Genomic DNA, 54718 nt, shown 5'->3' on the forward strand with positions numbered 1-54718 from the left:
AGCGGCGTGAACTCCGGCCGCTACCAGTTCGCCATGGGCCCGGTGGGCGACTATCCCGACCGCCAGAAGGCCAACGACTTCGTCGACTGGGCCCGCGAATACGTCGTCTTCGCCGTGGAGAAGGGCAATCCCAAGAAGATCGCCTCGCTGGAGACGACCTGCGGCACCAAGGTCTCCGTGATGGCCGGCGGCTCCGCCGAGAAGGTCATCAAGGAGTTCTCCGGCAAGTGCTCCGGTCTCGGCAAGGAGCCGGTGGAGGTGCAGTCCTACACCGACCAGCCGGCCTCGATCCTGGCCGTGCGCTCCAAGCGCGCCGACGCGTTCTTCTCCTCGCAGGCGCCGCTGACCTATTTCGTGCAGCAGGCCAACGGCCAGCTCGAGCTGACCGGCGTGGGGCTCTCCAACGGCTTCAACGACATCTACCAGGGCGCGGTCACAGCCAAGGGCTCGCCGCTCGCGGGCGTCCTGAAGGACGCCTTCGACGTCCTCATCGCCAACGGCACCTATGCCGCGGTGATGAAGAAGTGGGGCCTGGGGAACAACATGGTCAAGAAGGCCGGCCTGAACCAGGGCCAGTGAGTCCGTAGCCCTGCGCACTCGAGAAGCCGTCCGTCAGTCCAGCGTGCTCACCCTCTCCACGTCTTGCCCCGGGCCAAGTCCGGGCAGGACGGCGGAGAGGGTTCGCGAACGCGGACGCTGACCCGATACGCCGGCTGCTCGAGAGATTGACCCAAAAGCCCCGAGGAGCATCGCGATGACTGCCGTGCCGATCGCCGCCCCTGCCAGCCTCCCGGCCGATGCGCTGCGCGACGTGCGCAAGGCCCATGCCCCTTTCCCCATGGGCCGCGTCGTCGCATGGATCGTCGCCGGTCTGATCCTCGGCGGGTTCGTCTATATCTGCGCCGTCAATCCGAACTTCGGCTGGCCGGTCGTGGGCCAGTACTTCTTCGACCCGACGGTCCTCAAGGGACTGTCGGTGTCGCTGGGACTGACGGCGGTGGCGATGGTGCTCGGCATCGTGCTCGGCCTCCTGGTGGCCGTCGCACGCATGTCGAAGGATCGGCTGTCGTCGTCGCTGGCCGGCCTGTTCATCTGGTTCTTCCGTGGCGCTCCGCTGCTGGTGCAGCTGATCTTCTGGTACAACCTCTCGGTCCTGTTCCCGAAGATTTCGATCGTGATCCCCTTCGGTCCGACGCTCGCGTCGTGGGACACGAACCACCTCATTACGCCGCTCACCGCCGCCATCATCGGACTGTCGCTCAACGAGGCCGCCCTCATGGCCGAGATCATCCGGGGCGGGCTCATCTCGGTCGACCGCGGCCAGACCGAGACGGCGCAGGCCTTCGGCATGACCCGGGGACGGATCCTGCGCCGCATCGTGCTGCCCCAGGCGATGAAGGCGATCGTGCCGCCCACCGGCAACCAGCTCATCAGCATGATCAAGGCGACGTCGCTGGTCAGCGTCATCGCCATGGCCGACCTCCTCTACTCGGTGCAGTCGATCTACAACCGCACCTTCGAGGTCATTCCCATGCTGCTGGTGGCGGTGTTCTGGTACCTGCTGATCACCTCGGTGCTCAACGTCGTGCAGGGCGCCATCGAGCGGCACTACGGCCGCAGCGAGCGGGCGACGGCGACGATCCGGAAGGACAACCCATGAGCGCGAGCCCCATCGTGCGGGCGCGCGGCGTCTGCAAGGCCTTCGGTGCCAACGAGGTGCTCAAGGGCATCGACCTCGACGTGGCCCCCGGCGAGGTCGTGGTGATCCTCGGGCCCTCGGGCTCGGGCAAGTCCACGTTCCTGCGCTGCATCAACCACCTGGAGGCCATCGACCGCGGCTTCATCGAGGTCGCCGGCGAGCAGATGGGCTACCGGCTCGACGGGGAGCGGCTGACGCGGCTCTCCGAGCGCCAGATCGCCGTTCAGCGGCGCAAGATCGGCATGGTCTTCCAGCAGTTCAATCTCTACGGCCACATGACCGTGCTGCAGAACGTGGTGGAGGCCCCCATCGGCGTGCATCACCAGCCCCGCGAGGAGGCGCTGCGCTACGGCCGCGAGCTTCTGGCCCGCGTCGGCCTGTCCGACAAGGAGAACGCCTATCCGCGCCAGCTCTCCGGCGGCCAGCAGCAGCGCGTCGCCATCGCCCGCGCGCTCGCCATCCGGCCGACGCTGATGCTGTTCGACGAGCCGACCTCCGCGCTCGATCCCGAGCTCGTCGGCGAGGTCCTCGCCACGATGCGCGACCTCGCCAGCCAGGGGCTGACCATGATCGTGGTGACCCACGAGATCGGCTTCGCCCGGGAGGCGGCCGACAGGGTCGTCTTCATGGATGGCGGTGTTATTGTGGAGCAGGGCAAGCCGGAGGACGTCCTCGGCAATCCGAGCCAGCCCCGCACCCGCAGCTTCCTCAGCCGCTTCGTCTGAACCATCCGGTCCTTCGCCCTGCCATGACCCACCCTTCGAACCAGTACACCACCGTCGCCGACCTCGCCCCGCAGGAGGCCGCGCTCACGGCCATCCGCCGGCACCTGCACCAGCATCCGGAGCTGTCCTTCGAGGAAGAGAAGACGGCGGCCTTCATTGCCGACAAGTTGGAGGCCTGGGGCTACGAGGTGACGCGCAACGTCGGCGGCCACGGGGTGGTGGGCGTGCTGCGCCAGGGCGAAGGCGGCCGGGCGGTCGCGATCCGGGCCGACATCGACGCCCTGCCGATTCCCGAGTCGACCGGCCTGCCCCATGCCAGCACCGTGCCCGGCGTCATGCACGCCTGCGGCCATGACGGGCACACCACCGTGCTGCTGGGGGCGGCCGAGCACCTCGCGCGCACGCGACGGTTCAACGGCACCGTCACGCTGGTCTTCCAGCCGGCCGAGGAGGCCGGGCTCGTCTCCGGCGCGCAGCGCATGATCGCCGACGGCCTGTTCGAGCGCTTTCCCTGCGACGCGATCTTCGGCCTCCACAATCACCCGGGCGTCCCGGTGGGCACCATCCTGACCCGGCCCGGCCCGATGATGGCGGCCGGCGACACGGTCCACATCCGCGTGAAGGGCAAGGGCGGCCACGCGGCCCGACCGCACCAGTCCGTCGACCCCATCGTCACGGCGGCGGCCATCGTGATGGCGCTGCAGACCGTGGTGGCGCGCAGCATCGATCCGCTCGAGCCGGCCGTCGTCACCGTCGGCACCATCCACGGCGGCACCGCCACCAACGTCATCCCCGACACAGCGGAACTCGGCCTCAGCGTCCGCTCCTTCACGCCGCAGACGCGCCAGCGGCTGGAGGAGCGCGTCCGCGCCATCGCCACCAACGTCGCCGCCGCGCAGGGAGCCAGCGTCGAGATCAGCTGGGAGCACGGCTACCCGGTGGTGATGAACAGCGACGCCGAGACCGCCTTCGCGGAAGAGGTGGCGCGCGAGCTCGTGGGCGCCGACCATGTCGGCACCTGCCCGATGCTCACCGGCAGCGAAGACTTCGCGTACTACCTCCAGCACAAGCCCGGCAGCTTCCTGCGGCTCGGCAACGGCGACAGCGCCATGCTGCACAATCCCGGCTACGACTTCGCGGACGCGAGCCTCACCACGGGTGCGGCGCTGTGGGCGCGGCTCGCCGAGCGGTTCCTGGCCCGCGTGTGATCGCGCGGCGGCGCCCCTCAGGGCGTCCGGCAGACGCGGCATAAAGTCTTATACTGGTCGGCCCTCGCCAGGACCTTGGCGAGCGCCCGCCTGAAACCGGGATCGTTCATCCGGTCAGCGAAGTGGCGACGGGCCACGGTCAGTTCACACTCTCCCTGCGACTCCGGCTCGCACGCATAGCCCACGTCCCGCAGATAGCGGTCCACGCGGGCCTGATCGACGTCCATGAGGGCACGATCGATGTCGCCGCAATCCCGGCGCCGAGACTGCACGCACTCACGCAATTGCGCGTCGAGGACAAGCACAGGATGTGGAGGCAGCGTCGTTTGGCAGGCAGACAAAAGGAATATCATCCCGCCACACAAGAAAAGGCGCATCATCTTCTCTCTCGATGACGAGCGCGTTGGGGCCACGCCTCTCGATAATGATGTGTATTGTATTTACTTGCAGGACGCCGAAGCCGTCGTATCGAATTTGAGCATTCAAATCCTTCGCACCTCTACGCCTCGGCGGTTGCAAGTACCCATTGGTTTCAGGTGCAACTACTGGCGCTGCACGTCTTCACCCCGGGTCCAGGGTCGCGGCGCCCATCGGGCCTGCGGCCGCCATCCTTCAAGGCGCCAAGCGATTGGCCCTCGTGACCCAGCCGAGCGCGCACCGAAGTTGCGCCTTCTGGAGCGCGCGGATGCGTTCCAGGGCCGGCGATGGCGCCGGCAGGCCGGCGCGGGCGGCGAAGTAACCGCTCACGACGACGGCGACGTCCGCCGCGTCGGGCATGACGCTCTCGGGTGAAGGACCGCCCTCCATCTCGAGGCTCGGAAGCCAGAAGCCCGCATCGAGCCGCGGATTGCCGAGGCATGCGAAGTTCCAGTCGACGAGCTTCGCGGTCCCGTCCCGGAAGCAGAGATTGTCGCTACGCACGTCCAGGTGAAGGGGCACCGAGCCTGCCGGATCGAAGGCGTCCTCCACCCGTCGCAGCAGGGGAAGGTTCGCCGCGAGCCACTCGGGCGACACGAGGCCGAGCGACAGGAGCGGCGCGGGATCGGCCGCGACATCCTTCCAGCCGGACAGGCCCTCGGGGAAGACCGTTGCGAATGGCGGCAGCGCCGCACGGCTGGCGTGCAAGGCCTCCAGAGCGTCGAGCACGCGCGCGACCCGCTCCTGTGACCAGGCCGGCGGCCAGGTCGCGCCGCTCAAGTCCTCCAGGACGAGGAACGGGTGAGCCCCCTCGCCGCTGGCCACCACCAGCCGCGGCATGAAACCACCCGACAGCGCGCCGTACGCCGCGATCTCGCTCTTCATCCAGGTCCGCGTCATCGGGCTTGTCGCGATCTTGACGAAGACGCGCCGGCCCGACGCAGGCGTGACGAGCCAGCGCTCAGCCTGGGTGTAGCCGCCGCGCACGGGCGCGGCCGTGACGATCTCCGATCCGAGGCACCGGGCCAGGGACGTCGAGATCGCTTCGAGGGCGGTGCGTGCGGCGTCCATGCGGGGCATTTCCGATGACGGAGACAAGGACCACGCAAAGTGATCCGGCAGCCGCGATCATGACGGGCGGGCCGGCAGAAGTCTCGCACGGTGAGGTCGCGCGTCCTTCGACACGCCGCCTCCGGCGGCTGCTCAGGATGAGGACTGTTGCGGAGTTATGACGCTTTACAACAGTCCTCATCCTGAGCAGCCCGCGCAGCGGGCGTGTCGAAGGACGCAGGATGTTCGAGCGCCCGCGTCAGAGCCCGTTCAGCAGCGGCTCGCCCCGTGCGAGCCTGTTGACGTTGTCGGCGATCGTCTGGCGGCGGCGGCGGACGGTGCCTTCGGTCCAGCCGGACATGTGCGGGGTCATCACCACCGTGTCGAGCGTCTCGAACGGCAGCGTGCCGGGCAGCGGGTTCGGATCGGCGGCGCTGGGATAGCGGTACCAGGTGTCGATGACGGCGCCGCCGATGCGCCGCTCCTGCAGGGCCGCGAAGAGAGCCTGCTGGTCGATCACGGGCCCTCGTCCGACGTTGACGACCACGCCGTCCGGCCGCATGGCGGCCAGGGCGGCCGTCCCGACGAAGCCGGTGGTCTCGGGCAGGTGCGGCAGGGAGACCACGATGGCGTCGGCGGAGGCCATGAAGGCCGGCAGGCGGTCGAGGCCGAAGCTTTCGTCGACGAGCGGGCCGGTCGGGACCGGGGTTCGGTTGGCCACGCTCACGCGCATGCCGAAGGCCTTGGCCCGCACCGCGATGGCCTTGCCGATGTGGCCGTAGCCGAGAAGCCCCACCGAGGACCCGCCGAGCTCGGTGCGCAGGTTGCCGGGATGGCCGGCCCAGTAGGTCCAGTCGCCGCGGCGAAGCCGCCGGTCGGCATCGGCGAGCGGCACGTGGCGGGCCAGCAGGGCCGTCATCACGTATTCGGCGATGGCGTCCTCGTGGCCGAAGGCGTTGCACAGCCGCGCCCCGGTCGGCAGGCAGTTGCGATCGATCTGGTCCGTTCCCGCCGCCGGCGCCTGGTAGAGGCGGAGCCTTTCCGGCTTCGGCATGGCCGGCGTGAGGCGCACGCCCACGATCACGTCGGCCGTGGCGAAGTGAGCCTTGTCCGCATCGTCGGCCAACGCGTCGCCCACCAGCACGATCTCGTGCCCGCCCTCGAGCAGGTCTTCGAGGCCGGGGCGGAAGGTTCGGGCGTTGTCGCCGTGGAAAACGATCTTCATGGTGCCACCGTTCACGGGGGGAAGTCTCGGCTCACAGGACGGCGAGCATGCCGCCGTCGACGTAGATGATTTGGCCATTGACGTAGTCCGACGCCGCCGAGGCGAGGAACACCGCCGTGCCGACGAGTTCGTCCGGCTTGCCCCAGCGCTTCGCCGGCGTCCGGCCCTTCACCCAGGCGTCGAACTCGGGATTGTCGATGAGGGCCTGGTTCATGTCGGTCACCATGTAGCCCGGGCCGATGGCATTGGCCTGGATGCCGTGGATGGCCCATTCGGCGGCCATGGAGCGGGTGAGCAACTTGATGCCGCCCTTCGCTGCCGTGTAGGGCGCCACGGTGGCGCGGGCGACCTCGCTCGTCAGCGAGCCGATGTTGATGACCTTGCCGCCTGCCCCGCGCGCGATCATGCGCCGCGCGGCCTCGCGCCCTACCAGGAAGGCGCTGGTGAGGTTGGTCTCGATGACGCGCCGCCAATCGGCTGCCGCGAGGTCGACCATCGGCTTGCGGTACTGGATGCCGGCATTGTTGACGAGGATGTCGACGGCGACGCCCTCCGCATCCAGCGCCTCGAACGCCGCGACCACCGCGGCCTCGTCGGTCACGTCGAAGGGCATGGCCCGGGCCTCGTGCCCGGCCGCGACGAGGTCGGCGCAGGCTTGCTCCGTTCGGCCGCGGTCCGTGCCGTTGACGACCAGGGCCGCGCCGGCCTCCGCGAGCCCGCGGGCGATGGCCAGGCCGAGGCCGCGGGAGGAGCCCGTGACGAGGGCCGTCCGGCCGGTGAGATCGAAGAGTGCGTTGGCCATGGCGGGGTCCTCAGAGCGCGGAGCGGCGGACGGTCAGGTCGGAGCGCTTGAAGACCTCGGACCTCAGCTCCAGGCCGAGCCCGGGACCTTCCATCGGGTAGACGTAGCCGTCCTCGATCCGCGGCACCGTGGTGACGAGCTCGTTGTACCAGCCCCTGTAGAAGGCGCGCACCGATTCCTGGATCAGCGTGTTGGGCTGGCTGAAGGAGGCGTGCACCGCGGCGGCGAAGCCCACCGGGCCGATGCAGTCGTGCGGCGCGAAGGGCCGGTGGTACGTGTCGGCCATCGCCGCGATCTTGCGGCCCTCGGTGAGGCCGCCGGTCCAGCACAGGTCGACCATCACGACATGGGCCGCGTCGCGATCGAGATAGTCCTTGTAGGACCAGCGCGAGCCGAGCGTCTCCGAGGCGCAGACCCACACGTCGGTCGAGCGGGCGTACTCGGCCAGCGCCTGGGGCGAGTTCATGCGGATCGGGTCCTCGTACCAGGTGGGCTTGAAGGGCTCGAGCTCCCTGGCGATCTTCAGCGCGGTGGGCAGGTTCCACAGGGAGTGGAACTCCACCATGATCTCCATGCGGTCGCCGACCGCCTTGCGGATCTTCTCGAAGGGCGCGATGGCGGCCTTCATCTGCGCGGCGGAGATGTGCACGCCGCCCGTCTCCTGCGCCGCCGGGTCGAACGGCCAGATCTTCATGGCCGTGATGCCCTGCGACAGCAGGTCCTGCGCAAGCACGTCGGCGCGGTTCATGAAGGCGTCGAGGTCCTCGTAGGGGCCTTCGGCCTCCCCGAGAGACCAGTTCGACACCGGCTTGATGTTGTTGGTCCGGACATACTTGTAGCCGGCGCAGGTGTTGTAGATGCGCAGCTTGTCCCGGCACAGGCCGCCCAGCATCTGGTGGACCGGCTGGCCGCAGACCTTGCCGAACGCGTCCCACAGAGCGATGTCGATGGCCGAGGCCGCCCGATACTCGACGCCGGTCGACGACTGCGCCATCGGCAGGTTGACCAGGTCCCGGTTCAGCGCCTCGACATGCAGCGGATTGCGGCCCAGCAGGCGCTGCGCCAGCGTGTCGTGGATGTGCGCCTCCACGGCTCCGGCGCCGTAGAAGGTCTCCCCGAGCCCCACCACTCCGGCATCGGTGTGGACGCGGACCCACAGGACGTTGGCGAACTCCTCGGCGCGGAGGGTCTCGATGGCGGTGATCTTCATCGGGTCAGCCTTTCACGCCGCCGGCGGTCATGCCGCTCACGACGTATTTCTGGACGAACATGTAGAAGACGATGGCGGGCACCGCGTAGATGACCGCGATCGACATGACGGTGTGAATGGGGGTCGACAGTTCGCCGACGAAGCCGGCAAGGCCCACCGAGGCGGTGCGCAGGCTCTCGCTTGAGACCAGCGTCTGGGCGAAGACGTACTCGTTCCAGCCGTGGAAGAAGGCGATGACGGAGGCGGCGGCCAGCGTCGGGGCGATGAGGGGCAGGACGATGCGCCAGACGATGCCCACCTGGCTGCAGCCGTCGATGTGGGCCGCCTCTTCGATCTCCTCCGGCACGCCGTCGATGGCGCCTTTCAGGATCCACACGACGACCGGCACCGTGAACGCCGTGTTGGCGAGGATGAGCGCCGTCAGCGTGTTCAGCATGTTGAACTGGCCGAACAGGGCGTAGAGCGGCACCACCAGCATCGCTTCGGGCAGCATCTGCGTTGCGAACAGCGACAGCCCCATGATGCCCTTCCCCTTGAAGCGGAAGCGCGAGAGTGAATAGGCCGGGAACAGGGAGATGGCGATCGACAGCACCGTCGTGCCGGCGGCCACGATCAGCGAATTGAGGAGCCAGGTCGCGACCGGGATCTTGCGGAAGGCGTCCGCATAGACGCCCGTCTCGCTCCATGTCGGCCAGAACCGCGGCGTCGAGGCGAAGAGCTCGGACGACGGCGTCAGCGAGGTCACGAACATCCAGTAGAACGGGAAGACCGCGACGGCGAGCAGCAGCAGCACCGCGCTCAGGCGAATGGGAAGCGGAAGACCGGGCATGGCGTCACCGTCCCTTGAGTTCGTAGCGGCTGCTGAGCCGGTGATGGACGAGGGTGATGGCGAAGGCGATGCACAGTCCCACCATGCCGACGGAGGCGCCGGCGCCGAGGTCGCGATAGACGAAGGCGCGCCGGTAGAGGTCGATCACCAGCGTGTTGGTGGCGCCGATCGGGCCGCCCTGCGTCAGGAGCCAGATCAGGTCGAAGCGGCGCAGCGACCAGATGGTGATGAAGAGCGCGAGCAGCATGACCGTGGGGCGGATGGTCGGCCACACGACGGCACGGAAGATGTCGAAGGCCCCTGCCCCGTCGAGCGCGGCGGACTCCCGCAATTCCTTCGGCACGCCCTGGAGCGCGGCGAGGATGACCACCGACGAGAACGGAAAGATCTGCCAGATCGTGGCGATGAGGATGGCGGTCAGCGCGTGGTCGGGCGTGTCGAGCCAGTTCTCGAAGGTCTCGATGCCGAGCGAGCGCTGGACGTAATTGAAGACGCCGTACTGCGCGTTGTAGATCCAGGTGAAGATCAGCGCGACGGCGACGGGCGGCGCCGCCCAGGGCAGCGTCACGAGCGTGCGCGCCACCGCCCGGCCGAGGAACGGAGCGTCGAGCAGCAGGGCCGTGCCCAATCCCGCGCCGATCGCCAGCACGACGCAGGCGATGGTGTAGACCGCCGTGATCCAGAGCGAGTGCAGGAAGTCCCTGTTCGAGAACAGCTCGCGGTAGTTGTCGAGCCCGACCCACTTGTTGACGCTGGGCGTCAGAAGCGATGTCGACGTGAAGCTCAGGTAGAACTCCTTCACCAGCGGGATGAAGTCGAACAGCAGCAGATAGAGGAACACCGGCGCCATGAAGACGTAGGGCGTCCAGCGCGACGTGAGCAGGCTCTCGGTCGTCTTGCCGGCGGACATGGCGCACTCCGGTGGGAAAGAGGCGCCCGCCCATGGGCGGGCGCCGGTCTGACGGTGGATGCGAGGCCGCCTACTTGCTCATCTTGGCGACGGCGAGGTCCTGGGCCTCGTCCATGGCCTTCTTGGGATCCATGCCGCCCTGCAGTACCTTGAGCACCTGCTCGATGATGATCTGCTGCAGTTCCGGCGTGCGGACCTCGAAGCCGCCGACGAGCTGCGGCACGGCGTTGGGGGTCTGCTCGTCATAGACCTTGAGCCAGGGCTTCTTGGCGAGATCGTCGGCCGAGCGCGGCACGTCGGTGGCGACGCTCGACGCGCCGAGAATGTCCTGCAGGGCCTTCTGGTTGTCCGGCTGCAGCGCCCACTTCACGAAGGTGAAGGCGGCGTCCTTGTTCTTGGTGTTGGCGTTGACCGTCAGCGGCGCCAGGATCAGGCCCTGGGCGCGCGTCGGGAACGGCGACGGCGCCGCGTTCCAGGCGAGGTTCGGGGCTTGCTGGTTGAAGATGCCGGCGACGCCGCCATTGTCGATCTCGATGGCGACCTTGCTCTCCCAGAACATGCGGCGGTAGGTGGCGGCGTCGGCGCCCTTCGGGATCGCGCCGCTGTCGTACATGCGCTTGTAGGCCGTCACCCCCTCGATCACCTTCGGCGCGTTGAGCGTCAGGGTCTTGCCGTCGCTCCAGCGGCCACCGAAGCCGAAGACGTAGTTGCACAGGTCCTGCCAGAAGCCGTTCCGCTCGGCCATCGTGGCCCGGTAGGCGTAGCCGTAGTTGCCGTTGCCGGTGGCGGCCTTGGTCACCGCGAGAAGCTCGTCGAAGGTGGTGGGAACCTTGCCGTCCTTGAGAAGGGCCGGGTTGTACATCATCACGTAGTTCGAGATCTCGAAGGCGACGCCGTAGCGCTTGCCGTTGACCTTCAGGTAGTCGTTCGGCGCGCTGAACTTGAAGTCGCTGTCCTTGATATGGTCGTCGAAGGGCAGGATGCGGCCCGCCGGCACCGCGGCGTAGAAGTCGATGGTGTCGAAGCGGATGAGGTCCGGACCGCCTCCCCCGCCCATCTGCGTGAACATGGTGTTGGCGAAGGTGGCGAAGGGCAGGCCCAGCGTCGTCACCTCGATCTTGTCCTGGGACTTGTTGAACTTGTCGACCCACTCGCGCAGGCGGTCCCCGCGACCGGCCTCCGAGAACGTCACCCCGGCGAAGCTGATGGTGGTCTTGCCCTGGGCCAGGGCGCTGCCGGCGAAGCAAGGCAGGGCCGCGAGGGCCATGACACCAGCCAGGGCCATACGACGCGTCGTGTGGAGCATGCTCGTTCCTCCCGTTTTCCGGCACGCTCAGAGGCTCTGGCGTCCCTGCGTATATCGTGACATATTGTGAAATATCACTGCTGATCGTGGTATGCAAGCAGGCGAGAGATTCAGCGGAGGCCCTCGATGGCGGTTCACAACATCCCGGCTGGCGGCGAGGCCCTGCCCGCACCGTGGATGGACGACGCCGCGGCGTCGGGGCGCACGGGCGAAAGCCTGTCGAACCTCGCCTACGACCGCATCGAGGACATGATCGTCCACGGCCGCATGGCGCCGGGCGCAAGCATCACGATGAAGGATCTCCAGGACGCGGTGAGCCTCGGCCGGACCCCCGTCCACCAGGCCGTCCGGCGGCTCGCCGCCGAGACGCTGATCCAGATCCGCCCCCGTGACGGCCTGATGATCAGCCCCATTGACCTGGAGCGCGACCGCCGGCTCCTCGAACTGCGGCGTGACATGGACCGCTTCGTGATCCGACAGGCCTCACGGACCGCCACGGCCAACATCCGCAACCAGCTGCTGCGGGTGACCAGCCAGCTCCAGGCCGGCCGCGAGACGATGGCGCTGTCCGACTTCAACATCCTCGACCGCCTGCTCGACCGCGCCCTGATGGACGCCGCCGGCGAACCCTTCCTGGACCGGACGCTGCGCCCGCTGCACACGGTGTTCCGGCGCATCGGCGGCCTGTATCTCACCCATATCGGCGGTCAGGCCGGCCTCAAGGACACCATCGACCATCACCTCGAGCTCCTGGAGGCCTTCCTCCACAAGAGCATGGACGAAGCGCTAGCCGCCTCCGACCGGCTCATCGCCTATGCAGACGGGATGTTCGACGAGCTCGTGGTGAAGATCGACCCGATCCTGCTGGACGCCAGGCACGGGGATTTCGGGCACCGGTAGGCGGGGCCTGCTCAAAGCTTTGGAAGCCTTCGGCAGTCCAGCTTGCGCCTCCCTCTCCGCGTCATGGCCGGGCTTGGCCCGGCCACCCACGACTTGAGAATGGCCCCGGCAAAGGCGTGGGTCCCCGGGCCAAGCCCGGGGATGACGGCTGAGATGTGGGCCGGAACTGGACTGCCAATCCTCAGGCTAGAACTTGGCCCCGTCGCAGTCCCCTGCCGCCTCTCAGAACGCAAGCTGCACCTTCATCGACTTGCTGCGGTCGCTGGCGAGCTCGAAGGCTTCTACGGCCGAGGCGTAGGGGAGCGTGGCGGTGATCAGGGGCTTCACGTCGATGAGGCCCTTGCCCATCAGCTCGACGGCGAGCGCGAACTCGGGGTCGAAGCGGAAGGTGCCGCGGATCTGGAGTTCCTTGGCGACGATGGTGTTCATCGGCAGGGTCATCTCGCCGCCGAGGCCGAGCTGCACGAGGACGCCGCCGGGCTTCATCACGTCGAGCGCGGCAATGACGGCCGCCTGGTTTCCGGACGCCTCGAACAGGACGTCGACCAGGCCCTTGTCGGCCTTGAGGTCGGCGAGGCCTTCGGTGCCGCCCCGGACGTTGACGGTGCGGGTGGCGCCGAGCTTCGCGGCCATGGCCAGGGTGCCGTCGGCGATGTCGGTGACGACGATGTCGGAGGCACCGCCGAGCTTGGCGACGAGGATGCAGAGCGCGCCGATGGGGCCGGCGCCGGTGACCAGCACGCGCTTGCCCATCAGGGGGCCAGCGCGGTTGGCGGCGTGCAGGCACACGGCCAGCGGCTCGGCCATCGCGGCCTCGCCCATGCTCAGATGATCGGGGATCGGGATCGCCTGCTCCGCCTCCACCGTCAGGGACTGGCGGAAGCCGCCCTGGACGTGGGGCATGCGCATGGCGCTGCCGTAGAAGCGCATGTCGAGGCACTGGTTGCGCATGCCGGCGCGGCAATGCACGCAGGCGCGGCACGGCAGGCTCGGGCTCACCGCGATGCGGGCGCCGATGGCGAGGTGCGAGACGCCGGCCCCGATCGCGTCCACGGTGCCGGCGATCTCGTGGCCGAGCGCCATGGGCTCCTGGATTCGCACCACGCCGAAACCGCCGTGGTGGTAGTAGTGGAGGTCCGACCCGCAGATGCCGCCGGCCGCGATCTTCACCCTCACCTGCCCCGGTCCCGGCGCCGGAGCGTCCGGCAGGGTGTCGATGCGCAGGTCCTTGGGGGCGTGGATGACGACGGCGTGCATGGATCTGTCCTCGTGGGGCTGCGGCGGCCCGAACGGGGCCGCCGCAGCATGCTCTATCACGGAAGGGGCGTGAACTTCAGCTGGCTGAGCGGCACGACCTTGTCGGTGCGGGTCATCTTGAACTCGGTGTTCGGGCCGAGCCACTTGTCCCACAGCGCGTTGATCTCGCCCGCCTGGTCCATGGCGACGAGCGTCTCGTTCACCTTGGCGTGCAGGGCCGGCTCGTCCTTCTTCATGCCGATGCCGATCGGCTGGAAGGCCATCGGCTCCTCGATCATCTTCATCGGCTGGCCGGCGGTCTTCGACTCGTTGACGAGCTTGGTGATCGTCATCGTGTTGGCGACGATGCCGAGCGCCTTGTTCTGCTGCACGGCCATGTAGGCCGAGCCCGTGTCGACGAAGGTCAGCGGATCGCTGTCGTTCATCTTGATGGCGAGTTCGGAGGTCGAGCCCTTGGTCGAGGCCAGGCGCTTGCCCTTGAAGTCGGCCTTGGTCGTGCCGGTGTCGGACGCCTTCACCGCCAGCATTTCCTTGGCGAGGTAGTAGGGATCCGAGAACTGGATCTGCTCGGCGCGGCCCAGCGTGTAGGCGAGGTTGGCGATCGTCAGGTCGACGCGGCCGAGCTTCACCTCGGGCACGCGCGCCTCGACCGAGAGCGGGGTGACCTTGGCGGTCACGCCCCAGCGCTTGGCGATGGCGTTGCACATGTCGACGTCGAAGCCGACCATCTCGCGGGTCTTCGGATCCGGCGCGGCGAAGGGCGGCACGTCGGCGAAGGTGCCGCACTTCAGTTCCTTGGCCTTCATGATATCGGCCAGCTGGTCGGCGCGGGCGCCGGCGGTCAGTGCGGTGAGGCCCACGGCGGCGAGCGCCACGGTCATTACGGTCTTGATCGACATGTCCATCTCCCTTTCATGCTCGATCTGTTGCGATTGCGATGCGACTTGACGTCACCGCGCGTGCAGGTCCGTGAGGAAGCGCTGCGCGCGGGGGTGCGTGGGGGTCCGGAAGAAGTCTCCGGGTGCCGCGACCTCGAGGATGCGGCCGGCGTCCATGAACCAGACGCGGTCGGCCACCTCGCGGGCGAAGCTCATCTCGTGGGTGACGCACATCATCGTCATGCCGTCGCGGGCGAGCGCGCGCATGACGGCGAGCACCTCGCCCACCATCTCGGGGTCCAGCGCGCTGGTCGGCTCGTCGAAGAGCATCGCCGGCGGCTCCATGGCCAGCGCGCGGGCAATCGCCACGCGCTGCTGCTGGCCGCCGGAGAGCTGGGCCGGGAAGGACTGCGCCTTGTTGGCGAGGCCGACCCGCTCGAGGAGTTCCATGGCCCGCGTGCGGGCATCGGTCTTGCCGACGCCGCTCACCTTGATCGGCGAGAGCATGACGTTGTCGAGCACGCTCAGATGCGGGAAGAGGTTGAAGCTCTGAAACACGAAGCCGATGCGGCTGCGCAGCTTGTTGAGCGCGCTGCCGCCGAGCTTGGCGTGCACGTTCTGGCCGTCGAAGACGACCGCGCCGGAGTGGATCTCCTCCAGCCGGTTGACGGTGCGGATGAGGGTCGACTTGCCCGAGCCCGACGGGCCGCAGACCACCACGACCTCGCCCTTCTTCACCTCGGCATTGATGTCGAGGAGCGCGGCGAGATCGCCGTAGAACTTGTTGACGCCCTCGAAGCGGATCATGGGCGCGGCGGACGGGGCGGCTGCGTTCGACATGGTCAGGACTCCGCGGCGACGGCGTGGGTGGCGGCGAGCACGGCGGTGTTGCCCGCCCCGCTGCGCCGCCACGCGATCCAGCTCTCCAGGGCCGTGGCGAGACGCGTCAGCGTCCAGCAGACGACGAAGTAGATGATCGCCAGGATGAAGTAGACTTCGAAGGGCTGGGTCAGCAGCCGGTTGTTGATCTGCCCGGCGGCGAAGGTCAGCTCGGGCACGTTGATCACGTAGCCCAGCGTCGTTTCCTTGATGGTGGAGACGAACTGGCTGATGATGCTCGGGATCATGTTGAACAGCGCCTGCGGCAGGATGACGTAGCGCATCGCGCCGAGATGGCTGTGGCCCAGGGCCCGGGCCGCATCCATCTGCCCGCGCGGCAGCGCCTGGATGCCGGCGCGCACCACTTCGCTGAGGAAGGCTGCCTCGTAGATGACCAGCGCCACGACCATGGTCGAGAAGCCGGAGACGTTCGCCCCGATGAGGATCGGCAGCAGGAAGTAGACCCACAGGATGATCATGAGCAGCGGCACGCCGCGGGCCACGTAGACGAGGCCCATGACCGGCCAGCGCAGCACGCGCCAGGGCGACAGCGTCGCCAGCGCGAAGAGCACGCTCAGCGGGAAGGCGAGCGCGATGCCGAGCACCGACAGGATCAGCGTGGCGGCGATTCCGCCGAGCGGGCCGTTCGGATACTGGCCGACCAGCAGCAGCAGCCAGTTGTTCTCGACGATGGAGACGATGTTGGAGAGCATGGCCATCTCACACCGTCCCGGCCATGCGCGAGCGGCGCTCGAGGCGTTCGCCCAGCCACATCAGGAACAGCGAGAAGGCGAGGTAGAGCACGGTGGCGACGAGATAGCTCTCGAAGACCCGGAAGCTCTGGTTCTCGATCTCCTTCACCGCATGGGTGAGTTCGGCCACGCCGATGGCCATGGCGAGGCTCGAGTTCTTGAACAGCGACACCGTGTGGTTGATGAGCGCCGGCATGGCGTTGCGCACGGCCTGGGGCATCAGGATGTAGGCCATGGCGCCCATGTAGCTGTGGCCCAGCGCGCGCGCCGCCTCCCACTGCCCCTTCGGCACGGACCGCAGGCCCGAGCGCAGGTCCTCGCTGAAATAGGCGCCCTGGCACAGGCCCAGCGCCACGATCGCGAACACCGCCTCGCCGTTGTGGTCGGCCAGGAACTCCTGCAGCCCGTTGGGCAGCAGGCTCGAGATGCCGAAGTACCAGAGCATGATCTGCACCAGCGTCGGCACGTTGCGGTGATACGAGACATAGATCTCGACGAACCACTCGGCGGGCTTGGCGGGCAGCATGCGCAGCGCGAGCAGCAGCACGCCCAGCGTCATGGCCAGCAGCCAGGAGCCCGCGAAGATGATCAGCGTCATCTTGACCCCGTGGACGAGCATCTGGACGAACGAGGGGTTCGTCAGGATCGCCAGGAGGTCGAAGCCCTTCATCGCCCGGGCCTCAGCGTGGCTTACGAGGCGCGGGCACCGCCGGGCCTTCCGGTTTGCCGGTCTGCAGGCCGCCCATGACCTGGAGGGTCGGGGTGATCTCCATGTAGCCGATGTTGACCGCCACCGGCGCGGCGATGGCGAAGGCGATCGCGTCGGCGATGTCCTTGGCCTCCGGCAGCTCGAAGCCCTCGATGAACCGGGCCCGGACTTCCGGAGTGTCGCCGTGGACATGGGCGAAGATGTCGGTCGCCACGCGGCCGGGGCAGATCTCGGTGACCCGCACGCGCTTGCCGAAGGCGTCGACGCGCAGCTGGTTGCTCAGCATGCTCACGCCGGCCTTGGTGGCGTGATAGGTCGAGTTGCCCCCGAAATTATAAGCAGCCGCGATGGATGAGATGTTCACCACGTGACCGCGATCGCGCGCGACCATGCCAGGCACCGCAAGGCGGCACAGATGAAGCACAGCGCGCAGATTGACGTCGACCAGAAGATCGATGTCTTCCGGGTCCGCCTGCAGGAACTTCTTGGGCCGGTCGACACCTGCATTGTTGACGAGCACGTCGATCTCGAGGCCCTCGACCAGCTTCGTCATGGCCTTGATGTCGGAAACGTCGAGGACATGGGCGATGCAGCCGGTGCGGGCGGCGAGCTCGTTCAGCGGCCCGGCGCTGCGCGCCACGGCATGGACCTCCAGGCCCTCGCGGCACAGGCGCTCGACGACGGCGGCCCCGATCCCCGAGGAGGCGCCGGTCACGAGTGCTGTCCTGTAGTCGGAGAACGACATGGATATCCTCACATGTTGACGGTGACGCTAGCGATGGGCGGTTTCGGCCGCCAAGACGGTTTCGCTGTGGCGGGATAAGGGGCGCTTATGTTTGAGCCGTCCCCGCTCCTCCCAGCACCTGCGTGACGGGCGTGACCGCGCCGCCGGCCTCCTCGATCGCCGAACGGACGGTGCGCGCGAACTCCACCGCCTCGGCATTGTCGCCGTGCAGCAGGATCGAATGGGCCGGCATGGCGAGCGAAGCGCCGCTCGCCGTGATCACCCGCCCCTCGCGCAGCAGCAGGCGGACGCGTTCCAGCACCGTCGCGCGGTCGTGGATGACGGCGCCGGGCCGTCCGCGCGGCACCAGCAGGCCATCATCGCCATAGGCCCGGTCGGCCAGGAACGTCGTCGCGACCTTCAGGCCGCAACGCGCCGCGGCGCCTTCGATGGCGGCGCTGGTGGACGAGACGACCAGCAAGGTCGGGTCGAAGGAGGCCACGGCCTCGACCAGCGGGCCGGCGAGCGCCGCATCGGCGGCCGCCATGTTGCCCAGCGCGCCGTGGAAGCTCATGTGCCGCACGCGCGCCCCGACGCTGCGGGCCAGGCCGTCCAGCGCGCCGAGCTGGTAGACCACCATCGCGGCGAGTTCCTCGACGGGGATCTGCATGGGCCGGCGGCCGAAGCCCTGGCGGTCGGGAAAGCCGACATGGGCGCCGATGTCGACGCCGAGCTCCTTCGCCCGCAGGACCGTGCGCTTCATGATCAGCGGATCGCCGGCATGGAAGCCGCAGGCGACATTGGCCGAGGAGACGAGCTGCAGGAGCGCGTCGTCGTCGCCCATGGGCCAGGGGCCGAAGCCTTCGCCGAGGTCGGCGTTGAGGTCGATCTTCATGGCGTCTCCCCGGTGTCGATCGGGACGATGGCGACGAGCGGCGTGCCGAAGCCCACGGTCGCGCCATGGGCCGCGAGCACGCCCTCGACGATGCAGTCGCACGGTGCGGAGACGGCCTGAAGGATGGGGCCAGTACGGAGGAAGCCGAGAGGCTCGCCGGCCGCATGCTGCGAACCGGGCGCCGCGGCGGGCTCGAGGCGCAGCGGATGGCGGTCGAGGAAGACGCCGACGCCCGGGGCAGCGACGACCTCGGCCTCGGCAGCGGCGATGTCCTCGACCGGCGACACGGCTTCGGAACGGACCACGCTGCCGGCCTGCACCAGCCGCAGCGTGCCGTCGGGCCCGCGCAGTTCGAGCACCGCGATGTCGGTCGCGGCAAGCCAGGTCGAGAGTTGGGCCACGAAGGCAGGATCGACGCTCATCGCCCGCCCTCCCCGGCCCGGTGCTGCAGTCCCGCGATCCGGCGGGCCTTGTCCAGCCAGCGGCGGTTGCCGGCGGCTGCGTCGAGCGCCTCGTCCCAGGTGCACGGCGCGAAGCGGATGCGGCTGCCCGGAGGCGCCTGGCCGAGGCGCCAGAGGTCGGCTTCGATCACGACGCCGATCTTCGGGTAGCCGCCGGAGGGCTGGGCGTCGCGCATCTGGATGATGGGCTGGCCGCCATGCGGCACCTGGATGACGCCCGGCACGATGCCGTGCGAGCGCAGCTCCAGCGGCACGCGCGGCTTCAGCTCGTCGCCGGCGAGGCGGAAACCATAACGGTCGCTCTGGGGCGTGATCTTCCAGGCGCAGGACCAGAGCGAGGCCTGGGCCTGCGGCGTGAAGGCGTCGTACTCGGCCGCCGGCAGGACGCGCACGGCGGGCACGCCGTCCACGTCGAGCGGCAGGTCGAAGACCGGCGGCACGAGGCCCACGTCCGGGCCGGCGCGGTCGGCGGCGTGGGTCGGGACGAGGTCGCCCGTCTGTAGCGGCCGGCCCTCGTGGCCGCCGAAGGCGCCGCGCATCTGCGTGCTGCGCGAGCCGAGCACGACCGGCACGTCGATGCCGCCGGCCACGCAGAGATAGGCACGCGTGGCACGCCAGGCCGAGGGGCCTGGCACCGACAGCGTCAGGCTTTGACCCGCCTGCGCCCGGCAGGCGAACCAGGGCGGGACCGCCTTCCCGTCGAGCGCGGGCGCGCAGTCCGTGCCCGTCACCGCGAAGCGGGTGGGCTCGGTGAAGCGCACCGTGAAGGGGAACACGGGTATCTCGATCGCGGCCGCCCCTTCCTCGTTGCCGAGCAGGATGTTGCCGGCGGCGAGCGCCATCGGGTCCATGGCGCCGGCGACGCCGACGCCGAGGTTGAGCGCGCCGACCCGGCCGAGGTCCTGGACGGTCGCCAGCGCGGCGCCTGCGACGATCTCGATCATCGCAGCACCCTCATCGGCCGGAAGCGGATGCTGTCGCCCGGCTGCAGGAGCGCCGGCGGGGTGCGCGACACGTCGAAGAAGGTCATGTCGGTGGTGCCGATCGTGTTCCAGCCGCTGGGGCCGGCCGACGCCGAGACGCCCGTCTGGCTGCCGCCGATCGAGACCGCGCCGCCGGGGATCTTGAGCACCGGCACCTTGCGGCGCGGCGTGGCGATGCGCGCGTCCATGCCGCCGAGGTAGCAGTAGCCGGGGTGGCTGCCCAGCGCATAGACCGTGTAGGTCGGCTCGGCATGGAGCGCGACGATGTCGTCGATCGAGAGGCCGGTGTGGGCGACGACGTCGGCCATGTGCGGGCCGCCCTCCCCGCCATAGCTGACCGGCAGGTCGACGCAGCGCCCGCTGTAGGGCAGCGGCTCGACCGCGGTCCACGTCGCGAGCAGCCGGTCCTTGAAGGCCTGCAACTGCCGGGGCGGATCGGCGAAGACCAGCATGAGGTTGTTCATGCCGGGCACGGCCTCGCGCACGCTCGCCCAGCGCTCGGTCTCTCGCGCCAGGGCCCAGATGCGGCGCTGCGTCTCCAGCGTCGTGTCGCCGGGCGCCTCGAACAGGAGCCCGGTCGTGCCGAGCAGGCTCAGATGGGGCGCGCCGGTCATGCCGCGTCTCCCGCCATCATCCGCTCGAGATGATGGATGTCGACGCCGCCCGTCCCGAACGCGGCGTCGTCCACGAGCCGCCGGTGCAGCGGCAGGTTCGTGCGGATGCCCTCGACCACGGTCTCGCCGAGCGCGGCGCGCAGCCGCGCCAGCGCGTCCTCGCGGGTCGCGCCGTGGACGATGAGCTTGCCGATGAGGCTGTCGTAATAGGGTGGCACGCGGTAGCCCGCGCCGGCATGGCTGTCGACGCGCACGCCCGGGCCGCCGGCCATCTGCCAGGCGGTGATGAGGCCGGGCGACGGCGCGAAGGTCTCAGGGTCTTCGGCGTTCAGCCGGCACTCGAAGGCGTGGCCGCGGCAGGCGACGTCCGCCTGCGCGAGGGGCAGGGCCTCGCCGCGGGCGACGCGGATCTGGAGTTCGACGAGGTCGAGGCCCGCGGTCATCTCGGTGACCGGATGCTCGACCTGGAGGCGCGTGTTCATCTCGATGAAGTAGAAGCTGCCGTCCTCGTAGAGGAACTCGAACGTGCCGACGCCCCGGTAGCCGATGCTCCGGCAAGCCTGCGCGCAGCGCTCGCCGACCTCGGCGATCTTGGCCGCGTCGATCCCCGGCGCGGGGGCTTCCTCGATGACCTTCTGGTGGCGGCGCTGCAGCGAGCAGTCGCGGCTGCCGAGCCACAGCGCGTTGCCATGGGTGTCGGCGATGACCTGGATCTCGACGTGGCGCGGGTGGGTCAGGAAGCGCTCGGCATAGATCTCGCCGTTGCCGAAGGCGCTGCGGCCCTCCTCGCGGGTCACGGCGAGCGCGTCGAGAAGGTCGGCCTCGCGGTCGACCCGGCGCATGCCTCGCCCACCGCCGCCGCCCGCGGCCTTGAGGATCAGCGGATAGCCGATGTCGCGGGCGATGGCCACGACGCGGGCCGGATCGTCCGGCAGGCCCTCGTCGAGGCCCGGCACGCAGGGCACGCCGGCGGCGCGCATGGCGCGCTTGGCGGAGATCTTGTCGCCCATGATGCGCATCGTGGCGCCGGTCGGCCCGATGAAGGTAAGGCCTGCCGCCTCGACCCGGTCGGCGAAGTCGGCATTTTCGGAGAGGAAGCCGTAGCCGGGATGGATGGCGTCCGCCCCCGTGACCTCGGCGACGGCGAGGATCGCCGCCTGGTCGAGGTAGCTCTTGCGCACCGGCGCCGGGCCAATGCAGAGCGCCTGGTCGGCCATGAGGACATGGGCGCTGTCAGCGTCGGCCTGCGAATGAACCGCCACGGTGCCGATGCCCAGCAGCCGGCAGGCCCGGATGACCCGCACGGCGATCTCGCCGCGATTCGCGATGAGGACGCGCGTCACCATGGTCAGGCGAACCTCGCCAGCACCTGACCCGCCTCGACCTCCTCGCCGGAGGTCACGGCCACGGCCTCGATCACGCCGTCGCGGCCCGCCTTGATCTCCTGGAACACCTTCATCGCCTCGACCATGCACACGGTGGTGCCGGCCGTGACCGCCTGCCCGGGCGTCACGAAGGGCGCCGCGCCGGGCGACGGGGCGAGGTAAACCACGCCGAACATGGGCGAGCGCAGGTCGTTGGCGGTCGGCGGGGCCGCCTTCTGGCGCGGGGCGGCGGCGGGCGCCGGGGCGCGCGGCCGGGGCGCGGCCTGCATCGTGGCTGCGGCGGCCTCGGGCCCCTTGTGCCGGACCAGGCGCAGCGACCAGCCATCCTCGCTGAACTCCATCTCGGCGAGATCGGAGGCCGCCATCGCGTCGATGAGAGACTTGATTGTCTCGGGAGTCATGGGCCCGCGCCACTTCGGTGAGAGTGCACCGAAACGCTAGCCCCGCCCCTCGCGCGGGACCAAGACGGTTTGGCTGTGCCGCTATAAGGCGGTCTTATGATGTACGTTTGCGGGGCGCAGGCTGGCCCAAAAGGTTGCCCGGCAGCTCCGCCACGAGGTCGAGGATGATGTCCTTCACCGCCTGCGCCGGCTCGGAGAGCGGCAGGTGGTCGGACTGGCAGAGCGCCAGCGGCGCCTCGATGACCGGGTCGACGATGCAGGACTGCCAGGCGGCGCAGGAGGCGACGACCTCGCGGGCCATGGACTCCGGCAGTACGGTCGCGCCGAGCCCCTCCGAGATGACGGCCGTCAGGGTGCTCGCCGACTCGATCTCGGCCACGACGCGCGGCGTCAGCCCGATGCCGGCGAAGGCCTCGTTGACCATCTTGCGGACCACGTTGTAGGGGCGCGCCAGGAAGAACTCGATGTCGGCGAGGTCGCGCAGCGGCACCTCCGGCGGCGGCGCGGGCATGCTGGCAGGGCCGACCACGAAGAGCCGCTCGCGCAGCAACGGGATGAAGTCGAGACCGTGGACCGTCGACTTGCCGCCGTAGAGGACGGCACAGTCCATGCGCCCGTTCATGACGAGTTCGGACAGCGTCGTGCCGTAGGTCTCGTTGAGATAGAGCAGGATGCCCGGGTGGCGGGCCCGCACCGTGCGCAGCAGCGGCAGTGCGAGTCCTGCGGCGGCGGTGCCGGGCGCCAGCCCCACTGACACGGCCCCGGAGAGGCCCTTGGCCGCGGCCGTCATGTCGGCCTGCGCCTGGTCGCACTGGCGCAGGATCAGCTGGGCGTGGCGGTAGAGCACCTTGCCGGCCTCGGTCGGCACGACGCCGCGCTTGGTGCGCGTGAGAAGCTGCTGGCGCACCTCGCCTTCCAGGGTGGCGAGCTGCTGGCTCAGCGCGGGCTGGGCGACGTGAAGGATGTCGGCGGCCTGGGTGAGGCTGCCGATGTCGACGATCTTCACGAAATACTGCAGGCGCCTCAGGTTCACGGGGGCGAGCCTCGATCCATAAGAGAAGCCTATAAGGCCAGATCGAACCCGTCTTGGAAAGCGGCGCCGTGGGCTTCTAGCGTCGCGCGGGACATCACCCGAGGTGAAAGCCCACCATGACAGTCTCGCGCATCGCCGAACGCGTCCGGCGCATCAAGCCCTCCCCGAGCTCCGCCGCGGCCGACCGGGCCAGCGCGCTGCGCCGCGAGGGCCGCAGCATCGTGAGCCTCGTCGTGGGCGAGCCCGACTTCGACACGCCGCGCAACATCCGCGAGGCCGCCGTCCGCGCCATGGACAAGGGCGCGACCCGCTACACGATGCTCGCCGGCACGCCGGAGCTGCGCGAGGCGATCGTGCGCAAGATGGCGCGCGAGAACGGCCTCACCTACGCCGCCAAGGACGTGGTCGTCGCCAACGGCGCCAAGAGCGCCATCTACAGTGCCTTCGAGGCGACGCTCGAAGAGGGCGACGAGGTCATCATCCCGGCGCCCTACTGGGTGTCCTATCCCGACATGGTGATCGCCTGCGGCGGCGTGCCGGTGACGGTGCCCTGCCCCGAGAGCCAGGGCTTCAAGATCTCGGCGGCGCAGCTCGAGGCCGCCATCACGCCGCGCACCCGCTGGCTGCTCGTCAACTCGCCGAGCAACCCCACCGGCGCCACCTATTCGCTCGCGGAGTACGCGGCGCTCGCCAAGGTGCTCGCCCGGCACCCGCACGTCATGGTGATGACGGACGACATCTACGAGCACATCCGCTTCGAGGGCGGCACGGCCCCGCACATCCTCAACGCGGCGCCGGAGCTGCGCGACCGGGTGCTGATCGTCAACGGCGTCTCCAAGACCTACGCCATGACCGGCTGGCGCATCGGCTGGCTGGTGGGCCCGCCCGACATCATCGGCGCGCTGAACACGCTGCTGTCGCAGGCCTCCGGCAATGCCTGCTCGATCAGCCAGGCGGCCACGGTCGAGGCGCTCGACGGCGACCAGGGCTTCGTGGCCGAGAGCGTCGCGACCTATCGCAAGCGCCGCGACCACATGGCGGCCCGCATCAACGCCATCCCCGGCCTCTCCTGCCTCGTGCCCGAGGGCGCATTCTACCTCTACGTCAACTGCGCCGGGCTCATCGGCCGGACGACGCCGGAGGGCAAGCGCCTGGAGACGGACGGCGACGTGGTGATGTACTTCCTGGAGAGCGTCGGCGTGGCGACGGTCCAGGGCAGCGCCTATGGCCTCGCGCCCTTCTTCCGCATCTCCATCGCCACCTCGATCGAGACCCTCGACGAGGGCGCGGACCGCATCGCCCGCGCCGTCGAAGCCCTTCGCTGAAACCCGAAACGGAACTCGCCCATGCCCGGCATCGAGAAGAACCCGTCCGCCCCGCAGGTCGACGCGGCCATCATCGCGCAGTTGCGCGACATCGCGGTCGCGCTGCTGAGCGACCAGCTGCACCGCAACTGTGGCAGCGTGGGGCTGATCCCCTATCACCGCCCGGCGCCCATGGCAGGCACCGCCGTGACGGTGAAGACGCGCGGCGGCGACAACCTCGCCATCCTGCGCGCCTTCGACTTCTGCCGCCCCGGCGACGTGATGGTGGTGGATGCGGGGGGTGACATCAGCAACGCGCTGGTCGGCGGCATCATCACGCTCGGCGCCGCCAAGGCCGGCCATGCCGGCATGGTGCTCGACGGCGCCATCCGCGACGTGGCCGAGATCCGCGAGCGCGAGTTCCCCGTCTACGCCCGCGGCATCAACCACCGCGGCCCCTACAAGGACGGCCCCGGCGAAATCAACGTGCCGGTGACGATCGGCGGCATGGTGGTGAAGCCCGGCGACATCATCGTCGGCGACCAGGACGGGCTGCTGGCCTTCGACCCCTCGCTCGCCGCCACGGTGATCGCCGGCGCGCTGAAGCAGCGGGACGCCGAAGAGGCGACGATCAAGTCGATCCTCGAGGGGCGCTGGGATCGTTCCGCCGCGGACCGGCTGGAAGCGCGCTGCCTGAACTGATGCTGGTACCGGATCGATGGGCTGCGCCGCAGCTCATCGATCCGGTGATTTGCACCCCTCCGTGCGTCCTGCCCGGGCTTGGCCCGGGCATCCACGACTGTGCCGGGGCCGCGCGGAAGTCGTGGGTGGCCGGGCCAAGCCCGGCCATGACGGCTGAGAGGCAGGCGCGAACTGGACTGCCGATAGGAAGCCCTACTTCGGCGCCATCCTCAGGGCGCCATCCAGCCGGATCGTCTCGCCGTTGAGCATCGGGTTCTCCACGATTGCCTGCACCATCTGGGCGTATTCGTCGGGCTTGCCGAGGCGGTTGGGGAACGGGACCTGCTGGCCGAGCGAGGCCTGGGCTTCCGCCGGCAGGCTTTCCAGGAGCGGGGTCAGGAACAGGCCCGGCGCGATGGTCATGACGCGGATGCCGATGCGGGCGAACTCGCGGGCGATCGGGATCGTCATGGCGACGATGCCACCCTTGGAGGCGGCGTAGGCCGGCTGGCCGATCTGGGCCTCGTAGGCGGCGACGCTGGCGGTGTTGATGATGACGCCGCGCTCCTCGCCGACCGGATCGGCCTTGGCGAGCTTGGCCGCGAACTTCGACAGCACGTTGAACGAACCGATTAGGTTGATGGTCACGATCTTGCTGAAGTCGGCCAGCGGCAGCGGTGAGCCGTCGCGCTGGATCACGCGGCCGGGCGGGCCGATGCCGGCGCAGTTCACGCAGATCCGGGCCGTGCCGAACTTGCCCTCGGCCTCGTCGAGCGCGCGGACGACGTCGGCCTCGCTGGTGACGTCGGTGCGCACGAAATGTCCGCCGATCTCGGCGGCCCGGGCGGTGCCGAGCTCCACGTTGAGATCGAAGATCGTGACCTTGGCGCCGGCAGCCGCCAGCCGGCGGGCAGTCGCCCAGCCGAGGCCCGAGGCCCCGCCCGTCACGATCGCGGGCACTCCAGTGATGTCCATCGTGTTCCTCCCCCGTGCGGCCGCCCGGCGGGCGGCACGGCGTTCCGAGTGGGGGGCAAACTAGACTTAGGCCCCGGCCCGCGCAACGCGACGTTGGTCGCCGCCCGGGCGCGGCCAGGCCGGCTCGGGCAACGAGGAGAGACCCGGGCGGGCGAACAGGTAGCCCTGCATCAGTCGCACGCCCATGCCAGCGAGCGTCTCCTGCTCGGCCTGCGTCTCCACGCCCTCGCAGATCGGGATGACGCCGAGGTCGCGCAGCATCTCCAGGGTTCGGCCGACGACCACCTGCCGGGCCCGGTCGCGGTCGATCCCGCGGATCAGCCCCATGTCGAGCTTCACGTAGTCGGGCTGGAAGTCGACCAGCAGCCCGAGACCGGCATAGCCACCGCCGAAATCGTCGATCGCGGTCTTGAAGCCCATCGAGCGATAGGCCCGCAGGATGGTGAGCACGTGCGCGGCGTCGAGCTTCTCGGCCTCGGTGAACTCGAAAAGGATCTGGCTCACCGGAAAGCCGGTGCGCATGGCCGTCTGCAGCGTCGAGCGGATGCAGGCCCGCGGTTCGTAGACGGCATTCGGCAGGAAGTTGATCGACAGCAGCGTGCCCTGCTCGACGATCCCCAGCTGGCTCGCGAGCTCGATGGCCTTCACACGGCAGGTCTGGTCGAACGCGTAGCGGCTGGCGTCCGTCACCCGCTCGAGGACGAAGGCCGCGCCTTCTCCCCCTGCCCCGCGCACCAGGGCCTCGTGGGCGAACACGCGCCGTTCCTCCAGATCCACGATGGGCTGGAAAGCCATGGTGATCGGCAGGTCGAAGGCCGCACCGTCACGGCAACCTTGGCAGATGGTGGACATTCAGGCGCCCTGGACACAGAGGTCGAGGACGCTAAACGAACGTTCTTAAGAGATAGTGCGGTCGACAACGTCAGGATTACGAAACTGTCGTCCGTGACGCGGCTCACCCCGCGCGGGCGTCCTGCCAGCGTGCGTGGGCCACGGCGAGCGACGGCATCAGCGGGGCGAAAGGCCCGAGGGGGACCCCGGCGCCGCCGACCGGAACCGGGACGGCGTGCTCCGCGGCGCCGAGAACGAGGTCGGCCAGGGCCCGGCCGACCACCGCCGTGACCGCGATGCCGCGGCCGTTGCAGCCCATGGCGCCGAACAGGCCGTCGCTCATGCGCAGGATGTGCGGCAGGAAATCCGTGCTGATGGCGGCCGTGCCCCGCCAGGAAAACTGGACGTCGGGGCAGTGGCGCATGCCCAGCTCCTGCTGCAGGCGCGCCGCGATGGCGTGGGCCATGCGGCCTTCGGCGTGGACGGGGAGGATCGCCATGCCGCCGCTGATCAGCCGGTTGTCCCGGTCCAGGCGGCAGGTGAACAGGTTGGCGCGCGTGTCGGCGAGCGGATTGCGGTGCGGCGCGATGCGGGCGGCCTCAGCCGCGGGCAGCGGGGCCGTGGCGATCTGGTAGACCGGCAGCGGCACGAGCCGGGTCCCGAGCCGGCCGGCCAGCCCGCCCCGAAAGGCGTTCGTGCACAGGAGCACGGTCCGCGCCCTCACCGAACGCCCGCCGGCGGAGAGCCGCCAGGCGCCACCGTCGCGCCGCGCATCGCTCACCTTCGCGTTTTCGAGGAGGGTCGCACCGGCCGCGACGGCCAGCCGTCCCAGGCCGTGCAGCAGAGCCAGCGGGTTCAGCATGCCGCCGGAGGGATCGAACAGGGCGCCCCGGCACAGGCGGGCGGCGGTGCGCTGGCGGGCTTCTCCCTCGTCGAGGAAGGTCACCGGCCGACCGAGGGCCTGCCACGCGTCGGCCCGCAGGCGCAGCATCCGCGCGGCCGCATCGTCGTGGGCGACATGGATCCAACCGGTCTGCTCCGCGTCGCAATCGATGGCGTGGTCGCGCACCAGGTCGAACACGGCGTCGGCGGACGATCCCACGGCGAGCAGGAGCCGATGTCCCGCCTCTTCGCCGAGGCGGGCGAGCACCGCCGCCGGATCGGCCTTGGCGAAGTTCGGCACCACGAAGCCGGCGTTGAGGCCGCTGGCCCCCTCGCCGATCCGTGTCGCCTCCAGGACGGCGACGCTCAGCCCGGCCGCCGCGAGATGACGCGCCGCGGTGAGCCCGACGAAGCCCGCCCCGACCACGGCCACGTCGACCGACAGGTCGCCCACGAGCTCGGCGGTGCGCGGCCGCTCTCCCGGCGCGAGCTGCCAGGGCGTGCGGGGCGTCGTCTCCACCGTCCGGGACGGGGCGGTGGCATTGGCATGGGCATTCACAGGGCTTCTCCCGGCCGGTGGCAGGCGACCTGCCCGGCCTCGAAGGGGCGCAAGGCCGGGGCTTCCGTGCGGCAGCGCTCGGTCGCCAGCGGGCAGCGTGGATGGAAGGTGCAGCCCGACGGCGGCGCGATGGGGTTCGGCACCTCGCCCTGCATGGGGGCGCGCCGCGCGCCGATCTCGACGAGATCGGGCGCCGAGCGGATCAGGATGCGCGTGTAGGGATGCGCCGGCCGGTCGAAGATGGCGTCCCGGTCGGCGATCTCGACGATGCGGCCGAGATACATCACGGCGACGCGGTCGGAGACGAAGTCGACCACCGCGAGATTGTGGCTGATGAAGAGGTAGGTCAGCCCATGCTCATCCTGCAGGTCGCGCATGAGGTTGAGGATCTGGGCCTGCACCGAGACGTCGAGGGCGGAGGTCGGCTCGTCGCACACCACGAGCGACGGCGCGCTGGCGAGCGCGCGGGCCACGGCGATGCGCTGGCGCTGGCCGCCGGAGAACTCGTGCGGAAACTTGTCGGCGTCGGCGGGCGACAGCCCGACGTCGGAGAGCAGCGCGGCGACGCGCTCCTTCACCTCGGCCCGCGAATGGCCGAGCCCGAGGCCGACGATGGGATCGCCCACGATGCGCCCGACCCGCCAGCGCGGGTTGAGGCTCCCGTAGGGATCCTGGAAGATCATCTGGATGTCCTTGCGCCAGGAGGGCACGCCCCCCTGGCCGGCGTCGACCACCGCGCCGCGGAAGCGGATCTCGCCGCCGCTCGGCGGCGTCAGGCCGGCGACGCAGCGCGCCACCGTCGTCTTGCCGCAACCGGACTCGCCCACGACGCTGAGCGTGCCGCCCTGCGGGATCGCGAAGCTCACCCCGTCGACGGCGCGCAGCACCTGCCGGCCCTGCCCCGTCGCCACCCGCGTCACCCAGGGCGGCGAGACGTCGAAGGTCTTGCGCAGGTCGGTGACGGTGAGGAGGTCCGCCGCTGCGGTCATCGCGTGTCGCTCCCCTCGCCGGCGCGCCAGCACGCCGCGCGGTGGTTGCCCTCGACCCAGTCCGGCGGCAGCCCCTGGGAGCAGCGCGGCTCGGCCAGCGGGCAGCGCGGCGCGAAGGCGCAGCCCGGCGGCACGGCGTCCGGCCGTGGCATGGCGCCGGGGATCTGGGTGAGGCGCTTCAGCCGCGTGCCGATGGCGGGGATGGCCGCCATGAGGCCGCGCGTGTAGGGGTGGCGCGGGTGGCGCACCACCTCGGCGACGGGACCGATCTCGACGATCCGCCCGGCATAGGCCACGGCCACGCGGTGGGCGAGCGTGGCGATGACGCCCATGTCGTGCGTGACGAGGATCACGGCCATGCCGCGCTCGGCGCAGAGATCGCGCAGGAGTTCGATGATCTGGCCCTGCACCGACACGTCGAGGGCGGTGGTCGGCTCGTCGGCGATGATGAGCTCCGGCCGCCCGGCGAGGGCGAGCGCGATGACGACGCGCTGGCGCATGCCGCCGGAGAACTCGTGGGGGTAGCTCGCCAGCCGCTTCTCGGGCGCCGGGATGCCGACGCGGGCGAGCAGCGCGACGGCCTCGTCCCGCGCCGCCGGGCCGCGCAGGGGCGTGTGGGCCTCGATGGTCTCGACGAGCTGGCGCTCGACGCTGAACACCGGGTTCAGCGCCGTCAGCGGATCCTGGAAGATCGTGGCGATGTGGCGCCCGCGCAGGGCCCGCAGTTCCGACGGGGGCAGGTTGTCGATGCGCCGGCCGCGGTAGAGGATCTCGCCGGCGGTGATGGCGAGCGGCCTGTCGAGGAGCCCGGTCACCGCCGTCCCCATCATCGACTTGCCGGCCCCCGACTCGCCGACCAGCCCGAGGATCTCGCCCGGCATGACGGTGAAGGAGACGCCGCGCACGAGGTCGACGCCCCGGCCCTCGCGGGTCAGGGAGACCGTGAGTCCACGCGCCTCCAGCAGGGGCGCGGCCTCGTGGGCTGGGTCGTCGCTCTCGAGCCTGGCGGCGGTGGCTGTCACGGTCCGGTCCGGAGTCGGGTTCTCTTGATCAAATGATCGATGTGCGCCATCCTCCTGTCAATGACAACGGGAAGGGGGACTGCCATGAACGCGAAGCTTCGTCATGCCGTGTTGGCCGCCGTGCTGCTGGGGACGACCCCGGCGATGGCCGCGACCCTGAAATACGGCGGCACCACGCCGCCGCTGACCATGGACCCGCATGCCACGAACGACTTCGTGACCGCGGCCCTCGTCCGGCAGAGCTACGACAGCCTGGTCGGGCTCGCCAACGACATGGCGCTGGAGCCGGGCATCGCGACCGAGTGGACGTCGCAGGACCCGACGACCTGGCGCTTCAAGATCCGCCAGGGCGTGACCTTCCACGACGGCTCGGCCCTGAAGGCCGAGGACGTCGCCTTCTCGATCATGCGGCAGAAGGAGGCGCCCCTCTACAAGGCCCTCTATGGCGGCATCAAGGAGGCCAAGGTCGTCGACGCGACCACGGTCGACGTGATCTCGGCCGCGCCGGACCCGATCCTGCCGCGCAAGATGGTGCGCCTCTTCATCATGTCGCAGGCCTGGGCGGCCAAGAACGGCGTGGAAAAGGTGCCGGACCTCGGCGCCCAGGGCACCGAGGCCTACACGCTGCGCCACGCCAACGGCACGGGTCCGATGAAGCTGGTGCTGCAGGAGCCCGGCCAGAAGACCGTGTTCGAGAAGAACGCAGCCTATTGGGCGCCGTTCAAGGGCAACGTCGACAGCGCGACCTACACCCCGATCGGATCGGCGCCGACGCGCGTCTCGGCCTTGCTGTCCAAGGAGCTTGACCTCATCGCCGACCTGCCGCTGCAGGACATCGAGCGCGTGAAGGGCACGCAGGGCTACACCGTGGTGCAGGCCCCGCAGCAGCTCTTCATGGAGCTGGAGATGGACGGCACGCGCGACGTCGCCCTCGACGTCTTCGACAAGGCCGGCCAGCCTCTGAAGGCCAACCCGCTGAAGGACGTGCGCGTGCGCCAGGCCTTCGCCCACGCCATCGACGCCAAGCTCATCGTCGACCGCGTCATGCGGGGCAACGCCAAGGTGGTCGGCACCGCCACGGCGGCGGGCTTCGGCGGCTACCAGGCCGACCTCGACGTGCGCTGGCCGACCGACATCGAGAAGTCCAAGCAGCTCCTGAAGGAAGCAGGCTATCCGGACGGCTTCGGCATCCAGCTGAACTGCCCGCTCGAGCGCTACATCAACACCGACGAGATCTGCCGCGCCGTCGCCAGCATGCTGGCGCGCGTCGGCGTCGACGTGCGCGTGAAGGGCAGCCCGTGGCCGGAGTTCGCCCGCATGCTGGTGAACGGCCCGAACTCGAGCTTCCACCTCATCGGCGCCGCCGGCAATTCGGGCGACACGCAGGACACCTTCATCGCGGTCATGGCGACCCGCGGCAAGGAGCCCGGCTGGGGCTCGACGAACTGGGCGATGTGGACGAACCCCGAGTTCGACGCGGTGGCGAAGGAGCTGACCCAGACCTTCGACCCGGCCAAGCGCACCGAGCTCTACCGCAAGGGGCTCAGCATCGGCCGCGACAAGGTGCATGCCGTGTACCTGCACCAGCCCGTGCTCTCCTGGGGCATGAAGTCCAACGTCATCATGCCGCCGCGGGCCGACAGCGCGGTGATGCTGAAGGACGTCGTCGTCAACCCGTGATGGTGGGCGGCTGGCTGGATGGTGACGACTGCCGTGCCTTCCAGCTTGCACCATCTCTCCACCGTCATGGCCGGGCTTGGCCCGGCCACCCACGACTTGAGCATGGCCCCGGCAAAGTCGTGGATGCCCGGGCCGAGCCCGGGCAGGACGGCTGAAAGAGTGGCGCGAACCTCGGGCCGGCGAGGTGCCGGAGACACTCACGGCAATCGTGGAGCAGGCGACCTCACCCCATGATCGCGTTCCTGCTGAACCGCATTCTTCACGCCGCGCTGGTGATGTTCGTCATCAGCGTGCTGGCCTTCGTGCTCGGCGACGTGATCGGCGATCCCGTGGCGAGCATCCTGGGCCTGGAGGCGGCGCCGGCGGACCGGGCCGCGCTGCGGCTGCGGCTCCACCTCGACGAGCCGGTGCTGGTTCGCTACGGCTACTATGTCGGGCGCTTCCTGCACGGTGACCTCGGCTCCTCCTACGGCTTCCAGCGCCCCATCGTCGATCTGCTCGCCGAGCGCATTCCCGCGACCATGGAGCTCGCGCTGGCGGCGCTGGCGCTGTCGCTCGCCGTCGGCGTGCCGCTTGGCGTGCTCGCCGCCGCCCATCGCCGCAGCAGGATCATGGGCGCGCTGATGTCGTTCTCGGTCATCGGCGTGTCCCTGCCCTCCTTCCTCGTCGGCATCCTGCTCATCGTCGTGTTTTCGCTCTGGCTCGGGTGGCTGCCGTCCTTCGGGCGCGGCGAGACGGTGAAGATCGGCTTCTGGACGACGGGCTATCTCACCGCCTCGGGCCTGAAGTCGCTGGTCATGCCGGCGCTGAGCCTCGCCATCGGACAGATCGCCTTGGTGGCGCGGCTCTCCCGCGCGGAGATGCTGGGCGTGCTGCAGACCGACTACATCAAGTTCGCCCGCGCACGCGGCCTCTCCGACCGGGCCGTCAACTTCTCGCACGCGCTGCGCAACACGCTGATCCCGATCATCACGGTGAGCGGCATCCAGCTCGGCTATCTCGTGGCCTTCGCCATCGTGGTCGAGCAGGTGTTCCAGTGGCCCGGCATGGGCCTCCTGTTCCTGCAGGCGCTCGCGCAGACCGACCTGCCGCTGATCAGCGCCTTCCTGCTGGTGGCCGGGCTCTTCTTCGTCACCATCAACCTTATCGTCGACCTGCTCTACGCCGCGGCCGACCCGCGGCTGCGCATCAAGACGCTGGCGGGGCGCGGATGACGGGTCGTCGCTTTCCCCTGCTCCGGCAGCTCGCCGCCTCGCCGACGGCCGCCGTCGCGGCGTTGCTGCTCGCCCTCCTCGTCGCCGCGGCGCTGCTCGCGCCCTGGCTGGCGCGCAACAACCCCTACGATCTCGCCAGCCTCGACCTGCTCGACAGCCACCTGCCGCCGGCTTTCCTGAAGGACGGCGACCCGCGCTTCTGGCTGGGCACCGACAGCCAGGGCGCCGACGTGCTGGCGCTCATCCTCTACGGCCTGCGCGTCTCGCTGATGGTGGGGCTCCTGGCCGTGACCATCTCGGCCTGCCTCGGGACCATCGCCGGGCTCGTGAGCGGCTATCTCGGGGGCTGGCTCGACACCATCGTGATGCGCGTCGCCGACATCCAGTTCACCTTCCCGGCGATGCTGCTCGCCCTGCTTATCGGCGGCGTGACCAGGGCCCTGCTGCCCAACGAGCTGCGCGCGTCGCTCGCCTTGCCCATCGTCATCGTGGCGCTCGGCATCTCGCACTGGCCGCATTTCGCCAGGCTCGTGCGCGGCGCGGTGCTCGTGGAGAAGCAGAAGGACTACGTGGCGGCCGCGCGCCTCGCCGGACACGGGCGAATCGTGACCATGGCGTCGCAGATCCTGCCCAACGTGCTGAACCCGATCTTCGTGCTGGCCACGCTCGACATCGCCTTCGCCATCATGTCGGAGGCCACCCTCTCGTTCCTCGGTTTCGGCGTGCCGCCGACGCAACCCTCGCTGGGCACCTTGATCAAGACGGGCTACGGCTATCTCTTCTCCGGCGAATGGTGGGTGGTGCTTTTCCCGGGCCTCACCCTCGTCGTCCTGCTGGTGTGCGTGAACCTGGTCGGCGACCGGGTGCGCGACTGGCTCGACCCGAAACTGCGTTCATGACCCGTCCAGGCCTGCCCTCCTCAGGATCCGCGCCATGCTGAAAAGCGCCGCCACGGCCCTCCCCGGTCTCTCGATCGAGCCGGTCGCCTCGCGCTCGACGGTGCAGGACGGCGTCTACCAACGCCTCAGCGAGGCGCTGATGAACGGCCGCCTCGACCCCGGCCAGCAGCTCACCATCGCCTCCATCGCCGAGATGTGCGGCACCAGCCACATGCCCGTGCGCGAGGCGCTGCGCCGCCTGGCCGCCGAGGGCGCGCTGGAGGTGGCCTCCACCGGCTCCGCCCACGTGCCCGCCGCCTCGCGCGGCCGCCTCGACGACCTGTGCGAGGCCCGAATCATCAACGAGGGCGCGGCCGGGGCGAAGGCCGCGGCCAATGCCAGCCCGGCGATGATCCGCCGGCTCGAGAGCATCATGGCCGACTACTTCGAGGCCGCCCGCGAGCACGATCTCGGCGGCATGACGACCCGCAACCAGGAATTCCACTTCACCATCTACCGGGCGGCCAACTCACCGGTCCTGATGCGCGTGATCGAGACGCTGTGGTTGCAGTTCGGCCCGTTCCTGCGCCTGCTGACCCGCCACGTCGAACCCAAGGCCCGGCCCCTGGAGCGCGACAGCTACACGACCCACCACTACGACATCCTGGACGCGCTGCGCCGCGGCGATGCCAAAGCCGTGAGCAAGGGAATCGGCGCCGACATCAAGGCCACGCGGGATCTGCTGCGGAGACTGTGCGAGGGGTGAGAGTGCGACCGCTCCGCGAGTTGCTCAGAGCTTGTGGATCTTTCGGCCGTCCATCTAGCACCTCCCTCTCCGCGTCATGGCCGGGCTTGGCCCGGCCACCCACGACTTCAGGATGGCCCCAGCAAAGTCGTGGATGCCCGGGCCAAGCCCGGGCAGGACGGCGGAGAGGTGGTCGCGCGATGCAGAAGTCAGATCCAACGCCCTACCGGGGATTGATTCACAAGCTCGCAGGATAAGGGGCATGGTAGGACCGACAACAAGAAGAACCCGCAGAGCGCGTCCAACTGGGCCGTCTACCGCCCACCCGACACCAAGATCTCCGCGCCGACCATGTAGGACGCGCGGGGTGACAGGGTGAAGAGGATGACCTCGGCGAGTTCCTGCGGCTCGGCCGGGCGACCGATGGGGATGGTCGGGGTGATCCGGGCAATGCGGTCCGGCGGGTTCATCTCGGTCACCGTGAGGCCGGGCGTCACGCAGTTGACGCGTATCCCCAGCCCGGCGACCTCCTTGGCGAGGCCCGTCGTAAAGCTCGCGATGGCGCCTTTGGATGCGGCGTAGTGGACCCTCTCGCCCGGTGCTCCCAACCGGGCCGCCACCGAGCCGAGGTTGACGATGGCTCCGCCCGGCCCGCCGCGGTCTGTCCTCATGCGCCGGACGGCCTCGCGGCTGAACAGCATGGGTCCGAGCACGTTGGTGTCCAGGACCTGCCGCAATTCCTCGATCGTCATGTCGGCGAGCGGCCTGGGCCCGCCGTCGATGCCGGCGTTGTTGACCAGCCCCGTGACCGGACCGTAGGCCGCCTCCGCTCGATCGAACACACGGGCGATGTCGGCCTCGCTGCAGGCCTCCGCCTGGACAGCAAGCGCCTTGCCGCCGCCCCGCGTGATCGCCTGCACCACGCCCTCGGCCTCGTCCGCGCGGGCCCGATAGGTCAACACGACCTGCCAACCCTCCGAGGCCGCCAGGCGTGCGGTCGCCGCGCCAATGCCGCGGCTCCCGCCGGTGATCACGAGGACGCGGGTGCCAGTCATCGGTGTGCTCATGACGGGATGCCTTGCGTGAAGCGCAGGAGCGTCTCCTGCACCAGGGTGTCGTGGTCGAGGCTCCGCTCGGCCGGTTTACGCCCGGACAGAACCTCGACGATGTCGCGCAATTCGCAATCGTAGAGGTCCTGCCGGCTCTGCTGCGGAACCGGCACGACGTTGACGCCGGCGTCGAAGCCGGCGGCGGCCTGAGACAGGCACAGGCGGATCGGACCGGAGGGCTCGAAGGGCTCCAGGATCGCCGAACCGCGGCTGCCATACACCTCGAAACGCCGCGCCATGGGAGGCGCCTCCATGGCCGAGATGTCGATGATAGCCAGCGCCTTTGGAAATTCCAGGACGCCCAGCGTGTTGTCGTCGAACCCCTCCACCGGGGCTCCGTGCCGGCCGAAGAAGCTCGTCACCTTGTCGGGGCGGCCGAGGATCGTGACGACCTGGTCCAGCATGTGGCCGGCGAGATCGTAGAAGATGCCGCCGCGGTGGCGCGCAATGACGGCGCGGGCCGCGAGATCGAGTGACGTGGACATGTGCGCGCGCACCGAGAACACGTCGCCCAGGACCCCGGCCGAGACCCAGTCCTGGATGCGCCGAAAGCCCTCGTGGTAGCGGAACATGTAGCCCATCTGGAGCAACGTGCCGCGGTTGCGTACCTGCGCCGCGACCTCCTGCCAGAGCGGCCAGTCATCGCCGGCGGGCTTGTCATACCAGACGTGCTTGCCCGCCCTTACGAGGGCGGCAGTCTGGGCCAGGCTCTGGTCGTTGCGCGCCTCGGAGGCGACGAGCGTGATGGACCGGTCCTCCATAACCTCGCTCGCGCTCTCCAGCCAGCGCACGCCCGCATACGCTCCGAGGGTTCCCTCGAGCAACCGGCGCCTCTCCAGATCGGGCTCGTAGAGCCCCACGAACTCGACGTCTGGGTTGGATCGCAGCGAGATGAGCTTGCCGTCGGCATGCCCATGGCCGGTCCCGAACTGCGCCGCGCGCTGCCTGCTCACGGCTTGGTCTCCGCGGGCTGCTCGTGGCCCCACAGCTTCTCGCCCCGCAACAGAAAGGCGCGGATGTCGTAGGCCCCCGGCCGCTGCGGCGCGAGATGCCCGGATTCCACCATCAGATCGAGCGGGTTGATGCGCGTCTGCATCGGCATGATCACGCGCTCGTGGCAGCGCGCCGACTCGTAGATGCCGTGGATCATCTCCAGGGCCTTGTAGCCGTTCTCGGCGCGCCCGCGATGGGTTTGCGCCGCTCCCGTCACCCAGTCTGCGAGTTCGTCGGCCTGGGCGGCTCCCCCTTCCAGCCACTCGAAGCGCTCGCCTTCCGCCTCGACCTTGAAGAACTTCCCGTCAGGGCGGGTGGATTGCCAGCGTCCGCCGGTGTCCGCGTTGAGCAGCAGCACCTCCTCGGTCGTGAGGTTGATCATCCCCTGCGAGCCGATGATGTTGGCGCCCTGGTACAGCGGCGCGCCGACGTCGGAGAGGATCAGGGCTCGGGCTCCGCCCTCGAACTCGAAGACCGCGATGGCGGAGTCCTCGATGCGCGTCGTGCGCTCGAGGCGATCGGACTTGCGCTCGACATTGCCCATCACCCAGCGGCAGTCCACGTCTCCTAGGAGATAGCGGAACATGTCGGTCTGGTGCGACGAGTAGTTGGGCAATCCCTGACCCGCGAAGCACTGCATGAGGTTCACCTGCCCGATGGCTCCGCGCGCGATGAGGTCGCGGGCCATCGTATAGGCGGGCAGGAAGCGCCGCTGATGGCCGATGACGAGCTTCACCCCGTTGCGCTGGCAGGCCACCAGCATGGCGTCGGCATGGCCCAGGGTGTCGGCCATCGGCTTCTCGCACAGGATCGCCTTGGGCCGGCGCGCGGCAGCCGCGACGGTCCACGGCGCATGGTCCGCATGCCACGTGCACACCGACACGACGTCGAGGCGCTCCGTGTCGAGCATCCTGCGGGCATCGGTGTAATGGGTGGACTTGATGCCGTTGCGCGCGTCCATGGCCTCCATGGCGCTTTCGTCCAGGTCGGCGAGGGCAGAAACCTCGAAGCGCCCGCAGTTCAGGTAGCCCGCGATGTGGTGCTGGGCCATCGAGCCGCAGCCGATGACGCCGACGCGCAGTTTCTCAGACAAGGGTCGTCTCCGTTGACGGTGTGAGTGGAAGGTTTCGCTGGCGGCTATCCCTTGACCGCGCCGATGGTCAGGCCCCCGGCGAGGTGCTTCTGCACCACGAGCGAGAGCGCGAGGATCGGCAGGGTGATCACGGTGGCCGCGGCGGTCAGTCCGCCCCAGTTCACGTCCTCGAAGGACACGAAGCTGTAGACGGCCATCGGCAGCGTCACGGTGTTCTTGCCGCCCAGGATCAGGGCGAAGATGAAGTTGTTCCACGACGCGATGAAGCCCAGGATCGTCGCGGCGACGATGCCGGGCTTGCTCAGGGGAAGCACGATGCGGAGGAAGATGCCGGCGCGGGTGCACCCGTCGATCAGCGCCGCTTCCTCGAGTTCGCGGGGGATATCCTCGAAGAAGCCGACCATGATCCAGATCACCAGGGGGAGCACCACGATGATGTGGGCGAGCGCCACGCCCCACAGCGTGTTGATGAGGCCGAGCTGCCGGTAGATGACGAACAGCGGCACGAGATAGACGATCCCCGGCAGGATCTTAACGACCAGGATCGTCAGTCCGAGCTTGGTCTGGCGGTAGCGCGCCATGCTGTAGGCGGCAGGAAGGCCCAGCAGCAGGCTGACGCCGACGGCCGACACCGCCACGATCGTGCTGTTGACCATGTACTGGAAGAAGGGATTGTTGGCGAAGACGTCGATGTAGTTCTTGATCGTCGGCGCGAAAACCCAGAGCGGCGGGTAGGCCATGGCCTGAACGTTGGTCTTCAGCGAGGTCAGGACCATCCACGCGAGCGGAAACAGGAAGAACAGCAGCAAGGCCGCCAGGCACCCGTAGAAGAGGGCCGCATCCGCGACGCGGCCTGCCCGTGATCCATAGTACACGGGTGCGTTCGGCATCTCGGCCATCAGGTCCACTCCCGTTCACGCGCCTTGACCCACGCCGCGGTCACGCCGGCGACGATGGCGGCGAAGATGACGATCACGGCCGAGCCATAGCCGAGGTCGAGATACTTGAAAGCCTGGTTATATGCGTAGACGTAGAGCGTCTCGGAACTCGTGCCCGGCCCGCCCGCGGTGATGACCCAGATGATGTCGAAAGCCTTGAGTGCATCGATCGTGCGGAAGATCAGCACGACGACGAGGACGGGCTTCAGCATCGGCAGCGTGATCAGGCGGAAGATCTGCAGGCGGGTCGCCCCGTCGATCATCGCGGACTCGATTGGCTCGCGTGGCAGCGACCGCAGACCTGCCAGGAGTACGATCATCGCGAAGGGGGACGAATGCCAGACGTCCACAAGGACGATGCTGGCGATCACGAGCTGCGGGTCGGCCACCCAGAGGCTCGGCGGCAGTCCGACAAGCTGGAGCAGGTAATTCAGGACTCCCAGTGTCGGGTTGAACATCATCATCCAGACGAGCGAGGTCGCCACGGGCGTCGCCACCATCGGCAGGAGAAACGCCGTGCGAGCCCAGCGCGCGCCTCGGAAGTCGCGGTTCAGGATCACGGCCATGACCATGCCCAGTGTCGTGGACACGACGACCGACAACCCCGTGAACAGAAACGTGCGCAGGAACGCGCTCCAGAACTGCGAACTCGACAGCACCTTGGCGTAGTTCGCCAGTCCCGCGACGCTGTAGTTGGAGAGCCCCAGGTCGTAGTTCCTGGTGCTGATCACGAGGGTGTAGGCGATGGGGTAAAGGGCCAGCGATCCGACCAGCAGGATCGCCGGCAGGGGGAAGACCACCGGAACGTGGCGGTCGATCGCCTCCAGCCACCGGGTCACGCCCGCCTTTCGGGCGGGCGTGGCTGCTGGCCTGGAGCCGATGGCTGGTGCGCCCGAGCGCATCATTTCTTGGCCCGCTCTTCCTTCAGAAGTTCGGAGCAGCGGTCGGCAGCCGTCTTCAGAGCCGCCTTGACGTCCTGGCCGAGGATTGAAGCGACCACCGCCTCGCCGATGAAGTCACGCGCCTTCGAGACGTTGGCGATGGAGTGTGGCGCCGCGCCCGGGGCGTTGATCTGCGTCGAAAGCCTCCCGGTCTCCAGGAACTCGGGGTCGAGCGCCTTGGCCACCTCGGGATCGGTCCAGGCCGACTGCCGCGCCCCCAGGCCGCCCTGCAACATGTAGCGCTGCGAACTGGTCCGGTCGCTGAGGTATTGGACGAGCAGCCAGGCCGCCTCCTTCTTCTTGCTGAAGCCGGAGATGGCGAGACCCGTGGAGTTGGGAGCGATCGGCGGCTCGCTGCGCCAGGCCTCCGATTTCGGACCCGTCGGGGCGGCTGCGTAGCCCACCTTGCCCGCGACCGTCGATTTCGCGGGGTCGGAGAACAGGGTGGCGAAGGTGATGTCGTCGTAGACCATCGCCGCGCGGCCCTGGCTGAAGATGCTGGTGACTTCGGCCCAGTGATTGTTGACCGACCCGGGCGGGCCATAGAGCCGCAGCATCGACCCCCACCAGTCGAAGGCGGCGACGGCTTCGGGCGTGTTGAACGCGATGTCGCCCGAGGAACGATCCGCCCAGCGCCCGCCGAAGTCGTAGAGCACCGGCCCGAGCATGGAGGTCGCCGCCGCTCCCTTTCCGCGCAGAACGATGCCGAAGACCTGCTTGTTGGTTCCCTCGTGAATGACCTTGGCCGCGTTGCGGACGTCGTCCCACGTTTTCGGCTTCGCCAGCTTGAACTGATCGAAGAGATCACGCCGGAAGTACAGGATGGGCAGCGCCTGCGCTCGATCCGGGATGATCGGGACCTGGCCGTTCACCGTGGCCCCGTCGCGCACGGCGGGAATGAAGTCGTCCCACTGGAAGTCCGGGTTGGTCAGCTGCGGATTCTTGATGAGCGGAACCGTGTCGGTGTACCAGCCCGACGCCAGGAACTGCTGGCCCTCCTGGCCGTAGTAACTCATGTACACATCCAGATCGGTCGCGCCGCCCAGGTGCTCGACCTTGATCTTCTGACGCATGAGGTCTTCCGGCAGGGCCTCCCAATCGACCTTGATGCCGGTCAGTTGCTGGAAGTCGGCGATCCTCTTCTGCTGGATTTCAGCCAAGGGGAATTTTAGCGTGATGACCCGCAGCGTCGTGCCTGCGTGCTTCTTCCAGTCGAAGGGCGCTGCCTGCGCCAGGCTCGGCCGGGAAAGTCCTGCCAGCGCCAGACCGCCACCGGCGGCCAGAAGCTCTCGTCGTGTCACGCGTCCACTCATGGCTTCCTCCCTGTTGTATCCCGCCGAAGTGCGGCGGTCCTTCTCGATGCGGTGACCGCAGCGCCCGGCGCGGGCGCCGCAGGCCGATGTCTTCAGCCGCGGGCCATGGCCGGGACAGGCGCTCTGTCCGAAGGCAGCCAGGCGGGCTCGGGATTGCAATCGGGATCGGTGACTACGTCGATCACGCAGGGATCGCCGCTGGCCACCGCCGCGCGAACCGTCGAGACGATGGCCGCGGGGTCCGTCACGCGCACGCCCTTCAGGCCGAAACCGCGTGCCAGCGCGGCGAAATCGACGTCGGTGAAGATGGCCAGATCGCCGGCACGGCCCTCGCGACCCTGGTAAAGCTTGCGAACCGAGCGCAGCCCCTGCCCCAGCGCGGCGTTGTTGTTGACCACCACGACGAGCGGAATGGCCCACCGCCGCAGCGTCTCGAGCTCGCCCAGGTGGTAATGCAGAGCCCCGTCGCCGGTGAAGCAGACCACGGGCGTCCCCGGGGAGGCGCAGGCGGCCCCGATGGCGGCGGGGAACGCCCAGCCGAGTGATCCGGCCGCCCGCAGGTATCGCTGGCCAGCTCCGCGCAGCTGTGTGAACTGCGCCGTCCAGGTCGCCTGGAAGCCTGTGTCTGCCACGAGGATCGCGGGGTCGGGCAGGCAGTCCGAGAGTTCGGCCGCCAGGCGTTCCGATCGGATCGGGCGTGCGTCGCTGCGCGTGACGCGGTCCTGTGACGCGTGCCATCGATCGCGCGCACCGCGGCAGGTCTCGAGCCACGCGCTCCGGCCCCGCTCGGCGTGACGGTCCGGGGGGAGACCGGCATCGGCAAGGGCCGCGAGCACCCGCGCCGGATCGCCGACGAGGCCCACCACGCCTGGATAGTTGCGGCCGATCTCGGCCGGATCGACATCGATCTGGATGATCGGCGTTCCGACGGCGGGAACACGCCAGTCGCAGGTTACCTGATCGCCCACATGGCATCCCGCGTAGACGACCAGATCGGCTTGCGCCAGGACCTCGTTCGCATAGGGGGCCGAGTATGTGCCCACTACGCCGAAGTGCAGCGGGTGCGAGGTCGGGATGAGCCCGCGACCGCCGACGGACGTCGCCACGGGCACCGCGAAACGCTCGCAAAAGGCCGCTACGGCCGCCGCGGTCCCCTCCTCGCCAGCGGCGCCCACGCCCAGGACGAGCATGGGCCGCCGCGCCGACGCGATGACGCCCGCGGCATCGCGCAGCGTGTTCGCGTCAGGAAGGCCCGGAGCCGGCGCGCGCCGCGCTGCGAAGGACGCTAGGTGATCATCGGCGACGGGAAGGTCGGCGTTCTCGATCTCAGAGCCGCGATAGCCCGCGAGATCCAGGTGAACCGGGCGCCGGCACCCCGACGTGGCTTCGACCATTGCCTGGCTCAGGAGATAGGGAAGCTGCCCCGGCTCGCCCACGTCCGCCCGAAACTTGGTGACGGAGGCGAACATCGGGTCGTGCGGCAGTTCCTGATAGGCGTTGCGGTGCTGGTACATCGCGGTCTTGCGGCCCGTGAGGGCGAGCACCGGCGAGCGGTTGAGGTAGGCATCCTGCAGGGCGGCGGCGAGGTTGGCGGCGCCCACCGACTGGGCCATGCAGACGCCGAGGCGGCGGGACGCACGCGCGTAGCCGTCGGCCATGTAGACGGCTGCCGCCTCGCTGTGGGCCAGGATGCGGCGCACGCCCCGGCGCTCCAGTTCGACCAGCGTCTCGCGCAGGATCGCGTCCACGAAGAAGACGTGATCGACCTGCCAGGACACCATGGCGTCTGCAAGAAACTGTGCGCCGGTCCTTGCCATGCCCACTCCCTGCGCGATCCGCGTCCGTGCGCGGATCGTCCCGACAAGGGGCTCAGCCGTCGTGCGGCGGAGCGGCCCAGCCGTTCTGACCGAGACGCTAACCTGCGATCTCAGATCGCGCAAGAGTATTGGATACGGCTTTGACTGAGCGGAAAGGCGTCACCTTTGGCCAGCGCTGACCTCTCGATGTCGCGGGTGTTCATCGGCGCTGCTGCGCGCCGCTTTTCTGGTCGGGCTCGGCGTTCCCGAGCGACGGCGGTCAGGCCGTCGGACCTGGTCCGGTCAGCGCCCGCAATCGGGCGCGCACGACCTCGGCGCCGTCCGTCAGATCCTTCGTGACCGCCTTGGCCGCGCCGTCGGCGTCCCGGTCGCGGCAGGCGGCGATGATGGCGCGATGATTGCGGTTCGACCGGGCGCGCGTGTCCGTGGGACTGGAGATCCAGTTGAGGAACGGTCCGATCCTGAGCCAGATCTGCTCGATCAGCTTGACCAGTTCCGTGGAGCCGGATGCTCTGTAGAGGATGAAATGAAACTGGCGGTTCAGGCCGAGATGAGACGTGGTGTCGCGTGCTCCGGCCGCCCGCTCCATGTCGTCCGCAAGGCTGCACAAGGCCGATACATCCTGCTCCGCAATGATCGGAGCTGCCTTGAAGGCTGCAAAACTTTCGAGGTGGATCCGCATTTCCACGATTTCTTCGAACTCGGGAAGCGTGATGGTCGGAAGACCGATGGTGCGGTTGGGCCGGTTTTCCAGAACGCCCTCGGCGACGAGCCGATGGAAGGCCTCCCGCACCGGCATCTGGCTGACGCCGAGCGCTTCGGCGAACTGGCGTGTGCTCAGCGTGTCACCGGGCCTGAACCGACCGGCCACCAGGGCATCGCGGACCTGATCGTAGACCTTCAGGTTGGTCGCCCTTTGCTGGATCCGCTCGACGCTGTGAAGCACGTTCATTCGGTAACACCTTGGCCTTGGCCGATGCGCGGCCGGTCGCAGGTTCCTTAGGGCACCGCGAAGCGGATTTCCACTGCTCCCGGGCGGGCGCTTGACGCAAGGCCATCATACATGCGATCTGAGATCGCACAATGCGGCCGCACACAGCGGTGCTCCCGGACGCGGCCTGGCCCATGGCGCACACCGTCTTCGTCGATTGGGGGACGACCAACTTCCGGGCCTATCTGGTGGCTCCGTCCGGGACCGTGGTGGCGTGCAAAGGGTCGGCCGAGGGCGTCAAGAGTGCGACCGGCCGTCACGCCGAGATCCTCGAATCCCATGTCCGGGACTGGATCCAGAACCACGACATCGATGCCATTGCCTGTGCAGGCACGATCGGCAGTGAACTGGGCTGGCGTGACGTCCCCATGATTGACGCGCCCGCCGGTCTGGAGCACGTGGCCCGGAGCCTTCAACCGCTCACCGTGCCCGGTTTGCCGCCGATCTGGATCATCCCCGGCGTGTGTCAGCGCGACAACCCCGAGCGGCCCGGCATGATGCGCGGCGAGGAGGTCATCCTGTTCGGATGCCTGGCCCGGTCCGGCCTCGATTCCGGCCTGTTCTGCTGTCCCGGTACCCACAGCAAGTGGGTCACCGTCGAGGACGGTATGATCTGCGACATCCAGACCGTGATGACCGGGGAATGCTTCGACCTGTTCAGGACAGGAAGCGTGCTGGCCCGCAGCCTGTCGGGATGGTCGGGAGACATCGATCCAGCGTGGTTCGCAAAAGGCGTCGGCACGGCGATGGACGTCGCCAACCCGCTGCAATCCGCCTTCTTCGTCAGGGCGCTGCACGTCCAGGGCCGACTGCCCACGCCCGACGCGAGAGCGTCCTACCTCTCAGGCCTGCTGATCGGCGCCGAGGTCAGGGGCATGGCACCCGGCACCGGGCGGGTCACCATCGTGGCGCCGGCGAAGCTCGTCAGTCTCTATGCACAGGCCTGCGGCGTCGTAGGGTTCGCCTGCGACACGGTCGATGACGAAGCGTGCTTCGTGGCCGGCGCCCGTGCGGTTCTGCGGATGCACGGGCAGAGCATGCTGGGTCCGTCAAATCACAGGCTTCAGCACACCCCACGGTCCTCATCCTGAGAGCTTGTGAATCAATCCTCGCCCCATCTCCCTCATCCTGAGCCGGCCGCAAAGCGGCCGAGTCGAAGGACGCAGAGTGCCTGCAGCGGCCGTTTTGTGCGTCCTTCGACTCACGGCCCTGCGGGCCGTGGCTCAGGATAAGGGGCGTGGGGGCGGTCAAAAAACGAAAGATTCACAAGCTCTCAGGATGAAGAGCATTGGGGGGGCTTGGAGATCAAAAGAGAGACTAGCCTTCGCCATGCGGCTCCGTCTCTCGCCCTAGCCCCGCTTCCTCGCCGTCACCTCGAGCTCGACCTTGATGTCCTCGACCGGGAAGCCGCAAATGATCGTGGTGTTGGTGGGCCGCGGGTCGGAGAAGGTCTGGCCGAGGATTTCGCAGACGGGCATCACGTCGGCGCGGTCGGCGAGGTAGACGCGCACCTGGACGATGTCGGCGAGGGATGAGCCGGCCTTGACCAGCGTCTCGGCGATGGTCTCGAGCGCGCGGCGCGTCTGGTTGGCGGCGCCGTCGGCGAATCTGCCGGTGGTGGGCTCGTAGCCCGCGGTGCCGGAGACGAAGATCCAGTCGCCGTCGACGACCGCGCGGGAATAGCCCGCGAGTTCCTCGAACTTCGACCCGGAGTAAAGGGCGTAACGGTCCATCGTCAGTCCTTTTGCGAGAGGCCGAGAATGTGCCGCGGCCGGCCCCAGTTCTGCGCGGCGGCGGTGACGCGCGCCACGTCTTCCTCCAGCAGCAGCCGCTGGTCGGCCAGGGCGCGGGCGGCCGCGCCGACCGCGCTCACATAGCCCCGGCACGAGCCGTAGCGTTCCAGGATCGAGGGACGCGGGTCGCCGGTCATGAGGCGCTCGTCGGCACTCTCTGGCAGGGGGATGTAGCTGCCGCTGAAGTCGTGCAGGGCCCCATGGCCATGGCCCGCGATGCGCAGGTTCCAGCCGGTATAGGTGCCGAGAGGGGCTTCCACCATGGGCATGCGGATGCCCGCCGCGTCGTTGCCGGTGGCGTCCACGCCCGGCACCATCACGGCGTACCCGCGCTCCACGTCGATGGACGGGGGCTCGGCCGCCGCTTCGCCGGCCGAAAAGCCTGGTCCGTAGTCGATGAAGGGCAGCTCGTTCGGCGAAGCTGGCAAGGCCGTCCCCGGGATCGCCGGGAACTGGGCCCGCCACTGGGCCATGGTGAGCAGGGTGCCGTCGGCGCGGCGCGGGATGCGGCTTTCGGGCGGCGGCACGCCGTCCTTCACCCAGGCGTCGAGGAGCGCCAGCGTCGAGCGGAACAGCGGCGAGGTCGCCACCACGTTCTGGTAGTTCTGGCAGATGCCCTTCTCCGGCCGGAAGGGGCTCGGGTCGGACCAGTGCTGGGAGCTCGACCAGAAATAGATCCGCACCGTGTCGGGCTGAGCCAGGTCGTTGCCCTGGCTGTCCGTGTGCACCAGCGAGCCGCGCCGGTGCCAGTATTCGCTCGCCGACTGGGTGTGGATGACGAGCGGGTCCGTCTCCGGGCGCTTGCAGATGCCGTCGCGCTCGCCGGTGTTGTGGTCGGTGCTCGTCGCGTAGGAGAAGGGAAACCGGTCGGCTGGGTTCAGCCAGTCCTCGTACTGCCGCGAGGCGGCGATCACGAGGTTGCTGAAGCGGTTCATGGCCGTGCGACCGCCGCCGGCGATGTGGCTGATCACGCCGTCGAAGACTTTTCGTCCGCTCGCATCCGCGTTGAAGCCGCGGTGGATGAAATCGCGGATGGCGCGCCCGGACTGCGAGCGCCCCCAGGCGTAGAGCCGCGCGGGGGCCGCGGGAGCGCCGAGCCCCAGCGCTTCGCCCTCGCCGGCCCGCAGGGCCGACACGAGCTCGCGCATGGCGACGAAGCCCATGTCGAGAACCAGCGGATCGCGCGCCGTGTAGACGAGTTCGTAGATCCAGCCGGGCTCGAAGCCTTCCGGAAACAGGATGTGCTCGCTGGAGGGCACGACGGCCCGCTCCGCGCCGGTCACGTCCCCCTGCCCGCCCCGGCCGCCGCCTTCCATGCGGGCGAAGCGCCAGCGATCGGCGGCGATGGGTTCGGGTGCCGAGCCGGGATAGCGGCGGCGGCGGAACTCGGCCTGCGCCGTGTCGCGCGAGACGGTGGGCAGCGAGCGCGTGCCGTTCTTGCCGCTGAGCGGCAGGCAGGTGACGCCGGGGCTGTCCGAGATGAACTCCGCCCGCACGCGGGCGGTCAGCGGGCGATCGCCGTCCGTCGCGACCGGCAGGTCGGCCACGAGGCGGCCGTCACCTTCCAGCACGTCCCCCTGCCAACCGACGACCATGGCCGCATAGCCCTCGCGCATGAGCCAGCCATTGCCGGCATGGGCCACCGTGCGCGGCTCGTTGGTGGCCGGCGCGTCGTTGAAGAACTGCAGGCAGCGCTTGTTGCCGCGGTTGGGAAACTCGACGACCAGCGCGCCGTTGCCGCGCTCCGGCTGCACCGGCTTCAGGAGCCAGAGGTCGATGCTGCAGCGCACGAGCCCCTGCCCGTCGCGCGGCGCCCTGTCGATGTCGAAGACGCCGGCCTGGGCCGGGTGGGCGGGATCGACCGCGACATGGGCGCGGGCGTCGATGCGCTCGTAGGCGCCGGCATTGCCGAAGGCGTGCCCGTCCGCGAAGGGCTCGCGGGCGAGGATCTCGAAGGTGACGGACATGGGACCGACCGGCTCAGGCGACCGCCGAGACGGGCAGCTCGTTCCGGTAGAGCGCGCCGTCCTTCATGATCATGCGCAAGTTCTTCGCCGGGTCGGACAGCAGCGTGATGTCGCGCAGCGGATCGCCGTCGCAGACGATGATGTCGGCGAGCGCGCCGGGACGGATCTCGCCGAGCTGGCCGCTCTGCTGAAGGATCTGGGCGTTGACCGTGGTCGCCGAGCGCAGGATGTCGACCGGCCGCTCGGCCCGGCCGCGGATCGTGAACTCGTAGCTCTGGGCGTATTCCATCTCGCCCATGAGGTCGGTGCCGAAGCCCATGCGCGCGCCCGCCCGACGGCAGATGTCGAGCATGGCAATGCCGGCCTTGTTCACGCCGTCGAGCTTCTCCATCACGTAGGGGGTGAGGCCGAGCTTGGTGCCGTGCTGGGCGGTCACCTCGTAGCAGACGAGGGTCGGCACCACGAAGGCGTCGCGCTCGGCCACCAGCGCCGCCGTGGCGCTGTCGATGAAGTTGGCGTGCTCCACCGTGCGGATGCCGGCCTCGACCGCATGGCGGATGGCCTCGCTGGTGTAGGTGTGGGCGCAGACATACTTGCCCTTGGCCGCCGCCTCGCGCACGGCCACCTGCAGCTCCTCGGAGGAGAACTGGACGTTCTCGAGCGCGTCGCTCGGCGAGCCGACGCCGCCCGAGGCCATGATCTTGATGTGATCGGCGCCCTTGCGCAGTTCGTCGCGCACCACGCGGCGCATCTCGTCCGGCCCGTCGACGATGCGCGAGAAGAACACGAAGGCGTTGGCGTTGTAGTCGATGTCGTAGCGGCTGTCGGTGCGCCGGCGATGGTCGCCGTGGCCGCCCGTCTGGGTGAGGCCCGGGCCGCCGACGAAGAGGCGCGGCCCCGGGATCCAGCCCTGGGCGATGGCATCGCGGATGCCGACGTCGCCGCCCGCCACGTCGCGCACGGAGGTGAAGCCGCGGTCGAGCATGGCCTTGATGCGCGGCACGGCGCGGGCGGTCATCAGCGTCAGCGGCACCGTCTCGTTGCGCGACGCCGACAGGCTGATCGCGAAGACATGAACGTGGGCGTCGATGAGCCCCGGCAGCACCGTGCGCCCGCCGACGTCGACGATCGTGGCCGCATTGTCGCGGATCGGGCTCTGGGACACCTCCTCGATCCGGTTGTCGACCACGAGGATGTCCTGGCCGGGAACCGCCTCGTCGCCGTATCCATCAAAGACCCGGCAGTTCTTCAGAAGCGTCGCGGCCATGGTGTCGTCCTCCCGTGCACTTCGGCCATTGTTGCGATCTTTTGATCAAACGGCAAGGTGCTCGCGTGCACGCGCGGCAGCGTCGGCATGCGTCTTCGCGGGAGGTCAGTGGATCGGGCGTGCCTCCGGCGGGTGCGCGAGCGAGCCTGCCGCCTGGTGGAGGCAGGCGGCGACGTCGCGCAGCGAGTCCCGGATGCGCGGACACCGGGGGGTGCGCGCCAGCTCCACGCACGCCCGCTCGCCGTCGCCGCCGGCGGCCCGCAGGGCCCGGATCAGGTCGGCCTCGTCGTCGGTCGCCCGGCAGCAGGTGGCCGGCAGAAAATGCCAATCCCCTTGCCGCTCCACCCGCAGCGCCCGCGTGAGGCCAGCCATGACGCCGACGAATTGGGGTCCCTCGACAGGGCCCAGCGCGTCCTCGGCGGCGGCGAACGCCGCATCCCAGCACGCGGCGTCGGCGGTCATCGCGGCCGAGGCGATGTAGCGGATGACCGACAGGGCCAGCAGCGTCGGCGCGTCGCCGCACAGCTCGCGCACGTGGGGGCGGTCCGCATGGGGGCACACGTTCACCGTGGATCTCCGCATCGTGGATCTCCGTCAGTCAGGCTTGCGGGCGACGAGGACGAATCGGTCGTGCAGGAAGGTGCGCAGCCACTCCTGCGCGCCGGGAGCGATCCGGCGCAGGGCCGCCAGCACGGGGGCGTAGGATTCGCGCCGCACGGCCGCGAAGCCCGCCTCCTCCACGAGCAGTGCCAGCGTGGGAAAGCGCAGCCCTTTGTTGAATGGCAGGCCCGACAGGATGCGGGCATGCTGGGCATCGAGGGACGGGTCCCGGTGGCGGCCGGCTCCCGTCCCCGACACCTTCGCCAGCGTCTCGATCGCCCGCCGCGCGAGGCGGCCCCGCCAGGGCAGGTTGACGAAGTCGCCGTCGAAGATCACGAGCCGCCCACCCGGCCGCAGCACCCGGTGCCAGTCGCGCAAGGCCGCGACCGGATCGGTGAGCGTCCAAACCAGGTGCCGGCAGACGACGGCGTCGTAGGCGCCGTCCGGCTCCATGGTGTTCTCGGCATCGCCGAGCCGGAACACGGCTCGCGGATCGCCGCGGTGCTTGGCGCGGCAGCGCTCCAGCATCGGCTCGGCGAAGTCGATGCCGGTGAGGTCGTGGCCGAGCGACAGCAGGACGCGGGACACCTCCCCGGTGCCCGACGCCAGTTCCAGCACCCGCAGCGGCGCCGGGCCGAGATGGGCCTCGAGCACCCGCGACCAGGCGTCGAACTCCGGCCCCGGCGGGATCCTGTGGCCGAAGGCGTCGTCGAAGGTCGCGGCGCGCAGGCCCCAGTAGGTTCGGATCTCCTCCTTGAGAGACCAGTTGGCGGAGAGCGTGTCGGTCATGATGCGGGCCTGGAGGGGGGAAGCGAGGGATCCACCATGAGGTGGCCGAGGGGCGAGGGATGCAGCCCGAGCACGACGCGGTAGGCATCCGCCGTGCAGCTGCGGCACAGCACGTCCGCCGGCGCGCCCTCCGCCGCGATCCGGCCGGCGTCGAGAACGAGCAGGTTGTCGGCGAAGCGGGCGGCGAGCGAGAGGTCGTGGAGGGCGGCGAGGGTGACGATGGTCCGGCGGCGTGTCAGGGCGGTGACGAGGTCGAGCACCTCGAGCTGGCGCCGGACGTCCAGCGCGCTGGTGGGTTCGTCGAGGAGCAGCACCTGCGGGTCGCGCACCAGCGCCTGGGCGATCCCAACGAGCTGGCGCTGGCCACCCGAGAGGTCCGACACCGGCCGGTCGGCAAGCCCCTGGATGGCCAGTTCGTGGAGCACCGCCTCCACCGCGGCGAGGTCCGCCGGCCGCGCCCGCACGCCGAAATCGCCGGCGAGGCTCTTGCGCGACAGCAGCACCACGTCGAAGACACTCAGGGCCACGCGGGGCGCGAGATCCTGCCCGAGATGGAAGGTGGCACGGGCCCGCGCGGCCCGCGACAGGGTGGCAAGGTCGTTGTCGTCGAGCGTGATGGTTCCCGCGCCGGGGCGCAGCGCCCCCGCGATGCAGCGAAACAGCGACGACTTGCCGGCACCGTTGGGGCCGACCACCGCCGTGACCTCGCCCCGCCGCAGGTCGCCCGTGGACAGGCCGTGCAGGACGCGCTGGCGTCCGTAGGAGACCGTGAGGTCGCGAATGCGCAGCGCCATGGTCAGATCCCCTTGCGCCGGATGGACATGATCAGCGCAATGAAGAACGGCACGCCGATGAAGCTCGTGACCATGCCGATGGGGTAGATGACCCCCGGCGTCACGGCCTTGGAGAGGGTGGAGGCCACGGACAGCAGCACGCCGCTGCACAGCGCCGAGAGCGGCAGGAAGTAGCGCTGGTCCTCGCCCACCAGGAGCCGCGCGATGTGCGGGCCGACCAGGCCGATGAACCCGATGGTGCCGACGAAGGACACGGCAATGGCCGCCAGCATGGACACGACCGCCAGCACCTCGAGGCGCAGCGCGTCGACCGCGATGCCGAGGCTGGCGGCGCGCTCGTCCCCGAGCCGCAGGGCGGTGAGCTTCCAGCCGCGCAGGACGAGCCAGGGCAGCGCCACCGCGAGCGCCGCGCCGCAGACGGCGAGCTTGCCGGGCGACGCGCGGCCGAGGCTGCCCATCATCCAGAAGACGATCTGCTGAAGCTGCGTCTCGTTGGCGCGATACTGGATGAGGGCGAGCACCGCATTGCCGATGAACAGGAGCGCGATGCCCACCAGGATCATGGTCTCCGAGGTCACGCCACGCAGCTTCGTGAGCCCGAACAGCACGAGGGACGCGGCGAGCGCGAAGACGAAGGCGTTCAGGGTCACCAGCAGCGGCCCCGTTCCCGGAATGAGCGCCCAGCCGAAGGCAATCCCCAGCGCCGCGCCGACGCTGGCCGCGGCCGACACGCCCAGGGTGAATGGATCGGCCAGCGGATTGGCGAGGATGGTCTGCATCCCCGCCCCCGCCAGGCCCAGCATGGCCCCGATCAGCACCGCCATGGCGGCGACCGGCAGCCGCAGGTCGAGGACGACCACGGCGAGGCGCGTCGACGCGCTGCCGGGATCTACCAGCGTGCGGACGACGTCGCCGAGCGTCGCCGGCCCCGGCCCGACGCCGAGGTCCACCAGGAACGCCGCCGCCAGGACCAGGGCACCCGCCGCGAGCCCCAGGACCCGCCGGTGGCCGGCGCGGCGGTAGCCCGCCGCCGCCCCCATCGCCACCGCGGTCATTGCAGCGTCGCCCAGAAGATGCCGCTCGGGGCGACCGGCAGGAACCGCTCGTGAAGCTCCTTCCAGGTGGCCTGGGGATCGATGTCGGAGAACAGCGCGGGGTGCAGGGCCTTGGCGATGGCCTGGACGGCCACGAAAGCGTAGGGCGAGTTGTAGAACTGATGGTAGAGGCCCATCACCCGCTTCTCCTTCGTGGCGGTCAGGAGAGCGACGCCGGTGCGCTCGGAGAGCCCCTTCAGGCGGGCCTGGACCCGCTCCGGCGTGGCCTCGTAGCCGAACGGCACCGCCGTGGAAGCCGGGTTCGCCTCGGCCCAGTTGGCCCCGGTGAGGATGTAGAAGCGCGGGTCGTCGGCCACGATCTTCTCGACCGCGACGTCGCCGCCGGCGGTGGAGCTGAACATGCGGCTGCCCCAGTTGCGCCCGCCCGCCTCCTCCACGAACTTGCCGAAATTGGTGGCGCCCCAGGTGGCGCAGCAGGCGTTGGGATTGAAGCCCGCCGCCCGCTCCATGAAGACGAGAGGCCGGTCCTTCTCCTTCACGTTGCCGACGCGCGCATAGACGAGCCGCGTCTGGCGCAGGTAGAAGTCGGCGAAGGCGAGCGCCTCGCGCTCCCGGTCCATGATGCGGCCGAGCAGGAGGAGGCTCGGGAGCGTGTTCTGCGAGGGATCCTCGCGCCAGTCGATGAAGACGGTCGGGATGCCGGCCTTCTCCAGCTTGGCGATCAACCCGGTTTCCTTGGCCCGGAAGAAGTTGCCCAGATCCAGCACCACGACGTCGGCGTCGAGCGCGATGATCGCCTCGAGATTGAAGTCGCCGGCGTAAGGGTTGCCGAGGTCGACGATCGTCTCCGCCTTCGGGAACTTCGCCTTGTACTTGCGCCAGGCATCGGGGTCGTTGACCTTCAGGTCGTCGCGCCAGGCGACGACCCGCCGGAAGGGGTCGTCCTTGTCCAGGACGGCGAGGCCGTAGAGCTGCCGCCCCTCGCCCAGCACCATGCGGCCGACGCCGCGCTTCACCTGGACGGTACGGCCGGCGAGATCGGTGACCTCCACCGTGTCGGCCCCCGCCCTTGCGGGACCGCCGACAGTGATGCCCGCCAGGATCACAAACAAAAGAAAGAACACCTGCAATGCAGGCAAGATCATGCGATCGCGCATCGTGCGCGTGACGTCGAACATTCGCGTCCTCATCTGCCAGGGGTCAAGGGCCTGCGGTGGAGACCGGCCGCTCTCACGGCCTGCTTCGCGTTTTACGGCGCCGACGCCCGAAGGCAAGACAAATCGACTTTTCTATAGTCGTTCCAAACTGCAGTTTGGAACTATTATGACTTGAAACTACACAGCCTTGCGAAATGCCCGGGCCGCGCCCTGCCTCTTGAACGGCACCGGCGCGCCCCGTTTACTGGGGCGCAGGATTCACCCCGGATGCCAGACATGACCCCCGAGCGCATTCCCGACGTCGTGTTCCACACCCGCGTGCGCAACGAGGCGCTGGGCGGCGACAATCCGTTCGAGTGGAAAGACGTGACGAGCGCGGAGTTCTTCGGCGGCAGGCGCGTGGTGCTGTTCGGCGTCCCCGGCGCCTTCACCCCGGCCTGCTCGGAGCACCACCTGCCGGGCTTCGAGCGGCACTACGACGACTTCAGGGCGCTGGGCGTCGATGCCGTGGCCTGCCTCTCGGTCAACGACGCCTTCGTGATGTTCCAGTGGGCGAAGAGCCGGTCGATCGAGAAGGTCTTCATGCTCCCCGACGGCAACGGCGACTTCTCGCGCCGCATGGGCCTGCTCGTGGAGCGCAAGCCCCAGGGCATGGGCATGCGCAGCTGGCGCTATTCCATGGTCGTGGAGGACGGCGCGATCGTGAAGATGTTCGTCGAACCCGGCGTGCGCGACAACCCGCAGGGCGTGGGACTCACGGTGTCGAACGCCGAGACGATGCTGGAGTGGCTGAGGAGCCGGGCGGGGTGAGGCGCTGAAACATCCTGCGTCCTTCGACACGCCCGCGGCGCGGGCTGCTCAGGATGAGGAGATTGAGGTTCCAGCCCCCTCCCTGACCCGTGCAGAGGTCTCCAGGATGAGGATCATTTTAGCGTCTTGATAGCACCGATTGTCCTCATCCTGAGCAGCCCGCGAAGCGGGCGTGTCGAAGGACGCAGGACCTGTCGACCGGCGAGAAGGCCGGGGGCGGCTTCCACCCCCGGCGGTCACACCATCACACCAAGTACTTCTTGAACCAGCCGACCGTGC

General features: G+C 69.2%; 55 protein-coding genes and 1 pseudogene (2 of these 56 running past the window's edge). 13 read left to right on the forward strand and 43 right to left on the reverse strand.

All coding sequences use genetic code 11. The features are described 5' to 3' along the window. From Q0Q47_RS01605 to Q0Q47_RS01620, 4 genes are all read left to right on the forward strand, one after another. Positions 1 to 579: the 3' portion of an ABC transporter substrate-binding protein gene (locus tag Q0Q47_RS01605; RefSeq protein WP_293853612.1), read on the forward strand. Its footprint begins 291 nt before the window's first position; only the last 579 of its 870 coding nucleotides appear in the window; its start codon lies off the left edge, out of view; its stop codon occupies positions 577 to 579. Between the two features lie 175 nt (positions 580 to 754). Continuing rightward, entirely contained in the window at positions 755 to 1660 is a 906-nt protein-coding gene (locus Q0Q47_RS01610) for an amino acid ABC transporter permease (RefSeq protein WP_293853613.1), read from the forward strand. After that, positions 1657 to 2424: an amino acid ABC transporter ATP-binding protein gene (locus Q0Q47_RS01615; RefSeq protein ID WP_293853615.1), complete on the forward strand. Its 768-nt coding sequence runs from the start codon at positions 1657 to 1659 to the stop codon at positions 2422 to 2424. Before Q0Q47_RS01610 ends, Q0Q47_RS01615 begins: the two co-directional genes overlap by 4 nt. A 23-nt stretch (positions 2425 to 2447) precedes the next feature. Beyond that, positions 2448 to 3632, forward strand: a complete 1185-nt coding sequence (locus tag Q0Q47_RS01620) for a M20 aminoacylase family protein (RefSeq protein ID WP_293853617.1) — start codon at positions 2448 to 2450, stop codon at positions 3630 to 3632. Positions 3633 to 3649: 17 nt separating this feature from the next. Here Q0Q47_RS01620 and Q0Q47_RS01625 read toward each other — a convergent pair whose 3' ends face one another. From Q0Q47_RS01625 to Q0Q47_RS01660, 8 genes are all read right to left on the reverse strand, one after another. Continuing rightward, positions 3650 to 4012: a hypothetical protein gene (locus Q0Q47_RS01625; RefSeq protein WP_293853619.1), complete on the reverse strand. Its 363-nt coding sequence runs from the start codon at positions 4010 to 4012 to the stop codon at positions 3650 to 3652. A 232-nt stretch (positions 4013 to 4244) separates the two neighbouring features. Then, positions 4245 to 5120, reverse strand: a complete 876-nt coding sequence (locus Q0Q47_RS01630; protein WP_293853621.1) for an aminoglycoside phosphotransferase family protein — start codon at positions 5118 to 5120, stop codon at positions 4245 to 4247. A gap of 238 nt (positions 5121 to 5358) precedes the next feature. Continuing rightward, entirely contained in the window at positions 5359 to 6324 is a 966-nt protein-coding gene (locus tag Q0Q47_RS01635) for a 2-hydroxyacid dehydrogenase (RefSeq protein ID WP_293853622.1), read from the reverse strand. A 31-nt stretch (positions 6325 to 6355) separates the two neighbouring features. Further along, positions 6356 to 7126 carry an SDR family oxidoreductase gene (locus tag Q0Q47_RS01640; protein WP_293853624.1) on the reverse strand — a complete coding sequence of 257 codons (771 nt, stop codon included), beginning with the start codon at positions 7124 to 7126 and terminating at the stop codon, positions 6356 to 6358. A 10-nt stretch (positions 7127 to 7136) separates the two neighbouring features. Then, positions 7137 to 8336 (reverse strand): mandelate racemase/muconate lactonizing enzyme family protein, encoded by a 1200-nt coding sequence (locus tag Q0Q47_RS01645; protein ID WP_293853625.1) that lies wholly within the window; start codon positions 8334 to 8336, stop codon positions 7137 to 7139. A gap of 4 nt (positions 8337 to 8340) precedes the next feature. After that, on the reverse strand, positions 8341 to 9165 hold the full coding sequence (locus Q0Q47_RS01650; protein WP_293853627.1) for a carbohydrate ABC transporter permease: 825 nt from the start codon (positions 9163 to 9165) through the stop codon (positions 8341 to 8343). A 4-nt stretch (positions 9166 to 9169) separates the two neighbouring features. Then, on the reverse strand, positions 9170 to 10075 hold the full coding sequence (locus Q0Q47_RS01655) for a carbohydrate ABC transporter permease (RefSeq protein WP_293853629.1): 906 nt from the start codon (positions 10073 to 10075) through the stop codon (positions 9170 to 9172). A 70-nt stretch (positions 10076 to 10145) separates the two neighbouring features. Continuing rightward, a complete protein-coding gene (locus Q0Q47_RS01660; protein WP_293853631.1) occupies positions 10146 to 11381 on the reverse strand; it encodes a sugar ABC transporter substrate-binding protein in 1236 nt (411 codons plus the stop codon). A gap of 126 nt (positions 11382 to 11507) precedes the next feature. Between Q0Q47_RS01660 and Q0Q47_RS01665 the strand changes: the two genes are divergently transcribed. Next, a complete protein-coding gene (locus Q0Q47_RS01665; RefSeq protein WP_293853632.1) occupies positions 11508 to 12281 on the forward strand; it encodes a GntR family transcriptional regulator in 774 nt (257 codons plus the stop codon). Positions 12282 to 12503: 222 nt separating this feature from the next. Here Q0Q47_RS01665 and Q0Q47_RS01670 read toward each other — a convergent pair whose 3' ends face one another. The 13 genes from Q0Q47_RS01670 to nac form a co-directional block, all read right to left on the reverse strand. Then, positions 12504 to 13538, reverse strand: coding sequence for an L-idonate 5-dehydrogenase (locus tag Q0Q47_RS01670; RefSeq protein ID WP_293853634.1), 1035 nt, complete (start codon positions 13536 to 13538; stop codon positions 12504 to 12506). 56 nt (positions 13539 to 13594) lie between these two features. Beyond that, positions 13595 to 14437, reverse strand: a complete 843-nt coding sequence (locus Q0Q47_RS01675) for an ABC transporter substrate-binding protein (protein WP_293853635.1) — start codon at positions 14435 to 14437, stop codon at positions 13595 to 13597. 51 nt (positions 14438 to 14488) lie between these two features. Continuing rightward, positions 14489 to 15223: an amino acid ABC transporter ATP-binding protein gene (locus Q0Q47_RS01680; protein WP_293854061.1), complete on the reverse strand. Its 735-nt coding sequence runs from the start codon at positions 15221 to 15223 to the stop codon at positions 14489 to 14491. Positions 15224 to 15258: 35 nt separating this feature from the next. Beyond that, a complete protein-coding gene (locus Q0Q47_RS01685) occupies positions 15259 to 16008 on the reverse strand; it encodes an amino acid ABC transporter permease (protein ID WP_293854064.1) in 750 nt (249 codons plus the stop codon). A 7-nt stretch (positions 16009 to 16015) separates the two neighbouring features. Next, on the reverse strand, positions 16016 to 16717 hold the full coding sequence (locus tag Q0Q47_RS01690; protein ID WP_293853637.1) for an amino acid ABC transporter permease: 702 nt from the start codon (positions 16715 to 16717) through the stop codon (positions 16016 to 16018). 10 nt (positions 16718 to 16727) lie between these two features. After that, entirely contained in the window at positions 16728 to 17501 is a 774-nt protein-coding gene (locus Q0Q47_RS01695; protein WP_293853638.1) for an SDR family oxidoreductase, read from the reverse strand. 85 nt (positions 17502 to 17586) lie between these two features. Beyond that, positions 17587 to 18375 (reverse strand): LamB/YcsF family protein, encoded by a 789-nt coding sequence (locus tag Q0Q47_RS01700; RefSeq protein ID WP_293853640.1) that lies wholly within the window; start codon positions 18373 to 18375, stop codon positions 17587 to 17589. Continuing rightward, positions 18372 to 18797, reverse strand: coding sequence for an acetyl-CoA carboxylase (locus Q0Q47_RS01705; protein ID WP_293853641.1), 426 nt, complete (start codon positions 18795 to 18797; stop codon positions 18372 to 18374). Before Q0Q47_RS01705 ends, Q0Q47_RS01700 begins: the two co-directional genes overlap by 4 nt. Then, positions 18794 to 19780 carry a biotin-dependent carboxyltransferase family protein gene (locus tag Q0Q47_RS01710; RefSeq protein ID WP_293853643.1) on the reverse strand — a complete coding sequence of 329 codons (987 nt, stop codon included), beginning with the start codon at positions 19778 to 19780 and terminating at the stop codon, positions 18794 to 18796. Before Q0Q47_RS01710 ends, Q0Q47_RS01705 begins: the two co-directional genes overlap by 4 nt. Then, positions 19777 to 20433, reverse strand: coding sequence for a 5-oxoprolinase subunit PxpB (gene pxpB, locus Q0Q47_RS01715; RefSeq protein WP_293853644.1), 657 nt, complete (start codon positions 20431 to 20433; stop codon positions 19777 to 19779). Before pxpB ends, Q0Q47_RS01710 begins: the two co-directional genes overlap by 4 nt. Next, on the reverse strand, positions 20430 to 21779 hold the full coding sequence (accC, locus tag Q0Q47_RS01720; RefSeq protein WP_293853646.1) for an acetyl-CoA carboxylase biotin carboxylase subunit: 1350 nt from the start codon (positions 21777 to 21779) through the stop codon (positions 20430 to 20432). The genes pxpB and accC overlap by 4 nt, the downstream gene beginning before the upstream one ends. Positions 21780 to 21781: 2 nt before the next feature. Continuing rightward, entirely contained in the window at positions 21782 to 22219 is a 438-nt protein-coding gene (locus tag Q0Q47_RS01725; protein ID WP_293853648.1) for an acetyl-CoA carboxylase biotin carboxyl carrier protein subunit, read from the reverse strand. 94 nt (positions 22220 to 22313) lie between these two features. Beyond that, positions 22314 to 23252, reverse strand: a complete 939-nt coding sequence (gene nac / locus Q0Q47_RS01730) for a nitrogen assimilation transcriptional regulator NAC (protein WP_293853649.1) — start codon at positions 23250 to 23252, stop codon at positions 22314 to 22316. Positions 23253 to 23368: 116 nt separating this feature from the next. Between nac and Q0Q47_RS01735 the strand changes: the two genes are divergently transcribed. Together Q0Q47_RS01735 and Q0Q47_RS01740 are read left to right on the forward strand one after the other, a co-directional pair. Continuing rightward, positions 23369 to 24577: an aspartate transaminase gene (locus Q0Q47_RS01735; protein ID WP_293853651.1), complete on the forward strand. Its 1209-nt coding sequence runs from the start codon at positions 23369 to 23371 to the stop codon at positions 24575 to 24577. A 21-nt stretch (positions 24578 to 24598) separates the two neighbouring features. After that, positions 24599 to 25258: an RraA family protein gene (locus tag Q0Q47_RS01740; protein ID WP_293853653.1), complete on the forward strand. Its 660-nt coding sequence runs from the start codon at positions 24599 to 24601 to the stop codon at positions 25256 to 25258. 192 nt (positions 25259 to 25450) lie between these two features. Here the strand turns inward: Q0Q47_RS01740 and Q0Q47_RS01745 are convergent, their stop codons facing one another. The 5 genes and pseudogenes from Q0Q47_RS01745 to Q0Q47_RS01765 all read right to left on the reverse strand — a co-directional run bounded on the left by Q0Q47_RS01745 (position 25451) and on the right by Q0Q47_RS01765 (position 30408). Continuing rightward, positions 25451 to 26212 (reverse strand): SDR family NAD(P)-dependent oxidoreductase, encoded by a 762-nt coding sequence (locus tag Q0Q47_RS01745; RefSeq protein ID WP_293853655.1) that lies wholly within the window; start codon positions 26210 to 26212, stop codon positions 25451 to 25453. A gap of 66 nt (positions 26213 to 26278) precedes the next feature. After that, positions 26279 to 27064: an EAL domain-containing protein gene (locus tag Q0Q47_RS01750; RefSeq protein ID WP_293853657.1), complete on the reverse strand. Its 786-nt coding sequence runs from the start codon at positions 27062 to 27064 to the stop codon at positions 26279 to 26281. A gap of 247 nt (positions 27065 to 27311) precedes the next feature. Further along, a pseudogene (locus tag Q0Q47_RS01755) lies at positions 27312 to 28484 on the reverse strand (NAD(P)/FAD-dependent oxidoreductase); the annotation flags it as partial. Beyond that, positions 28481 to 29473: an ABC transporter ATP-binding protein gene (locus tag Q0Q47_RS01760; RefSeq protein ID WP_293853658.1), complete on the reverse strand. Its 993-nt coding sequence runs from the start codon at positions 29471 to 29473 to the stop codon at positions 28481 to 28483. The pseudogene Q0Q47_RS01755 and the gene Q0Q47_RS01760, both read right to left, overlap by 4 nt. Beyond that, complete coding sequence (locus tag Q0Q47_RS01765) at positions 29470 to 30408, reverse strand: ABC transporter ATP-binding protein (protein WP_293854069.1); 939 nt, start codon at positions 30406 to 30408, stop codon at positions 29470 to 29472. The genes Q0Q47_RS01760 and Q0Q47_RS01765 overlap by 4 nt, the downstream gene beginning before the upstream one ends. Before the next feature lie 171 nt (positions 30409 to 30579). Here Q0Q47_RS01765 and Q0Q47_RS01770 point away from each other — a divergent pair, with 171 nt between their 5' ends. The 4 genes from Q0Q47_RS01770 (at position 30580) to Q0Q47_RS01785 (ending at position 35033) form a co-directional block, all read left to right on the forward strand. Beyond that, positions 30580 to 32175: an ABC transporter substrate-binding protein gene (locus tag Q0Q47_RS01770; protein ID WP_293853660.1), complete on the forward strand. Its 1596-nt coding sequence runs from the start codon at positions 30580 to 30582 to the stop codon at positions 32173 to 32175. 230 nt (positions 32176 to 32405) lie between these two features. Next, positions 32406 to 33389, forward strand: coding sequence for an ABC transporter permease (locus Q0Q47_RS01775; RefSeq protein WP_293853661.1), 984 nt, complete (start codon positions 32406 to 32408; stop codon positions 33387 to 33389). Then, positions 33386 to 34288: an ABC transporter permease gene (locus Q0Q47_RS01780; RefSeq protein WP_293853663.1), complete on the forward strand. Its 903-nt coding sequence runs from the start codon at positions 33386 to 33388 to the stop codon at positions 34286 to 34288. The genes Q0Q47_RS01775 and Q0Q47_RS01780 overlap by 4 nt, the downstream gene beginning before the upstream one ends. 34 nt (positions 34289 to 34322) lie before the next feature. Beyond that, on the forward strand, positions 34323 to 35033 hold the full coding sequence (locus Q0Q47_RS01785; RefSeq protein WP_293853664.1) for a GntR family transcriptional regulator: 711 nt from the start codon (positions 34323 to 34325) through the stop codon (positions 35031 to 35033). Between the two features lie 293 nt (positions 35034 to 35326). Here the strand turns inward: Q0Q47_RS01785 and Q0Q47_RS01790 are convergent, their stop codons facing one another. The 8 genes from Q0Q47_RS01790 to Q0Q47_RS01825 all read right to left on the reverse strand — a co-directional run bounded on the left by Q0Q47_RS01790 (position 35327) and on the right by Q0Q47_RS01825 (position 44168). Further along, the gene (locus Q0Q47_RS01790; protein ID WP_293853666.1) at positions 35327 to 36067 is read right to left on the reverse strand and encodes an SDR family oxidoreductase; all 741 of its coding nucleotides are present in this window, start codon (positions 36065 to 36067) and stop codon (positions 35327 to 35329) included. Positions 36068 to 36075: 8 nt separating this feature from the next. Next, the gene (locus Q0Q47_RS01795; RefSeq protein ID WP_293853668.1) at positions 36076 to 37074 is read right to left on the reverse strand and encodes a Gfo/Idh/MocA family oxidoreductase; all 999 of its coding nucleotides are present in this window, start codon (positions 37072 to 37074) and stop codon (positions 36076 to 36078) included. Beyond that, positions 37071 to 38207, reverse strand: a complete 1137-nt coding sequence (locus tag Q0Q47_RS01800) for a Gfo/Idh/MocA family oxidoreductase (RefSeq protein ID WP_293853669.1) — start codon at positions 38205 to 38207, stop codon at positions 37071 to 37073. Before Q0Q47_RS01800 ends, Q0Q47_RS01795 begins: the two co-directional genes overlap by 4 nt. Positions 38208 to 38251: 44 nt before the next feature. Beyond that, the gene (locus tag Q0Q47_RS01805) at positions 38252 to 39106 is read right to left on the reverse strand and encodes a carbohydrate ABC transporter permease (RefSeq protein ID WP_293853671.1); all 855 of its coding nucleotides are present in this window, start codon (positions 39104 to 39106) and stop codon (positions 38252 to 38254) included. After that, positions 39106 to 39984: a carbohydrate ABC transporter permease gene (locus Q0Q47_RS01810; protein ID WP_293853673.1), complete on the reverse strand. Its 879-nt coding sequence runs from the start codon at positions 39982 to 39984 to the stop codon at positions 39106 to 39108. Before Q0Q47_RS01810 ends, Q0Q47_RS01805 begins: the two co-directional genes overlap by 1 nt. Positions 39985 to 40046: 62 nt before the next feature. Next, positions 40047 to 41399 (reverse strand): sugar ABC transporter substrate-binding protein, encoded by a 1353-nt coding sequence (locus Q0Q47_RS01815; protein ID WP_293853675.1) that lies wholly within the window; start codon positions 41397 to 41399, stop codon positions 40047 to 40049. A 92-nt stretch (positions 41400 to 41491) separates the two neighbouring features. After that, positions 41492 to 43216 carry a thiamine pyrophosphate-binding protein gene (locus Q0Q47_RS01820; RefSeq protein WP_293853677.1) on the reverse strand — a complete coding sequence of 575 codons (1725 nt, stop codon included), beginning with the start codon at positions 43214 to 43216 and terminating at the stop codon, positions 41492 to 41494. Positions 43217 to 43475: 259 nt separating this feature from the next. Continuing rightward, entirely contained in the window at positions 43476 to 44168 is a 693-nt protein-coding gene (locus Q0Q47_RS01825) for a GntR family transcriptional regulator (RefSeq protein ID WP_293853678.1), read from the reverse strand. A gap of 173 nt (positions 44169 to 44341) precedes the next feature. On the opposite strand from Q0Q47_RS01825, the gene Q0Q47_RS01830 reads away from it, so the two are divergent. Beyond that, positions 44342 to 45298 (forward strand): 2-dehydro-3-deoxygalactonokinase, encoded by a 957-nt coding sequence (locus tag Q0Q47_RS01830; protein ID WP_293853680.1) that lies wholly within the window; start codon positions 44342 to 44344, stop codon positions 45296 to 45298. Between the two features lie 258 nt (positions 45299 to 45556). Here the strand turns inward: Q0Q47_RS01830 and Q0Q47_RS01835 are convergent, their stop codons facing one another. The 8 genes from Q0Q47_RS01835 to Q0Q47_RS01870 all read right to left on the reverse strand — a co-directional run bounded on the left by Q0Q47_RS01835 (position 45557) and on the right by Q0Q47_RS01870 (position 53650). Continuing rightward, positions 45557 to 45940, reverse strand: a complete 384-nt coding sequence (locus Q0Q47_RS01835; protein ID WP_293853682.1) for a RidA family protein — start codon at positions 45938 to 45940, stop codon at positions 45557 to 45559. A 2-nt stretch (positions 45941 to 45942) separates the two neighbouring features. Then, entirely contained in the window at positions 45943 to 47967 is a 2025-nt protein-coding gene (locus tag Q0Q47_RS01840) for an alpha/beta hydrolase domain-containing protein (RefSeq protein ID WP_293853683.1), read from the reverse strand. A gap of 13 nt (positions 47968 to 47980) precedes the next feature. Next, on the reverse strand, positions 47981 to 49234 hold the full coding sequence (locus tag Q0Q47_RS01845; protein WP_293853685.1) for an amidohydrolase family protein: 1254 nt from the start codon (positions 49232 to 49234) through the stop codon (positions 47981 to 47983). A 105-nt stretch (positions 49235 to 49339) separates the two neighbouring features. After that, entirely contained in the window at positions 49340 to 49816 is a 477-nt protein-coding gene (locus tag Q0Q47_RS01850) for a hypothetical protein (protein WP_293853687.1), read from the reverse strand. A 12-nt stretch (positions 49817 to 49828) separates the two neighbouring features. Then, a complete protein-coding gene (locus Q0Q47_RS01855; RefSeq protein ID WP_293853689.1) occupies positions 49829 to 50623 on the reverse strand; it encodes a class I SAM-dependent methyltransferase in 795 nt (264 codons plus the stop codon). Then, a complete protein-coding gene (locus Q0Q47_RS01860) occupies positions 50620 to 51417 on the reverse strand; it encodes an ABC transporter ATP-binding protein (RefSeq protein WP_293853691.1) in 798 nt (265 codons plus the stop codon). The genes Q0Q47_RS01855 and Q0Q47_RS01860 overlap by 4 nt, the downstream gene beginning before the upstream one ends. A 2-nt stretch (positions 51418 to 51419) precedes the next feature. Beyond that, positions 51420 to 52472: an iron ABC transporter permease gene (locus Q0Q47_RS01865; RefSeq protein WP_293853692.1), complete on the reverse strand. Its 1053-nt coding sequence runs from the start codon at positions 52470 to 52472 to the stop codon at positions 51420 to 51422. Beyond that, positions 52469 to 53650: an ABC transporter substrate-binding protein gene (locus tag Q0Q47_RS01870; RefSeq protein WP_293853694.1), complete on the reverse strand. Its 1182-nt coding sequence runs from the start codon at positions 53648 to 53650 to the stop codon at positions 52469 to 52471. The genes Q0Q47_RS01865 and Q0Q47_RS01870 overlap by 4 nt, the downstream gene beginning before the upstream one ends. A 255-nt stretch (positions 53651 to 53905) precedes the next feature. Here Q0Q47_RS01870 and Q0Q47_RS01875 point away from each other — a divergent pair, with 255 nt between their 5' ends. Continuing rightward, positions 53906 to 54439: a peroxiredoxin gene (locus Q0Q47_RS01875; protein ID WP_293853696.1), complete on the forward strand. Its 534-nt coding sequence runs from the start codon at positions 53906 to 53908 to the stop codon at positions 54437 to 54439. A 244-nt stretch (positions 54440 to 54683) separates the two neighbouring features. Here Q0Q47_RS01875 and yghX read toward each other — a convergent pair whose 3' ends face one another. Next, positions 54684 to 54718, reverse strand: the final stretch of a protein-coding gene (gene yghX, locus Q0Q47_RS01880) for a YghX family hydrolase (protein ID WP_293853697.1). 853 nt of this gene lie beyond the right edge of the window; 35 of the gene's 888 nt are visible here — the last part of the coding sequence; the start codon falls outside the window, past its right edge — the gene reads right to left on this strand; its stop codon occupies positions 54684 to 54686.

Source organism: uncultured Alsobacter sp. (assembly GCF_945952055.1).
GTDB lineage: Bacteria > Pseudomonadota > Alphaproteobacteria > Rhizobiales > Beijerinckiaceae > Alsobacter.

Coding starts and splice junctions, on each gene's coding strand:
- Q0Q47_RS01860 (WP_293853691.1), bottom strand. CDS start 51,417: ATGGCGCTGCGCATTCGCGACCTCACGGTCTCCTACGGACGCCAGCGC.
- Q0Q47_RS01690 (WP_293853637.1), bottom strand. CDS start 16,717: ATGAAGGGCTTCGACCTCCTGGCGATCCTGACGAACCCCTCGTTCGTC.
- Q0Q47_RS01845 (WP_293853685.1), bottom strand. CDS start 49,234: ATGGCCGCGACGCTTCTGAAGAACTGCCGGGTCTTTGATGGATACGGC.
- Q0Q47_RS01790 (WP_293853666.1), bottom strand. CDS start 36,067: ATGACTGGCACCCGCGTCCTCGTGATCACCGGCGGGAGCCGCGGCATT.
- Q0Q47_RS01685 (WP_293854064.1), bottom strand. CDS start 16,008: ATGCTCTCCAACATCGTCTCCATCGTCGAGAACAACTGGCTGCTGCTG.
- Q0Q47_RS01635 (WP_293853622.1), bottom strand. CDS start 6,324: ATGAAGATCGTTTTCCACGGCGACAACGCCCGAACCTTCCGCCCCGGC.
- Q0Q47_RS01855 (WP_293853689.1), bottom strand. CDS start 50,623: ATGACCGACACGCTCTCCGCCAACTGGTCTCTCAAGGAGGAGATCCGA.
- Q0Q47_RS01775 (WP_293853661.1), top strand. CDS start 32,406: ATGATCGCGTTCCTGCTGAACCGCATTCTTCACGCCGCGCTGGTGATG.
- Q0Q47_RS01620 (WP_293853617.1), top strand. CDS start 2,448: ATGACCCACCCTTCGAACCAGTACACCACCGTCGCCGACCTCGCCCCG.
- Q0Q47_RS01625 (WP_293853619.1), bottom strand. CDS start 4,012: ATGATGCGCCTTTTCTTGTGTGGCGGGATGATATTCCTTTTGTCTGCC.
- Q0Q47_RS01805 (WP_293853671.1), bottom strand. CDS start 39,106: ATGGCCGAGATGCCGAACGCACCCGTGTACTATGGATCACGGGCAGGC.
- Q0Q47_RS01675 (WP_293853635.1), bottom strand. CDS start 14,437: ATGTCGATCAAGACCGTAATGACCGTGGCGCTCGCCGCCGTGGGCCTC.
- Q0Q47_RS01725 (WP_293853648.1), bottom strand. CDS start 22,219: ATGACTCCCGAGACAATCAAGTCTCTCATCGACGCGATGGCGGCCTCC.
- Q0Q47_RS01695 (WP_293853638.1), bottom strand. CDS start 17,501: ATGTCGTTCTCCGACTACAGGACAGCACTCGTGACCGGCGCCTCCTCG.
- Q0Q47_RS01745 (WP_293853655.1), bottom strand. CDS start 26,212: ATGGACATCACTGGAGTGCCCGCGATCGTGACGGGCGGGGCCTCGGGC.
- Q0Q47_RS01640 (WP_293853624.1), bottom strand. CDS start 7,126: ATGGCCAACGCACTCTTCGATCTCACCGGCCGGACGGCCCTCGTCACG.
- Q0Q47_RS01735 (WP_293853651.1), top strand. CDS start 23,369: ATGACAGTCTCGCGCATCGCCGAACGCGTCCGGCGCATCAAGCCCTCC.
- Q0Q47_RS01815 (WP_293853675.1), bottom strand. CDS start 41,399: ATGAGTGGACGCGTGACACGACGAGAGCTTCTGGCCGCCGGTGGCGGT.
- Q0Q47_RS01760 (WP_293853658.1), bottom strand. CDS start 29,473: ATGACCGCAGCGGCGGACCTCCTCACCGTCACCGACCTGCGCAAGACC.
- Q0Q47_RS01785 (WP_293853664.1), top strand. CDS start 34,323: ATGCTGAAAAGCGCCGCCACGGCCCTCCCCGGTCTCTCGATCGAGCCG.
- Q0Q47_RS01670 (WP_293853634.1), bottom strand. CDS start 13,538: ATGCACGCCGTCGTCATCCACGCCCCCAAGGACCTGCGCATCGACACC.
- Q0Q47_RS01835 (WP_293853682.1), bottom strand. CDS start 45,940: ATGGACCGTTACGCCCTTTACTCCGGGTCGAAGTTCGAGGAACTCGCG.
- Q0Q47_RS01740 (WP_293853653.1), top strand. CDS start 24,599: ATGCCCGGCATCGAGAAGAACCCGTCCGCCCCGCAGGTCGACGCGGCC.
- Q0Q47_RS01865 (WP_293853692.1), bottom strand. CDS start 52,472: ATGACCGCGGTGGCGATGGGGGCGGCGGCGGGCTACCGCCGCGCCGGC.
- Q0Q47_RS01710 (WP_293853643.1), bottom strand. CDS start 19,780: ATGATCGAGATCGTCGCAGGCGCCGCGCTGGCGACCGTCCAGGACCTC.
- Q0Q47_RS01700 (WP_293853640.1), bottom strand. CDS start 18,375: ATGAAGATCGACCTCAACGCCGACCTCGGCGAAGGCTTCGGCCCCTGG.
- Q0Q47_RS01750 (WP_293853657.1), bottom strand. CDS start 27,064: ATGTCCACCATCTGCCAAGGTTGCCGTGACGGTGCGGCCTTCGACCTG.
- Q0Q47_RS01610 (WP_293853613.1), top strand. CDS start 755: ATGACTGCCGTGCCGATCGCCGCCCCTGCCAGCCTCCCGGCCGATGCG.
- Q0Q47_RS01770 (WP_293853660.1), top strand. CDS start 30,580: ATGAACGCGAAGCTTCGTCATGCCGTGTTGGCCGCCGTGCTGCTGGGG.
- Q0Q47_RS01840 (WP_293853683.1), bottom strand. CDS start 47,967: ATGTCCGTCACCTTCGAGATCCTCGCCCGCGAGCCCTTCGCGGACGGG.
- Q0Q47_RS01660 (WP_293853631.1), bottom strand. CDS start 11,381: ATGCTCCACACGACGCGTCGTATGGCCCTGGCTGGTGTCATGGCCCTC.
- Q0Q47_RS01850 (WP_293853687.1), bottom strand. CDS start 49,816: ATGCGGAGATCCACGGTGAACGTGTGCCCCCATGCGGACCGCCCCCAC.
- pxpB (WP_293853644.1), bottom strand. CDS start 20,433: ATGACCGGCGCGCCCCATCTGAGCCTGCTCGGCACGACCGGGCTCCTG.
- Q0Q47_RS01875 (WP_293853696.1), top strand. CDS start 53,906: ATGACCCCCGAGCGCATTCCCGACGTCGTGTTCCACACCCGCGTGCGC.
- Q0Q47_RS01645 (WP_293853625.1), bottom strand. CDS start 8,336: ATGAAGATCACCGCCATCGAGACCCTCCGCGCCGAGGAGTTCGCCAAC.
- Q0Q47_RS01655 (WP_293853629.1), bottom strand. CDS start 10,075: ATGTCCGCCGGCAAGACGACCGAGAGCCTGCTCACGTCGCGCTGGACG.
- Q0Q47_RS01825 (WP_293853678.1), bottom strand. CDS start 44,168: ATGAACGTGCTTCACAGCGTCGAGCGGATCCAGCAAAGGGCGACCAAC.
- Q0Q47_RS01830 (WP_293853680.1), top strand. CDS start 44,342: ATGGCGCACACCGTCTTCGTCGATTGGGGGACGACCAACTTCCGGGCC.
- Q0Q47_RS01780 (WP_293853663.1), top strand. CDS start 33,386: ATGACGGGTCGTCGCTTTCCCCTGCTCCGGCAGCTCGCCGCCTCGCCG.
- Q0Q47_RS01820 (WP_293853677.1), bottom strand. CDS start 43,216: ATGGCAAGGACCGGCGCACAGTTTCTTGCAGACGCCATGGTGTCCTGG.
- Q0Q47_RS01705 (WP_293853641.1), bottom strand. CDS start 18,797: ATGAGCGTCGATCCTGCCTTCGTGGCCCAACTCTCGACCTGGCTTGCC.
- Q0Q47_RS01665 (WP_293853632.1), top strand. CDS start 11,508: ATGGCGGTTCACAACATCCCGGCTGGCGGCGAGGCCCTGCCCGCACCG.
- Q0Q47_RS01630 (WP_293853621.1), bottom strand. CDS start 5,120: ATGGACGCCGCACGCACCGCCCTCGAAGCGATCTCGACGTCCCTGGCC.
- Q0Q47_RS01680 (WP_293854061.1), bottom strand. CDS start 15,223: ATGATCCGCTTCGAGGGCGTCAACAAGTTCTACGGCGATCTCGCCGCG.
- Q0Q47_RS01870 (WP_293853694.1), bottom strand. CDS start 53,650: ATGTTCGACGTCACGCGCACGATGCGCGATCGCATGATCTTGCCTGCA.
- Q0Q47_RS01650 (WP_293853627.1), bottom strand. CDS start 9,165: ATGCCCGGTCTTCCGCTTCCCATTCGCCTGAGCGCGGTGCTGCTGCTG.
- Q0Q47_RS01615 (WP_293853615.1), top strand. CDS start 1,657: ATGAGCGCGAGCCCCATCGTGCGGGCGCGCGGCGTCTGCAAGGCCTTC.
- accC (WP_293853646.1), bottom strand. CDS start 21,779: ATGGTGACGCGCGTCCTCATCGCGAATCGCGGCGAGATCGCCGTGCGG.